The organism is Roseomonas sp. TF40 (genome assembly GCF_057219975.1).
The window spans coordinates 441,616-496,399 of the sequence record NZ_JBXVVR010000003.1 but is presented as its reverse complement, the minus strand read 5'-3'; the positions used below and the strand labels follow the sequence as shown (position 1 = coordinate 496,399).

The window sequence follows — 54,784 nt, the reverse complement described above, 5'->3', positions numbered from 1 at the left end:
GATCCGCACCTTCATCAGTGGCTCGACATGGCGAAGCAGCGCATCGCCTTCCAGGGGCTGCCGGCGCGCATCTGCTGGGTCGGGCTCGGCCAGCGGCACCGGCTCGGCCTCGCCTTCAACGAGATGGTGGCGCGCGGTGAGATCGGGCCCGTGGTGATCGGGCGCGACCATCTGGATTCCGGCTCGGTTGCCTCACCCAATCGGGAGACGGAGGCGATGCGCGATGGCTCGGATGCCGTCTCCGACTGGCCCCTGCTCAACGCGCTGCTGAACACGGCGAGCGGGGCGACCTGGGTCTCCCTGCATCATGGCGGCGGCGTGGGCATGGGCTTCAGCCAGCACAGCGGCATGGTGATCGTGGCCGATGGCACGCCGGATGCGGCGCGGCGTCTCGCCCGCGTGCTGTGGAACGACCCGGCGACGGGTGTGATGCGCCACGCCGATGCGGGCTACGACATCGCGCTGGAATGCGCGCGCGACCAGGGGCTCGACCTGCCGGGGATCCTGAAATGATCACGCCCGGCCAGGCCACGCTGCACCAGCTGCGCGCCATCATGGCGGGCGCGCCGGTCGCGCTCGAACCCGGCTGGCGCGCGGTCGCCTCGGCGAGCGTGGCGGCGCTGGAGGCGCGCATCGCCACGGGCGCGGCGCTCTACGGCGTGAACACGGGCTTCGGCAAGCTCGCCTCCACGCGCATCGATGCCGCGCGGCTCGGGCAATTGCAGGTGAACCTGATCCGCAGCCACGCGGCCGGCACGGGGCCCTTCCTGCCGCCGCCGGTGGTGCGCCTCATCCTGGCGCTGAAGGCGATGTCGCTGGCGCGCGGGGCTTCGGCCGTGCGGCCCGAGGTGATCGAGGCGCTGCTCGCGCTGCTCAACCATGACGTGCTGCCGGCGATCCCGGCCAAGGGCTCGGTCGGCGCCTCGGGCGATCTCGCGCCGCTGGCGCACATGTCCCTCGTGCTGATCGGCGAGGGCGAGGCCTTCCACGGGGACAGCGTGCTGGATGGCACGCAGGCGCTCGCCATGGCCGGCATCGCGCCGCAGGCGCTCGGGCCGAAAGAGGGGCTGGCCCTGCTCAACGGCACGCAGGTCAGCACCGCGCTCGCTTTGGCGGGGCTCTTCGCGGCGCAGGATCTGCTGCGCACCGCGCTGCTCACCGGCGCGATGAGCGTGGATGCGGCGCGGGGTTCCGACACGCCCTTCGATGCGCGCATCCATGCGCTGCGCGGCCAGCCCGGCCAGATCCGCGCCGCCGCCACGCTGCGCGCGCTGATGGCGGGCAGCGCCATCCGCGACAGCCACCGCGAGGGCGATACGCGCGTGCAGGATCCCTATTCGCTGCGCTGCCAGCCGCAGGTGGCCGGCGCCTGCCTCGACCTGCTCGAAAACGCCGCGGCGATGCTGCTGCGCGAAGCCAATGCGGTGACCGACAACCCCATCGTGACGGCGGAGGGCGAAGTGCTCTCGGGCGGCAATTTCCACGCCGAGCCGGTCGCCTTCGCCGCCGATACGGTGGCCCTCGCCTTGGCCGAGATCGGCGCGATCAGCGAGCGGCGCATCGCGCTGCTGACCGACCCTGCGCTGAATTCCGGCCTGCCGGCCTTCCTGGTGTCGGAATCGGGCATCAATTCCGGCTTCATGATCGCCCATGTCACGGCGGCCGCGCTGGTGGCGGAGAATCGCGCGCTCGCCACGCCGCGCAGCGTGGATTCCCTGCCGACGAGCGCGAACCAGGAAGACCATGTCAGCATGGCCACGGGGGCCGGGCTGCGCCTCGCTGAGATGGCGGACAACCTCGCCAGCATCCTCGCCATCGAGGCGCTGGCCGCCGCGCAGGGCATCGAATTCCATCGCCCGCTGACTTCCTCGCCCGCCATCGAGAGCGCCATCGCGCTGGTGCGCGGCGTGGCCGCCTTCTGGGACCGCGACCGCGCCATGGCGCCCGACATCGCCGCGGTGAAGCGGCTGGTGGAGCAGGGTCGCTTCGCGAACCTTGTCGAACTCGCCTCATGAGTTTTGATCGCGTCTGGACCGACGCCAACCTCTGCACCATGGCGGATGACGGACTCGGCATCATCGAGGATGGCGCCATCGGCGTGACCAATGGCGTCATCGCCTGGGTCGGCAAGCGCGCCGATCTGCCCGCCGGGGCGCGCGAGACCACGCGCTGCGACGGGGCCTGGATCCTGCCCGGGCTGATCGATTGCCACACGCATCTTGTCTATGGCGGGAACCGCGCGCGGGAATTCGAGATGCGCCTCGACGGCGCGAGCTACGAGGCCATCGCCAAAGCTGGTGGCGGCATTCTCTCCACCGTGCAGGCCACGCGCGCCGCCACCGAGGAGGAGCTGGTGGCGAGCGCGCTGCCGCGGCTCGACCTCTTGCTGGCCGAGGGCGTCACTACCGTCGAGGTGAAGTCCGGCTACGGGCTCGACCGCGAAACCGAATCCCGCATGTTGCGCGCGGCGCGCCGGCTCGGCGCACAGCGTTCGGTGCGCGTGGTGACGAGCTGCCTCGCCGCCCATGCCACCCCACCCGAATTCGCGGGTCGTCGCGCGGAGTTCGCGGCGCATGTCGCCCGGCACATCATCCCGGCCATCGCCGCCGAGGGCCTCGCCGATGCGGTGGATGCCTTCACCGACAGCGCCATCGCCTTCACGCCCGAGGAGACCGCGCAGGTCTTCGACGCCGCGCTTCGTGCGGGGCTCCCGGTCAAGCTCCACGCCGACCAGCTGCGCGACGATGCGGGGGCGGCGCTGGCCGCGCGCTACCGCGCCCTGTCCGCCGACCATATCGAATACGCGAACGCGCAGGGCATCGCCGCCATGGCGCAGGCCGGCACGGTCGGCGTGCTGCTGCCGGGCGCCTACTACTTCATCCGCGAAACCCACCTGCCCGACATCGCGGCGATGCGCGCTTCGGGGGTGAAGATCGCCCTCGCCACCGACCACAATCCGGGCTCGGCGCCGCTGCTCTCCCTGCTGCTCACGCTCAACATGGGCTGCACCCTGTTCCGCCTGACGGTGGCCGAGGCGCTGCGCGGCGTCACGGTGCACGCCGCCGCGGCGCTGGGCCTGCGCGATCGCGGCGTGCTCGCCCCCGGGATGCGCGCGGATCTCGCCCTCTACGCCGTGAGCCGCCCGGCCGAGCTGTGCTACTGGATCGGGCGCAACCCCTGCCTCGGGCGGCATGTCGCATGACGCTGGCGGAGATGCAGGCCCGGGTGCGGGAGGGCGTGCCCCTGGCCGCCGCCTGGGGGGTGGAGGTGCTGGAAGCACAGGGCGGTCGCGCGCTGCTGCGCCTGCCCGCCGATGCGGGCCTGCTGCGCCCGGGCGGCACCGTCTCCGGCCCCGCGCTGATGGGCCTTGCGGATGTGGCGATGTGGGCGGCGCTGCTCAGCCTCACCGAGGGGCGCGATGAGAGCCTGACGGCGAGTCTCTCCATCACCTTCCTCCGGCCGCCCCCGCCGGGCGCGGTGCTGGCCGAGGCGCGGGTGATCAAGCGTGGTCGGACTCTGTCCTATGGCGAAATATTTTTGCGCGCCGAGGGTGCCGAGCAGCCTTGTGCGCATGTCACAACGAGTTGGGCCCGCAGCGCCATCCCGGGCCCTTGAAAAGCAGGCCAATTCTTCACATCCTCCTTATATAAGCAAAATAAGGAGGAAGCGATGCGTGCCGAAGACCTGATGACCCGCAACCCGGTCCATCTGCCGCCCGACACGCCGATCGAGGTGGTCGCGCGGGCGCTGGCGGAGCGTGGGATCAGCGGCGCCCCCGTGGTGGATGCCGCCGGCACCTTGCTCGGCGTGGTCACCGAGAGCGACCTGCTGCGTCGCCTCGCCGCGCCGGCGGATGCGCCGCGCTCCTGGATCGCGGGGCTGTTCGAGACCGCCGCCCAGCAGGCGGCGCGCTTCGCCCGCACGCATGGCCAGACCGCGGGCGATGTGATGACGCGCACCCTGTTCACCGCCCGGCCCGACACGCCCATCGCCGAGCTCGCCCATGCGATGGAGGACCGCAACATCCGCCGCGTGCCGGTGGTGGATGAGGCCGGCAGGCTGGTGGGCATCGTCAGCCGCGCGGACCTGATCCGCGCCCTGATGCAGCCCACCGAGGAGCAGATGGCGGATGCGCCGGATGAGCGGATCCGCCGCGCCGTGCTGCTCGCCATGCGCGACCAGCCCTGGATCGACGCCTTCTTCATCTTCCCCGACGTGAAGGATGGCGTGGTTCTGTTCCACGGCTATTGCCGGAACGAGGAGGTGAAGCGCGCCCTGGCCGTGCTCGCCCGCGCCATCCCCGGCGTGAAGGATGTGCAGGTGATGGTCGAGCGCGCGCCCCTGCCCGTCCTCACCGGGTGATGGCAAGGGGCGGGGCGGACGTGGCAGGCTGGGGTGCATGAGCCTCTCCCGCCGCGCCCTGCTCGCCCTGCCGGGCCTGACCCTGCTGCCGCGCCGGGTTCGGGCCGATACCGCCTTCCCCGGCGCGGCCTTCCTGCTGATCGCGCTGTCGGACCTGCACTCGGCGCAGGAGCGCGCGCCCGCGCTGCTGGCGGCGCTGGACGCGGCACTGGCCGCCAATCGCGGCGTGCCGGCGCTGATCGCGGTGAATGGCGACGTCTTCGAACGCGGCAATGTGCTGGCGCTGCGCAGCGCGGGCGCGGCCGATTGGGCGCTGCTGCGCGCCTTGCGGGCGCGCGCGCCGGTGGTGCTGAACCTCGGCAACCACGAGACCGCGCTGGCCGATGACCCGGCCGAGGTGGTCGCCCGCGCCCGGGCGCTCGACCTGCTGGTGGTGAGCAACATCGGCGATCCGCGGCGCGGCGCGCCCTATGCGCCGGCGCAGGTCACGCTCAGCCTGGGCGGGCGGCGCGTGGTGGTGGTGGGGATCGCGACGGACGCCGCGGCCACCTACCGCGCCCCGGTGCGCCCGCTGCTTACCCTGCCCGAGCCTGCCGGCTGGGCGGCGGCGAACCTGCCCGGCCTGCTGGCGGGGGCCGATGCGGCGATCCTGCTCAGCCATGCCGGCGTCGCCGCCGACCGCGCCATCCTGCCGCTGCTTCCCGAAGGCAGCCTGCTGCTGGGCGGGCATGAGCATCTGTCCTTCACCCATGCAGCCGGGGCCACGCGCTACCTGCATGTCGGCTCCTGGATGCGCTTCCTGGGCCTGGTGCCCTTCGGCCCGGCGCCGGCGCCGCATCTGGTCGCGGTGGAGCCCGGCGGTGCCGAGGACGCCGCGCAGGCCCGGCTGGTGGCCGAGATCACCGCCGCCCATGCCCGGCCCGAGGACCGGGAGGTGCTGTTCCACCTGCCCGCCCCCCTGCCCCTGCCCGCGGCCGCCCGCGCCGCCTGCGCGGCCATCGCGGCGGCGACGGGCAGCGCGGCCGGGCTGCTCGGCCATACCGGCTTCGGCACCGGCCTGCCGGCGGGCCCCGTGACGCGCTTCGCCTATGACGCCTTCCTCCGCTTCGACGGCGCGCTGGTGCAGGGCGAGGCCGGTGCGGCGGCGCTGGCGGCCATGGCGCCGCGGCTCAACCAGGATGAAGCCGTGCCGCTCGCATCACGGATCGGTGACTTCGCCTATGCGGCACCCTGGCCGCTGGGTGGGCCGGCGCGCCTCGCCGCGAATGGCTGGGTGCGGCTGAATGCGGCGCATTTCCTGGGGGCGGAGGCCCCGGCTTTCGCCCCCGTGCCGGGGCCGATGCTGAAATCCGTGGTGGCTGAGGCGCTTGCGCGGCGCTGAGGAGATAACGTGGCAGGCACGAATATGCCTTGAAATCGTCACGACTCGGGTCCAGCCTTCGTTCTCGTAAGCTCCGCGTCATGTCCGGGGCGACCAAGCCGGCCAGTACGAGCCGCGCGTCACTGGGCGGAAGCGGCAAGGAAATCAGGAGGATTTGGGCGTCATGGACGGGAGTCTCGCGTCCGGCGACTATCTGATGGACCGATTGACCGAGAGGCAGGCCGACCTCGAGCGGCAGATCGCCGTGGAACGCGCCCGGGCCACCCCGGATGAGGCGCTGATCCGCCGCATGTCGCGCGAAAGGCTGCTCGCCAAGGATCGCCTTGCCGCGCTCGCCGGCTGCGCCATGCCGCGCTGGGCCCGGCCGGAAGCCGGGTAACGCCAAATCCCATTGATCGGAACCTGCGGCCGGCGCAGCCGGCCGAGGCGCCGAATGGCGCCCGCCGCCACTCCGGCGCAGCCAAGGGCGCGGAGGCGGCCGCCGGCGACTGAGGGCGGATCGGCCACGATCCGCGGGATATGGCGCAACGCTCAGAACACCGCGCTGAAGGGCAGCACGCGCAGCGTGTCGCCCGGGGCCACCTGCGTCACCTCCTCGGGCAGTTCCGCGAAGGCGTCGCTCTCCACCAGCGAGGAGAGCAGCCCCGCCCCCTCGCGCGGGTATTTGCGCGCCAGCGGCAGGTCCGCGCCCGGCGTGAGTGCCACGCGCACATATTCCCGCCGCCCCGCCTTCTTGCGGTAGCTGAAATCGGCCCGGGCATGGAAGCGCGGCAGCGTCTCGGCCCGCGCGCCGGCGCGCGCCAGCAGCAGCGGGCGCGCCAGGTGCAGGAAGGTCACCACCGCCGCCACGGGGTTGCCGGGCAGGCCGATCACCGGCGTGCCGCCGATCAACCCCATCGCCGCCGGCCGCCCCGGCTTGATGGCGAGGCGCCAGAAGACCAGCGCGCCGCTCTCCCCGATCGCCGCCTTCACATGGTCGGCCTCGCCGGTGGAGACCCCGCCCGAGGTCAGCAGCAGGTCATGCGAGGCCGCCGCGGCGCGCAGGGCGGCAACGGTCGCTTCGGGCTCATCGGGCAGGATGCCGAGGTCGCGGCCCTCGACCGGCAGGGGTGCCAGCAGCGCCAGCAGGGTGAAGCGGTTGGAATCATAGGTCTGCGCCGGGCCCAGCGGCCTGCCCGGCTCGGCCAGCTCGTCGCCGGTCGAGAACACGCCCACCCGCAGCCGCGGCCGCACGCCGAGCCGTGCGAGGCCCAGCGCGGCGGCCAGGCCGAGATCCGGCGCGCTCAGGCGCTTGCCCGCCGGCAAGGCGAGAGCGCCCTGCGCCACATCCTCCCCGGCCGGGCGGCAATTCGCCCCGCGTTTCAGGCCGGGCGGGATGACCACGCCACCTTCCCGCTCGGTCGCATCCTCCTGCATCAGCACCGTATCGGCGCCCTCGGGCATGGGGGCGCCGGTGAAGATGCGCGCGGCCGTGCCGGGCGGCAGCGCCGTGGCGGCCTGCCCGGCCTGGAGACGCAGCGCGAGGGGCAGGGCCGTCTCGCCCGCGGGGGCGAGGTCGGCATGGCGGAAGGCATAGCCATCCACGGCCGCGTTGAAGAAGGGCGGCAGCGGCCCGGGCGCGTGCAGGGCCTCGGCGAGCACACGGCCCAGCGCGGCGCGCAGCGGCACCGTCTCGATACCGTCGATGGCAGGGATTCGCGCCGCGATCAGCGCCTGCGCGTCATCGACCGAGAGCAGCTTGCCGCCGAAGGCGAAGCAATCATCCGATAGCTGCGCCATCCGCCCGCCCCCTTCTCACCCCGCGCGGAACGCCGCGATCGGCGCCGCATGGCGTTCCACCAGATCGGCGATCGCGGCGATCTCGTCCAGATGCGCATGCGGCAGGGGCGTGGGCGGCGCGACATCGGCGGCGATGGCGACGATGGCCGGGTCGTCGGGGTGCAGCCAGGGCTTGGCGTTGGCCGCGCGATGCACCTCGATCTTGGGGTGGCCGTCGCGCTTGAAGCCTTCGACGATCACGAGATCGACCGGGGCGAGCAGCGCCAGGAGCTCCGCAAGGCTCGGCTCGGGCGCGCCGCGATGCTCGGTCATCAGCGCCCAGCGCTGGGCGGAGGAGACCAGCACCTGCCGCGCGCCGGCGCTGCGATGCTCGAAACTGTCCTTGCCGGGGCGGTCCACATCGAAGGCGTGGTGCGCGTGCTTCAGCGTGGAGACGGCGAGGCCGCGGGCATTCAGCACGGGGATGAGGCGTGTGAGCAGCGTGGTCTTGCCCGCGCCGCTCCAGCCCGCCAATCCGATCAGGCGCATCAGGGTTCCTCAAACGAAAAGGGCCGGCCCAACAGCTTGGGCCGGCCCATCACGCGCTCACGCGGCGATCAGTCGGCGCCGGCCGCCTTGGCTCCGGCCGGACCGGCGATGGTGGTCCGCGCCTTGGACATCTCTTCCTCGACCCAGAGGCTGTGATGCTCCTTGGCCCAGTTGAGATCGACGTCGCCCGAGCCCATGGCATCGAAGGCGCCTTCCATGCCGACCGAGCCGATGTAGATGTGGCCGATCATGGCGGCGATCATCAGCACCGAGATCACGCCGTGCACGATGTGCGCCAGCTGCATGCCCGCGATGTCGGTGACCCAGAAGGGGAAGATCAGGATGTAGCCGGAGACGGCCACGGCCGTGCCACCGATCACCGTGATCCAGAACACCATCTTCTGCCCGCCATTGAAGCGGCCCGCCGGGGGATGACCGCCGGCCAGCAGCCCGCCACCGGCCTTGAACCAGGCGACGTCCTTGCCGTTCGGGATGTTGTCCTTCACCCAGATCAGGAACAGCAGCACCACGCCGAGCGTGAAGGGGAAGGAGAGGAAGTTGTGCGCGTACTTCCCCCACTCGCTGATGAGCGTGAAGTTCTCCGGCCCGATCAGCGGCAGCAGCAGATGCCGGCCGAAGGTCAGGTTCAGGCCCGAGATCGCCAGCACGATGAAGCTGCTGGCGGTCATCCAGTGGGCCACGCGCTCGAACAGGCCGAAGCGGCGGATGGTGCGCCCCGACCGGCCGGCATCGATGTGGATGCGCCCCTTGCTCATGTAGAAGAGCACGATGATCGCCATCATGCCGAGCACGGCGACGCCGCCGATCCAGGTCAGCGTGATGTTGTGGAAGTCACGCCAGGACTTGCCTGCGGGCTGGATGAGGCTGCCCGCCTGCTCGTCCGGGATGGAGATGCGCCCGGCGATGCGCCCGCCGGTGAGCGCCTTCATCAGTTCCAGCTCATCCGCCGTGGCGGTGGGTGGCACCGGGTTGGTCGGCGTGCCCGAGACCTGCGCCTGGGCCAGCGCGGGCGCAGCGACGGGGGCCAGCGCCAGGCCGAAGCCCAGCACCAGCATCGCGAGCAGCGACTTCATCTTGGTCATGGTCATTTCCCCCCCGGCGCCGGATCAGGCGCCGACCGTCTCGCGATAGGCGGTGCGCCAGCCCCAGGCACCGGCGCCATAGCCGCGGCGCTGCACGCGCTCGCGATAGATGGTCGCGATCATCGCGCCATCGCCGGCCAGCAGCGCCTTGGTCGAGCACATCTCGGCGCAGAGCGGCAGCTTGCCCTCCGCCAGGCGGTTCGAGCCGTACTGGGTGTATTCCACCACCGTGTTGTCCTGCTGCGGCCCACCGGCGCAGTAGGTGCACTTGTCCATCTTCCCGCGGCTGCCGAAATTGCCGACGCGCGGATATTGCGGCGCGCCGAAGGGGCAGGCGTAGAAGCAGTAGCCGCAGCCGATGCACAGGTCCTTGTCGTGCAGCACCACGGCATCCGCCGTGGTGTAGAAACAGGAGACCGGGCAGACCGCCGCGCAGGGCGCATCCGTGCAGTGCATGCAGGCCATGGAGATCGAGCGCTCGCCGGGCTTGCCGTCATTGATGGTGACGACGCGGCGGCGGTTGATGCCCCAGGGCACCTCATGCTCGTTCTTGCAGGCCGTGACGCAGGCGTTGCACTCGATGCAACGGTCCGAGTCGCAGAGGAACTTCATGCGAGCCATTGGATGATTCCTCCCCTTCTCAGGCTGCGGCGATCTGGCAGAGCGTGACCTTGGTTTCCTGCATGAAGGTCACCGGGTCATAGCCATAGGTGGTCACGGCGTTCACGCTTTCGCCGAGCACGATCGGGTCCGTGCCCTGCGGATAGCGGGGGCGGTGGTCCTGCCCCATGAACTGGCCGGCGAAGTGGAAGGGCATCCAGGCGACGCCGCGGCCCACCCGCTCGGTCACCAGCGCCTTCACCCGGGCGCGGCTGTTGTTCTCGGGACCGGTCACCCAGACCCACTGCCCGTCGCGGATGTTGCGCGAGGCGGCATCGGCCGGGTTGATCTCGACGAACATGTCCTGCTGCAGTTCCGCCAGCCACTTGTTGCTGCGCGTCTCCTCGCCGCCGCCCTCATACTCCACCAGCCGGCCGGAGGAGAGGATGATCGGGAAGTTCGGCGCGACCTGGTGGCTGCGGTTCTGCACGGACACGCCCAGATGCGGCACGCGGAAACCGCGGCGATCGGGCAGCGTCGGATACTGCGCGATCAGGTCGGTGCGCGGCGTGTAGATGGGCTCGCGGTGCACCGGCACCGGGTCGGGCAGGTTCCAGGCCACGGCACGGGCCTTGCCGTTGCCGTAGGGCACGCAGCCATGCTCCATGGCCACGCGGATGATGCCCATCGAGAGGTCGGTGGCCCAGCTGAAGGTGCCGCCATTGCTCTCGATCCAGCCCTTCTCCTCGGCCGTCAGCTCGTCATACCAGCCCAGGCGCTTGAGCACGGCCACCGTGAATTCGGGGTAGCCGTCCGTCAGCTCCGAGCCCTTGGAATAGGAGCCCTCGGCCAGCAGCGTCACGCCGTTGCGCTCCACGCCGAAGCGCGGGCGGAAGGTGCCGCCGCCCTCCTTCACGTGCAGGTTGGTGTTGTAGAGGATGTGGCTGCCCGGATGCTTCCACTCGCCCTTGCCCCAGCAGGGCCAGGGCATGCCGTAGAAGTCACCCGCCACCGGCGTGCCCTCGCGGCCGCGCAGCGTCACCAGGTCGAACTTGTCCTGGTTCGCCATGTGCAGCTTCAGCCGCTCCGGCGACTGGCCCGTGTAGCCCGTGCTGATCGCGCCGCGGTTGATCTCGCGCAGGATGCTCTCCGCGGTCGGCGCGTTGTCCTTGATCTCGAAGGTCTTGAACATCTCGTCGCGGAAGCGGACCGGCATGTTGCGGCGCGCGGCCGCGGCGTCGAGCGCCCCGGCGAGGCGGTAGAGCGCCTCGTAGTCGTTCTTCGATTCGAAGATCGGGTTGACGACCTTGTCGCCCCACTGGACGGAGCGGTTGGAGGCCGTGCGGCTGCCGTCGCATTCGAACTGCGTGCAGATCGGCAGCAGGTAGGTGTTCTCGCGCCGCTGGCCGAGCACCGCGAAGGTGGTCGGATGCGGGTCGGCGACCACCAGCAGGTCCAGCGCCTCCAGGCCCTTCACCGCCTCGGGCATGCGCGTGACGGTGTTGCCGCCATGGCCGAAGACAACCATCGCCTTGAGGTTGTCGCGCTGCTGCACCTGATCCTTGGGCAGCAGCACCGCGTCGAAGTAGCGCGTGCTGGGGATGCCCGGCGTGTTCATCATCGCGGGCGTGTCGAAGCGCTCCCGCAGGCTTTCGAAGGACACGCCCCAGACGCGGCCCCAGTGGCGCCACGCCCCCTCATCCAGCCCGTAATAGGCCGGCAGCGTGCCGACATCGAGGCCGAAATCGGTCGCACCCTGCACGTTGCAGTGGCCGCGGAAGATGTTGGCGCCGGTCCCGGCCGCGCCGACATTGCCGGTGGCGAGCAGCAGGATCGAGAAGGCGCGCACATTCGCCGTGCCCACGGTCTTCTGCGTCGCACCCATGCACCAGATCAGCGTCGAGGGCTTCTGGGTCGCGAACATCTCGGCGACCTTGCGAAGCTGCGCGCCGGGCACGCCGGTCACGCGCTCGACCTCGGCGGGCGTCCACTTCGCGCATTCGGCGCGGATCTCATCCATGCCGTAGACGCGCTGGCGGATGAACTCCTTGTCCTCCCAGCCATTGGCGAAGATGTGGTGCAGCATGCCCCAGATGATCGGGATGTCGGTGCCCGGGCGGATGCGCACATATTCGGTCGCGTGCGCCGCCGTGCGCGTGTAGCGCGGGTCGATCACGATCAGGTTGGCGCGGTTCGCCTCCTTGCCCGACAGCACATGCTGCAGCGAGACCGGGTGCGCCTCCGCCGGGTTGCCGCCCATGATGATCATGGTCTTGGAGTTGCGGATGTCGTTGTAGCTGTTGGTCTGGGCGCCGTAGCCCCAGGTGTTCGCAACACCCGCAACGGTGGTGGAGTGGCAGATGCGCGCCTGGTGGTCGACGCTGTTCGTGCCCCAGAAGGCGGCGAACTTGCGGAACAGGTAGGCGCCCTCATTCGAGAACTTGGCGCTGCCCAGCAGATACACGCTGTCCGGGCCCGAGGCGGCGCGGATCGCCATCATCTTGTCCGCGATCTCGGTCATCGCGACATCCCAGGTGACGCGCGTCCACTGGCCGTTCACGAGCTTCATCGGATACTTCAGGCGGCGGTCACCGTGCACCAGCTCGCGCACCGCAGCGCCCTTGGCGCAATGCGTGCCGCGGTTGATCGGCGATTCCCAGGCCGGCTCCTGGCCGACCCAGACGCCGTTCTGCACTTCGGCGATGACGGTGCAGCCCACCGAGCAATGCGTGCAGATGTTGCGCACGCGCGTCACGGGCTGGGCGTGATTGATCACGCCGGTGGCGGCACCCGCGGCCTGCACGCGCGTCGCCCCGAGCGTGCCGAGCGCGGCGAGGCCCGCCGCGCCGAGGCCGGCCTGCTTGAGGAAGGAACGGCGGTCGAGCCCGCCGGCGGAGAGACCCTGATAGGCGGCGGCCAGGCGCTGGCGCGCGGCCTTGCCTTCGGAGCGCTTGATGAGCATCGCGTTCGGCTCCCTTTGTTCTTATTCGCCGCGGTTGGTGCGGTAGAAGGCCTGCACATGGGCGCTGTCGGCCTTGTAGCGGGCGGCGAGGCGCTGCGCCTCGTTCTCCTTGCGCGCGTCGCGCGCAGGCACGCTGTCGGAGCGCTGCGCGAGGGCGGGCGCCGCCGCGGCGGCGACGGCCGTGCCCAGGCCGAGGGCCTTCAGAAAGCCCCGTCGTACGGCCTTTTCGGCCCCTTGTTCGCTCATCTTCGTGCTCTCCCTGGCAGGAATGGTCAGGCCGGCAGATCCGCTGCGGCGGCCTCGATCTCGACGGCGAGGCGGCCGAGCCGCCCCACCGCCCGGTAGAACACCGCCTGTTCCGCGGCCTCCAGGTCGGCGAAGAAGCGGCCGGCCCAGGGGCGGATGTGGCGGGTGAACAGCGGCAGCGCCGATTCGGGCCCGGGGCCGAAGGCCCCGGCCAGCAGGCCGGCGAAGGTCTCGCAAAGGAAGGCGATGTGGTCTTCCGGCTCGGGCACGCCCTCCGCCCGGCCGACGCCGAGGCGGGCAAGGTCGCCGCGCAGGTCGGCCAGCGGGCGCTCATGCAGGAAGCCGGTGAGGTAGTAGCTGGCATAGGGCAGCAACTCGCCCCGACCGACGCCGATGAAGAGGTTGAAGAACTCGCGCTCCACCGATTCCGGCGTGGCGGCCCGCGCGGCGGCGGAGAGCGCGCCATAGGCCTCGCCCAATTCGCCGGGCCCGAAATTCAGCAGGCGCAGCGAGGCCAGCAGGGAACGGTCCGGCGAGGCGCCAAGCAGACGCCCGAGCAGGGCGAATAGCCGCGCCCGCTCCGCATCCACCGTGTCGATGACGACGCTTTCCTCAACCAATGCCGATGGCCTTTTCCGCCTTCGCGGGAAGCTCCCCAGCCTCCGACGCGTGGCGTTGGTCGCTAAACAATCGCAAATCCGACCAACGCGCAAGTGTTTGGGAAATTTTGCGAATCACTCGCAACTAGCCGCCAGCCCGGCGCTAAGCCGGCAGGGCGGAACCATGCCGGCGGCGCGGCGCGGCGGGCTCGGGCGGGGCGTTCTGCGGCGCCGGCGGGGGGGCTTCGGCCAGGGTCAGGCGGGGCGGGCCGGGCAGTTCGGGCGCAGGGTCGGGGATCGCCTCGGGCGGGGTCTCGGGCGTCGTCGCGCCGGCGGGATCCTCGGGCTTGGCGTCGGGGTCATGACCGACCGCCTGCGCCAGCATCTTGCCGACATCGCCCAGAAGTTCGTTCGAGAAGCCGTTCGGCAGGCCCCCGGGCGCGTTGAAATCCCACTGGTATTCGACGCTGTTGATGAAGTCCCGGATCTCGGGGTCGAGGCTCCACATCCGCCGCAGCGCCGCGTTGCGCAGCCCCGTCGGCACCCCCGCGCGCAGGAAGGGGGTGAGGTCCGAGGCGACTGTCAGGTCCTCGAGCTTCGGCAGACTGGCGAGGTCGATCTCCGGTCCGCCGGGAATGGGGCAGGCGGCGGGTGGCTTGGCCGGCTCGGCCGGCATGTCCGCCGAGGTCTCGGCCTCCGGTGGCGGTTCCGCCGGCGCCGCCTCGGGCTCGGGGGCGAGCTTGCGGCGCGACCAGCGGGCGAGAAAGCCAGCCTTCTCCGCCTCGCTCATGATTCCTCCTCCGCACCGCGCGCCTGCCGGGCCAGGGCCTCGGGGTCCGCCTGGTCGCGCTTGCGCTTCCAGAAGCCGCGCTCCTTGTGGTGCCGGGCGACGAAAGCCTCGACCGTGGCGCGCAGCCGCGGTGGCATGGGCAGGGATTCGAGCAGGTCGTTGCCGGCATCGGCGTGCAGATGCGCCTCGCCCGGGTCGGCGGTGACACTCTGGAGGAGGAAGCCCGATTCGGTCTCCGCCGGGCGCAGCACCACCCAGACCAGCGGCTGGGCGGCTTCCAGATTGTGCTTGTAGTTGGCCGTATCGGTCGGGTGCAGCGCGACCTCGGCATGGCCGGCGAAGAAAAGGGCGCGGCCGTCCGCCTCCTGACGCAGCAGGGTCCAGGGCGGGACCTCGGGGGCGTCTTCCAGCACCTCCACCGCGCGCCAGACATGTTCGGCCCATTGTGTGACACCGCGGCGGCGCTCGGCGATGACGGCGACGCGCAGCAGGAGGCTGTCCGGGTTCACGCGGCCTCCCCCTTGGCCTTCAGCGGCAGGCCGGCGACGAGGTTCTGGGGCTTCATCCGCAGCTTCTGGGCCGGGTCCATCGCCAAGGCGAGGTAGACCGGCCGCCCCGCCACGCGCGGCAGCACGCGCGAGGCCTCGGCGAATTCCAGCACGCCCAGCCAGAGGATCCGCGCAAGCCGCGCCTGCTTCACCTTCTTGCCCTGCCAGAGGTCATTGGCGATGGCGGTGGCCTCGGCATCCAGACCGACATGCCAGGTCCAGTTGTGGTCCTCGATCACCGGCACGGGGCGGATCTTCACCTGCTCGCCGATGACATGGCCGATGAAGGCCTCCAGCGCACGGGCCAGGCCGTGCTGGCCGGGCCGGCCCTCGGCGATGTCGAGGGCAAAGTCATGCGCATCCGACCGCCCGGCGTAGAGATGGCCGTTGTCGTCGGAGAGCACGTCGAGTTCCACCTCGCGCGGCGTCGCCCCGGCCTCGACCAGCAACTGGCCGATGGCGCCGAAGCCGGAATCGGCGGTGCGGTCGGTGAGGTATTCCTCATCGGCCACCAGCAGCGCGCCCTGGTGGATGGCGGCGCGCTGGGTGCGGAAGAACAGCTCGGCGGCGCGGAGCGTGAAGGGATCGCCCACCCCCTCGAGCGCGGCGCGGGTCACCAGATGGGTGAGCATCTGCAGGAAGATCGGCGGGATGCCCGAGACCCCGCCGCGATACAGCGCGAGCCAGGCCGCCTCGAGCGAGGGCTCGGCCATGACGCGGTCGCGGAAGCCCAGGAAGACCTGGAAATTCTCCCGCGCATCGGCATCGGCCAGCGCGGCGATCTCGCCGGGAGGGACGGTGCGGAGCGGGTCCGCCAGCAGGGATGCGTGCAGCGCGCGCTCGGCGTCGCAGGCCTCGGGCGGGGGCACCAGCTCGGGCCGGGCGCAGAAGGCGCGCCAGAGATCGGGCGTGGCGTGGATGCGGCCATGCTCGTCGCGGTCGCAGAGGTGATGGCCGCTCGCGACCCAGAAATCGCCCGGTGCGAGGCCGGCGGGCAGGTTCGTGCTCATGGGGTCAGTCTTGTCAGGTCGGGGCGCTCCACGGGCGCGTCCTCCTCCACCGCCACCAGGCCGAAGACGGGCAGCGTGTTGAACTGGGTGTGCGGCGTGTCGCGCAGATGCAGCGTGCGGAAGGCCTCGCGCACCTCGCCCTCCTTCTCGGAGCGCGTGACGGCAAGCACGGTGCCGACCGGGTGGTCGCACAGGCTCTCGGCGAAGGCGAGTTCCTCGGCCGCGGCGGCGCGGGCGGCGGCGTCATCGGGCGCGCCGTGATGGGCGCGGATGCGCGCGGCCAGCGCGGCCAGCGCGGCCTCGCGCTGCTCGGGCGTGGCCTCCGCCACCTCCACCAGGGTGGACCAGCCGAAGCTGGACAGGCCGAGGAAGCCGCCGCGGAAGGCCTGGCGGCGCTTGCCGGACATGCGCTCGGGCGCTTCCTCCCAGAATTCGAAGCCGCCGGGCACGGCCCATTCGCCCGGCGCGGCGGCGTGCTCGAAGATCACGCTGTCCGAGGCATCGAGGCGAAGCGTGCGCGGGAGCTTCATGCGGGCAGCGCCAGCGATTCGGTGAGGGAGAGCACGTGGCGCGCGCCATCGCGCTCCACCACCAGATCGCCCGAGCCGGGGTCGAGCCCGCGCCGCCCCTCCCCCATGCCGGGCACGGGCTCCAGCCGGGCGAGGTATTTCTCCGCCACGCGCTGGAAGCCGCCGGTGAAGCCGGGACGCTGCCATTCCGCGAGGCCCGCCATCAAATGCCGCGCCCAGGTGGCGGTCAGGTCGGCGGCGCTGAGTTCCTCTTCCGTCCAGCCCTCATCGCGCAGCGCGGTCTGGTCCTTGCCGTGGCCGGGCTCCCAGCCGCGGGGGAATTCGAGCCGCGCCTCGATGCCCGCCACGATCCAGTCCGGTACGGCGTTCTCCGCCAAGCCCGGCGGGGTGGCGAGGCGCGCGCGGCCGACCTCCCCGCCATTGACCACGATGGTCGCGGGCCAGCGCAGCGTCACCGGCACGTCGGGCGGGCCATAGGCGCCGAGCGCGTCGCAGAAGGCGTTCATGGCGGCAAACAGCGCCGGGCGCGCGGCGGCCAGCGGCTGCTCGGGCTCCAGCACCACCGCGGCCTCGACCCGCGCGGCGGAACGCACCCAGACCAGCGTGCCCGCGCCATGCTTGGGGCCGAGCACCTGGGCGCGGGCGAGCGCATCGCCGCCCTCCCGCAGCGCGAAGACGGGGGTGAAGACGCTGGGCAGGTCGGGCAGGCCGGTGGTGACGGCGTTCGGCACGGCGGCGGTTTTCCCTCGCTCACTCGCATTGGGACGGGCCTCGGCATATATGCGCCGGGCACGCCGGGGCCTAGACCCCTGCGGAAATTGGGGAAACCGGCCCGACCATGAGCGTTACAACGAGTCCCACGGCCAGCCCGAAGGGCCGCATCACCTTCGTCTGCAGCTGCGAGGACACGATGCCGATCGACGGCCGTGCCGTCGCCCGCGGCTGCGCGCCCCAATCCGCCGGGGGGGCTGGGGGCGAGATGCGCCAGGCCGAGCAGCTCTGCATCGCCCAGCTCGACCGCTTCATGGCCGCGATGGGCGAGGACCGGCCCGTCACCGTCGCCTGCACCGCCCAGGCGCCGCTCTTCGCCGAGGTGGCCGAGGATGCCGGCTTCACGCGTGACCTGAGCTTCGTGAACATCCGCGAGACCGCCGGCTGGTCGGCCGAGGCGAAGGGCGCAGGGCCGAAGATGGCCGCGCTGATCGCCGCCGCCACGGTGCCGATGCCCGCCACCGCGCTGGTGCCGCTCAAGAGCCAGGGCGTGACCCTGGTGCTGGGCCGCAACGAGGTGGCGCTGGCGGCGGCGGAGAAGCTGGCGGGCACGCTCGACATCACCGTGCTGCTGACCGGCGCCGAGCCCGTCGCGCCCCGCCGCGCCGCCGATTTCCCGGTGGCGCGCGGCCGGGCGCGGGGGGCCACCGGCTGGCTTGGGGCCTTCGAGGTGGTGGTGGATGGCTATGCCATGCCGCGCCCCTCCTCGCGCGGCGCCTATGCCTGGGGTCCGGCGAAGGATGGCGCGAAGAGCGCCTGCGACATCCTGCTCGACCTCACCGGCGGCCCCGCCCTGTTCCCGGCGAGCGAGGTGCGGGAGGGCTATCTGCGCGCCGACCCGGCCGATCCGGCGGCGGTGGCCCGCGCCGTGGCCCGCGCCGCCGAACTGGTGGGCGAGTTCGACAAGCCGCGCTTCGTGAGCTTCGAGGCCTCGCTCTGCGCGCATAGCCGCAACAAGCGCACCGCCTGCACGCGCTGCCTCGACCTCTGCCCGACCGGGGCGATCACGCCGGGGAAGGACAGCGTGCAGATCTCCGCCGAGATCTGCGCCGGCTGCGGCGCCTGCGCCGCGGTCTGCCCGACCGGCGCGGCAAGCTACGCCCTGCCCTCCGCCGAGAACCTCGCGAAGCGCCTGCGCACCCTGCTGCTGACCTACCGCGAGGCGGGTGGCGAGGCGCCGCTGGTGCTGGTGCATGACGCCGACCACGGCGAGCCCCTGATCGACGCCCTGGCCCGCCACGGCGAGGGCCTGCCGGCGCGGGTGCTGCCGCTGCGGGTGAATGAGGTCTCGCAACTCGACCTCGGCTTCTTCCTGGCCGGCTTCGCCTGGGGCGCGGCGCAGATCCGCGTGCTGACCAAGGCGAAGCGCGGCCATGGGCTGGAAGGCGTGCTGCGCAACATCGACTTCACCACCGAGGTGCTGCGTGGCCTCGGCGTGCCGGAGCATGGCGCGCCGCGCGCGGGGATGATCGAGACGGATGATCCCTTCGCGCTGGGTGAGGCGCTGGCCGCCATCCCGCGGCGCGGCCTGCCCTTCCCGCCCGCCACCTTCGCCGCGCTCGGCACATCGCGGGAGATGCTGCGCCTTGCGGGCCGCGCGCTCGCCACGGGGGCAGGCAAGCCCGGCGCGGTGCTGCCCATGCCGGCCCTCGCCCCCTTCGGCGAGGCGCGGGTGGAGATCGCGGGCTGCACGCTCTGCGTCGCCTGCACCTCCGTCTGCCCCACCGGGGCGCTGAGTGCCAATCCCGAGAGCCCGGAGCTGCGCTTCCTGGAGGATGCCTGCGTGCAGTGCGGGCTCTGCGCCACGACCTGCCCGGAGAAGGTCATCACCCTGGTGCCGCGCCTGAACCTCGCGCCCGAGGCCTCGCAGATCCGCGTGGTGAAGGCCGAGGAGCCCTTCTGCTGCGAGCGCTGCCAGAAGCCCTTCGGCGTGAAGTCGCAGATCGAGCGCGTGACGCGCAAGCTGACCGAGAGCGGGCATTGGATGTTCCGCGACGGCAAGCAGCTTTCGGTGCTACGGCTCTGCGAGGAGTGCCGTGTCTTCGCCGCCACCGATGGCGGCATGGACCCCTATGCGGGCGCCCCGCGTCCGGCCACCCGCACCTCCGAGGATTGGCAGCGCGAAGGCGAGGACGATTGATGGCGATGAACCCCCAGATCCTGCTGGCCCGCCGCCCCCAGGGCGTGCCGGTGGCCGAGGATTTCCGGCTGGTCGAGACGCCCCTGCCCGAACCCGGCCCCGGCGAGGTGCTGGTGCGGCACCGCTTCCTCTCGCTCGACCCCTATCAGCGCGGGCGGATGGATGACGCGAAATCCTACGCCAAGCCGGTCGCGCTCGGCGGCGTCATGGAATGCCAGGCCGTGGGGCAGGTCGCGGCGTCCCGCGATCCGGCGTTCCGGGAGGGCGATTGGGTGCTGGGCGGCTTCGGCTGGCAGGGGTTCTCGGCCCGTCCGGCCAAGGCGCTGATCGCGCTCGACCCCCAAGAGGCGCCCCCCTCCACCGCGCTGGGCGTACTGGGCATGCCGGGGCTGACGGCCTGGGTTGGGCTCGAGGATATCGGTCAGCCGAAGGAAGGGGAGACGCTGGTCGTCTCGGCTGCTTCCGGCGCGGTCGGGCAGGTGGTGGGCCAGCTCGGGAAAATCCGCGGCGCGCGGGTGGTGGGCATCGCCGGCGGCGCGGCGAAATGCGCCTTCTTGACGGACACGCTCGGCTTCGACGCGGCGGTGGATCATCGCGGCGACCTCGATGCGCAGCTCGACGCTGCCTGCCCGGAGGGCGTGGATGTCTATTGGGAGAATGTCGGCGGCGCGGTGCAGGCGGCGGTCTTCCCGCGCTTTCGGGATTTCGGCCGCATGGTGATGTGCGGCATGGTCGCGCAGTACAACACCGCGTCCGGCGCGGCGGCGACCGGCGCGCCGCCGGGGCCCAATCTCGGCCCCGTGGTGCGCAAGCGCCTGCGCATCCAGGGCTTCATCGTCAACGACACGGGCTGGCCACGCTACCGGCAGTTCCGCGCCGAGATGCTCGGCCATATCGCCGCCGGGCGCATGACCTGGCGCGAGGATGTGGCGCAGGGGCTGGAAGCCGCGCCGGCGGCCTTCATCGGCATGCTGGCGGGGCGGAATTTCGGCAAGCAGCTCGTGGCCCTGGCGTGAACGACGCGGCCCTCGCCCAGCGCTTCGCCCGGCACCGCTTCCTGCTGTGCTACGGGCTGCTGGGTGAGGTCATGGCCGGGCTCAGGCCGGTCGGCGTGGACTACATGGAAAGCCAGCGCGCCTGGCTTGCGGGGCTCGGCCTCGATGTGGCGGTGGTGGAATTGCCCACCGCCGCGCCGATCACCGCGAATGCGCGGCGCTTGGCGGCGGCGGTGCGGGCCGCACCCGCGCAGGTGGTGCTGGTCGCCCACAGCAAGGGCGGGCTGGAGGCGCTGGCCGCGCTGCTGCGCGCCGATGTCGCTTCGCGCTGCGATGGCTTCATCGCCCTGCAATCGCCCTTCTACGGCTCGCCCGTGGCGGATGCGCTGCTCGGCGGCAAGCCGCTCCGCCTGGCGCTGGACCAGGTGGCGAAGCTGACCGGGCTGGGCAATGGCCGCGGGCTGATGGACCTGACCACCGAAGTGCGCCACGCCTGGATGATGCGCCACCGCGAGGCGATCGAGGCGCTGGTCCTGCGCGTGCCGGTGACGACCATCGCCACCGAACTCGGCGAGGGTGCCGATTGGCGGGAGGGCCTCTACGCTGCCCTCGCCCGCTGGATGGAGGAAGAGGGCGACGGGCCGAATGACGGGCTGGTGCCCGTGGCCTCGGCTCTGCTGCCCGGGGCCCGGCATGTGGTGCTGCCGGGCGGGCACCGCGCCCTGGTCACGGCCGCACCGGGGCGCGACCCGGTGGGCGTGCTCAGGGCGCAGCTTCTGGCCTTGCCTACTCCTTAGCCACCTCCACCAGCACCAGCTCCGAATCCTCGGCCGCGGTGATGGCGAATTCAGCCTCGTCCACGATGCCCGCCCCGTCGCGCGCGCCCAGGGCCACGCCGTTGACGCTCACCGCGCCCTTGGCCGGCACCAGATAGGCGGCACGGTCCGCGCCGAGCTTCTGGACCAGGGTCTGGCCCTTGGCGAGGCTCGCCGCCATCACCGCGCCATCGACGTTGAGCGGCAGCGCGCCCGCGCCGGCATCCTGCGGGCGGCCCGAGGCCAGGACCTCGAAACTCGCCTCGCGCGCCGCCTTGGGGAAGGTCTTCGCCCCCCAGTTCGGCTTGGCGCCGCGCCGGTCCGGCATGATCCAGATCTGGAAGATCTTCGTCGTCTCGGGCTCGAGGTTGTATTCGGAATGCACCACGCCCGTGCCCGCGCTCATGATCTGCACGTCGCCGGCCTCGGTGCGGCCCTCATTGCCCATGTTGTCGCGGTGCGTGATCGCACCCTCGCGGACATAGGTGATGATTTCCATGTCGCGGTGCGGATGCGCGCCGAAGCCGGTGCCGGGCGCGATCTCGTCATCGTTCCAGACGCGCAGGCGGCCCCAGCTCATCCGCGCCGGGTCGTGGTAATTGGCGAAGGAGAAGTGGTGCTTCGCCTTGAGCCAGCCATGGTCGGCGCCGCCGAGGCTCTTGAAGGGACGGATATCGATCATCGGAGGAACTCCTGCCTGTGTTGCCGCGCGAGATAGGGCGCCCCCGGGCCGGATACAGCGGGGGAGAGCCGATCGTCGCCATTCACCGCCTGAATGACGATGTGAGGGCAACGGGCGGATGGCGCCGCGGCGCCCCGATGGCGAGCATGCCGCCACCCCCAAGGAGCCCGCCATGACCCCTTTCCGCTGCGTTCCCATCCCGTCCGAGACCGCCGCGCGCTGGCGCGCCACGGGGCGCGACGACCGGGGCAACCCTGTACAGCGGCGCGTGGTCGATGGCCCGGGCTTCCCCTGCCGCCATTGTCTGCGGCTGGGCGCGCCGGGCGAGACGATGCTGCTCGGCAGCTACGACCTGCCCCGCCCGCAAGGCGTCTACTGGACGCCGAGCCCGATCTTCCTGCACGAACGCGATTGTGAGCGTTTCGACGCCGAGGACGAGATCGCGCCCATCGTGCTGGCGAACGGCATCGTCTCCGTCCGCGCCTATGACGCCGACGATCTGTGCCTCTACGATCTCGGCGCGATCAGTGAAGGGCCGAACGCCGCGCCGATCCTGGCGCGCGCGCTGGCCGATCCGCGCACGCGCCACGTCAACATCCACACCGCCCGGCCGGGCTGCCTGCTGACGGCGGTGGAGAAACTGCCGTCTCAGCCCGCCGTCACCGGCACATGAGGACCGGGATCTCCGCATTCTCCAGCACATGCCGCGTCACACCGCCCAGGATGAGCTGGCGCAGGCGGGAGTGGCTGTAGGCACCCTGGCACATCAGGTCGGCGCCGAAATCGCGCGCCGCGCCGAGCAGCCCGGCGCCAACCTCGCGCGTCGTGGGCTTGAAGGCGACGGCCTCGGCCTCGATGCCGTGCCAGCGCAGATAGGCGCGGATGCCCTCCGCCGCCGGGCCACGGCGCTGGTAGTCATCCGAATAGAGGATCCGCACCGCGCTCGCCCGGTGCAGCCAGGGCAGGGCGGCGGCGACGGCGGCCGCGCTCTCGGCGCTGCCATTCCAGGCCACGGCGACGCGCGTGCCGATGGCCGCGGGTGCCACGCGCGGCGCGATCAGGACCGGCCGGCCGGAATCGAACAGCACGGCGTGCAGCGCATCCGAGGAGGAGACATCCTCATCCGCCTCGGGATGCGGCACCACGGCCATGTCGTAGAGGCGCGATTGCTGCGCCACCACATCCTCCTCCCGCCCCGGGATCGCCTCGAAAGACAGCGTGACGCCGGGCACCTTCAGCGCCGTGTTGGGATCGGGCGCGAGGGTCAGGTCGCCATGCGTTGCGGTGAACTTCTCGAAGAGGCTGCGCACGCGGTTGGCGCGCTCGCCGCTTTCGCGTTCGGTCGCGGCCATCATCTCCTCGATCATCGCGCCCGACAGGCCTTCGCCCGCCAGCGGCGCGACGTCGCGCGCATCGACGCGCACATGCAGGCAATGCAGATGCGCGCTCCAGATCCGCGCGACGGAGAGCGCGGTGGCCAGCGCCGCCTCCCCCGCGGCGGTCCCGGTCAATGGCAGCAGCAGGCGCCGATAAGCCATGGCACCGTCCCCCTGTTCCTGAGTGAGCCTTCCCGCGAAAGTTTATGCCTCACTTTCCGGGTTCAAGGCCAGCAGGGCGCGCGCGGCGGCGCGGGGATCGCCCGCCGCATCGATCCGCTTCCAATCCAACGGACCGGGATCGACCTGTGCGGCCTTCGCCAATACGGCCAGATCGGCATCCGAGGCGTCGCGCCCTTCCGCCTGGCGCGCCGCGACCCGCGCCGCCAGAATCGCGGCGGGGGCTTCGAGCCAGATCCCCTGGAAAGGATGCGCGCCCGCCGCCGCCTGCGCCGCCGCGCGCATCGCGGGGTCGAGGAAGACGGCGTCGAGCACCACGCTATGCCCTGCCGCCAGCGCCGTCGCGGCATCGGCGAAGAGGGTTTCGTGCACGGCCGCACTCACCGCCGGCGCGTAGGCTTCCTGGGGCAATCGCGCCGTGGGCGCCACGCCGAAATGCCGCTTGCGGATCTCGTCGCTGCGCAAATGCACCGCGCCGGGCGCGACGCCGATGCGCGGCGCGAGGTCGCGCGCCAGCCAGGTCTTGCCGGTGCCCTGAAGCCCGCCGATGGCCACCAGTCGGGGTGCAACCGGCGTGGCGTAGCCCTCGGCCGCGGCGAGGTAGCGCAAGCCCTCGCGCCCGGCGCGCGCCTCGACATGGGCGCGCACCATGGCGCGCAGCGCCAGCCAGAAGGGCAGCGGGCCGAGCAGGCCGATATCCCCGCTGCGCGCCAGATAGCGGTTCAGCACGCGGTTCGCGGCCCCACGGCCGCAACGCAACTCAAGGTCCATGACCAGGAAGGCGATGTCGTAGCCGGTATCGGTGATGGCCAACGCCTCATCGAATTCCAGCGCGTCGAAGGGCGTGGGATGGCCATCGAGCAGCACGAGGTTGCCCAGGTGCAGGTCGCCATGGCAGCGCCGCACGCGCCCCTCGGCGGCGCGGGCGCGCAGATCCGGCGCGATGCGCGCGAGCAGCGCCGCCAGGGTGGCGGCCAGCGCCTCGGCCCGCGCGGGGTCGAGGCCGGCGGCGCGGCAGGAGCGGAGATTGCCCGCCAGCACGATCGCCATCCGCGCGCGGCTGTCGAAATCGCGCGGTGCCTCGGGCGCGGCCGCATGCAGCGCGGCCACGGCATCGGCCATCTCATCGAGCATCGCGGGGTCGAGCGCCCCGCGCGCCGCCACGGCAGGCAGGAAATCGGCCGCCGGGAGGGGCGCCATGCGCAGCACCCATTCCACCACCTCCCCCGCGCCGCCCAGCGCCAGCGTGCCGTCCGGCGCGCGGGTGACGGGCAGGATCTCCCGGTAGAGCGCGGGGGCGGCGGGCTGGTTCAGCGCCAGTTCGCGCCGCAGGAAATGCTCCCGCGCGGCGAGGGTCGAGAAATCGAGGAAGTCGTAGCGCACCGCCTTCTTCAGCTTGAAGGCATCGCTGGGCCCGACGAAGACCAGCGAGATATGCGTCTCGACCGGCCGCGCATCGCCCGTCAGCCGCGCGAGCAGCGCGGCGACGGGCTGCTGCGCGGCGGGCAGGCTCACGGGTACAGCATCTCCAGCGCCCAGCCCTCGGCCGTGCGGTGGAAGACGCGGCGCTCATGCAGGCGGAAGGGCATGTCGCGCCACAGCTCGATGCGGCTCGGCACAAGACGGAAGCCGGACCAGTAGTCGGGGCGCGGGATCTCGCCCATGCCGAAGCGCAGGGTCTGCTCGGCCACCGCCTTCTCCAGCGCGAAGCGGCTTTCCAGCGGGCGGGACTGCTTCGAGGCCCAGGCGCCGATCCGGCTGCCCCGGGCGCGGGAGGCGTAATAGGCATCGGCCTCGGCCGCGCTCACCGGCTGGATGCAGCCCTCGACGCGCACCGAGCGCTGCAGCGTCTTCCAGTGGAAGCACATCGCCGCCTGCGGGTTGGCGGCAAGTTCGCCGCCCTTGCGGCTTTCGAGGTTGGTGTAGAACACGAAGCCGCCGCCGGGCCGCGCCTGGTCCACGCCCTTGAGCAGCACCATGCGCGCGGAGGGCCGGCCATCCGGCGTGGCGGTGGCGAGGCAGACGGCGTTGGGGTCGTTCGGCTCGGTCTTCGCGGCCTCTGCCATCCAGGCCTCGAAGAGCGCGATCGGGTCCTCGGTGGTGGGTTGGCGGGTGGGGGGCGGCGTGTCCACGCGGTGTCTCCGACTCTGCGCCGGGTGGGGCGGGTGGGCCGGGAGGACCTGCCGCCCCTTGCCCGGGGAGGGGGCATGTGCCACCACGCCCTGCCCTCCGCAACCAGCCGCCGGACTTCCATCAATGACGGACGCCCCCTCCCCCGAGACTCCCCTGCCGCAGGGCAACCTGATGGCGGGCAAGCGCGGCGTGGTGATGGGCGTGGCCAATGACCGCTCCATCGCCTGGGGCATCGCCCAGGCCTGCGCCGCGCAGGGCGCGGAGATGGCCTTCACCTACCAGGGCGAGGCGCTGGAGAAGCGCGTGCGCCCGCTGGCGGAGAGCATCGGCAGCAAATTCGTCCTGCCCTGCGATGTGACGGACGATGCGAGCGTGGATGCGGTGTTCGCCACGCTGGCCAAGGAATGGGGCGGCATCGACTTCCTGGTCCATGCCATCGGCTTCGCCGACAAGCAGTTCCTGCGCGGGCGCTACATGGACACGCCGCGCGAGGCCTTCCTGCAGGCGATGGACATCTCGGTCTATTCCTTCGTCTCCGTCGCCCAGCGCGCCGTGCCGCTGATGAAGCCGGGCGGCTCCCTGCTGACGATGAGCTATCTGGGGGCGGAGCGCGTGACGCCGCACTACAACGTGATGGGCGTGGCCAAGGCGGCGCTCGAGGCCAGTGTGCGCTACATGGCGGCGGATCTCGGCAAGTCGGGCATCCGCGTGAACGCGATCTCGGCCGGGCCGATCAAGACCCTGGCGGCGAGCGGCATCGGCGATTTCCGCTACATCCTGAAGTGGAACCAGTACAACGCGCCGCTCGAGCGCAACGTGACGATCGAGGATGTCGGGGGTGCGGGGCTGTATCTGCTGAGCAGCCTCTCCTCGGGCGTGACCGGCGAGGTGCACCATGTGGATTGCGGCTACCACATCGTCGGCATGAAGAACCCGGACGCGCCGGATATCGCGACAGTCTGAACGGAGGCTCCGATGCGCCCTGCCCTGCTTGCTGTGATGGCCCTTCTCATCCCCACCGCGGCGCTGGCGCAGGACCCTCCACGCTGCGCTGCCTCCGGCTGGGACCCTCTGCGCACGGCCGATCAGATCATCGCCGACATCGCACGCCACCGCTGCGCGCCGGGCAGCAGGATCGACGTCGCGGTGACTGATCCGGGCCAGGCCGTCCAGCTGACGCATCGCGGCATCTGTGCCCCCGATACCGTGCGCACGCGCGGCGTGAACCCCACGCCCGAGCGCCGGGTCCTGGCGTTGCGCTGCGAGCTGGCGGCGCGTTGAGAGCCCCATGAGCCACAACAGCTTCGGCCATCTCTTCCGCATCACCACCTGGGGCGAATCGCATGGGCTCGCCATCGGTTGCGTGGTCGATGGCTGCCCGCCGCGCCTTGCCCTGAGCGAAGCGGATATCCAGCCCTTCCTCGACAAGCGCCGGCCGGGGCAGAGCAAGTTCGTGACGCAACGCCAGGAAGCCGACCAGGTGAAGATCCTGTCCGGCACCTTCGAAGGCATCACCACCGGCACGCCCATCGCGCTGCACATCGACAACACCGACCAGCGCAGCAAGGACTATGGCGAGATCAAGGACCGGTTCCGCCCGGGCCATGCCGACCTGACCTACGAACTCAAATACGGCGTGCGCGACTATCGCGGCGGCGGGCGTTCCTCGGCGCGCGAGACGGCGATGCGCGTGGCCGCCGGGGCGGTGGCGCGCAAGGTGCTGGAAGGGGTGACCATCCGCGGCGCGCTGGTGGCGATGGGCGGGGACTGGATCGACCCGGCGAACCATGACTGGGCGCAGGTGGATGAAAACCCCTTCTTCTGCCCCGATGCCGCCGCCGCCGCGCGCTGGGAAGCCCGGCTGAACGCGGCCCGGAAAAGCGGCTCCTCGCTCGGCGCGGTGGTGGAGGTGGTGGCGGAGGGCGTGCCACCCGGCCTCGGCGCGCCGATCTACGGCAAGCTCGATTCCGACATCGCGGCCGCGCTGATGTCGATCAACGCGGTGAAGGGCGTCGAGATCGGCGCCGGCTTCTCGGCCGCCAATTTCTCCGGCGAGGAGAACGCGGACGAGATGCGCATGGGCGCGGATGGCGAGGTGCTGTTCGACAGCAACCATGCCGGGGGCATCCTGGGCGGCATCTCCACCGGCCAGCCCATCGTGGCCCGTTTCGCGGTGAAGCCGACCAGTTCCATCCTCACACCGCGCCGCTCGGTGGATCGCTTCGGCGAGGAGGTGGAGGTGCTGACCAAGGGCCGCCACGACCCCTGTGTGGGCATCCGCGCCGTGCCGGTGGGCGAGGCGATGCTCGCCTTGGTGCTGGCCGACCACCTGCTGCGCCACCGCGCCCAGAACCCGGATGCGCCAAGCCGCGCCCGCCTGCCACGGAACTGATTTCTCCCGGCCGGGCACGGCGCGGAAAACCGCTCTCCCGGCGGGACTTCCCGTGGGACGCGCGACGCCGCACAATCGGGCCGACGGGAGATTCCGATGCCGGACACGAATACGCCTGACCTGCCCCGCCGCATGACCGGCAATGGCGAGGTCGTGGCCACCCAGACGCCGATCGGCGACACGGTGAAGACCACCACCTGCTACATGTGCGCCTGCCGCTGTGGCATCAAAGTGCACCTCAAGGATGGCCGGGTCCGCTACATCGAGGGCAATCCGGACCATCCGGTGAATCGCGGCGTGCTCTGCGGCAAGGGCAGCGCGGGCATCATGACGCAGTATTCGCCCGCCCGCCTGCAGGCGCCGCTGAAGCGCGTGGGCCCGCGCGGATCGGGCGAATTCGCCGAGATTTCCTGGGCGGAGGCGATGGAGATCGCCACGGGCTGGCTCAGCCATGTGCGCGCGACGGACCCGAAGCGCCTCGCCTTCTTCACCGGCCGCGACCAGTCGCAATCGCTGACGGGCTTCTGGGCGGCGCAGTTCGGCACGCCCAATTTCGCGGCGCATGGCGGCTTCTGCTCGGTCAACATGGCCGCGGGCGGGCTCTACACCATCGGCGGCTCCTTCTGGGAGTTCGGCGAACCCGACTACGAGCACGCGAAATACTTCATGATGTTCGGCGTCGCCGAGGACCATGACAGCAACCCGATCAAGATCGGGCTCGGCAAGATGAAGGGGCGCGGGGCGAAGTTCGTCTCGGTGAACCCGGTGCGCACGGGCTATTCGGCCATCGCCGATGAGTGGGTGGGCATCCGCCCCGGCACGGATGGCCTCTTCATCATGGCGCTGATCCACGAATTGCTGCGGCTGGATCGCGTCGATCTCGATTTCCTCGTGCGCTACACCAACGCGACCTGGCTGGTGCTGCGCAATCCGGGCGGGGCGGATGACGGGCTTTTCGCACGCGACGCCGAAGGCAGGCCGCTCGCCTGGGATCGCGTGGCGCAGCAGGCCGTGCCGGCGGCGACCGATGGCATGCAGCCCGCGATCGTGGGCGAGGTGACGCTGGAAGATGGCCGCCGCGCCGTGCCGGTCTTCGAACTGATGGCCTCACGCTATCTCGGCGCCGAGTACGCGCCCGAGGCCGTGGCCGAGCGCTGCGGGGTCAGTGCCGCGCGCATCCGCCGCCTCGCCGCCGAGATCGCCGACGTGGCCTTCAACCAGACCATCACCCTCGACGTGCCCTGGACCGACGCGCTCGGCCGGCGGCATGAGAAGATGGTTGGCCGGCCCATCGCCTTCCACGCGATGCGCGGCATCTCGGCGCACAGCAACGGCTTCCACACCTGCCGCGCGCTGCACCTGTTGCAGATGCTGCTGGGTGCGATCGATACGCCGGGCTCCTGGCGCTACAAATCGCCCTTCCCACGCCCCATCCCGCCCGGGCCCGGGCCGGCCGGCAAGGTGAGCGCGCCGAACACGCCCATCGCGGGCAATCTGCTCGGCTTCCCGCAGGGGCCGGACGATCTGATGGTGGACGAGCACGGCCAACCGCTGCGCATCGACAAATCCTTCAGCTGGGAAGCGCCCCTCGGCCTGCACGGCATGATGCACACCGTCATCGGCAATGCCGGGGCGGAGGATCCCTACCCCATCGACACGCTGTTCATGTTCATGGCGAACATGGCCTGGAACAGCGCGATGAATCCGCTGGAGACGATCCGCATCCTCACGGAAAAGCGCGATGACGGCGAATACCGCATCCCGCATGTGATCTATGCCGACGCCTTCTTCAGCGAGACGGTGCCCTATGCCGATCTCATCCTGCCCGACACGACCTATCTGGAGCGCTGGGACGCGATCAGCCTGCTGGATCGGCCCATCGGTTCCTCGCACGGGCCGGGGGACGCGATCCGCCAGCCCGTGGTCAAGCCGGACCGCGACGTGCGGCCCTTCCAGGAGGTGCTGATCGAACTCGGCGCGCGGCTCGGCCTGCCCGCCTTCGTGAAGGAGGACGGCTCGCCCAGGTTCAAGGACTACCCGGACTACATCGTGAACCACCAGCGCATGCCCGGCGTGGGACCGCTCGCCGGCTGGCGTGGCGTGGATGGCGAGAAATCGGGCGTGGGCGAGCCCAACGCCAACCAGCTCGAGAAATACATCGCCAATGGCTGCTTCTGGCGCCACGAACTGCCGCCCGAGCAGAGCTACTTCAAGCACGCCAACCGCGCCTATCTGGATGGCGCCAAGGCCATGGGGCTGATCGGCGTGGCGAACCAGATCGTCATGCAGATCTATTCGGAGCCCTTGCAGAAATTCCGCCTCGCCGCGCAGGGCCATGGCGCGAAGCAGCCGCCCGACCATCTGCGCCAGCGCGTGGCCACCTATTGCGACCCGATGCCGATCTGGTACGCGCCGCTCGAACAGGCGGCGCATGACACCACGCCCTACGCCTTCTCCGCCGTCACGCAGCGGCCGATGGCGATGTACCATTCCTGGGGCTCGATGAATGCCTGGCTGCGCCAGATCCACGGCGCCAACCGGCTCTACATGAGCCGCGCGCGCGCCACCGAACTCGGCATCGGCGAGGATGACTGGGTCTGGGTCGAAAGCCGCGCCGGGCGCGTGAAGGGCCAGGTCGCGCTGATGGAGGGCGTGAACCCCGACACGGTCTGGACCTGGAACGCCATCGGCAAGCGCGCGGGGGCCTGGCAGCTCAGCGAGGACAGCCCCGAGAGCACGCGCGGCTTCCTGCTCAACCACGTCATCACCGAATGGCTGCCGGCGCAGGAAGGTTTCCGGGCCGCCAATGCCGACCCGGTCACGGGCCAGGCAGCCTGGTACGATCTGCGCGTCAGCGTGACGAAGTGCACCGCCGAGGAGGCCGCCGAAACCTGGCCCCGCCCGCCCGCGCAGCAGAAGCCGCCGAACATGCCGCAAATTCCCACCCTGCTGCGGGAGGGCGCACGATGACCGAATTGCCCCCCGCCACCGCGAAGAAGCTGGGCCTGGTCATCGACCTCGACACCTGCGTCGGCTGCCAGGCCTGTGCCACCAACTGCAAGGAGTGGAACAGCGGCGGGCATTCCGGCCCGCTGCCCGACCTCAAGCCCTATTCCGCCGGGGCCGAGGGCGTGTGGTTCAACCGCGTGCACAGCTATGAGGCCGGCGAGGGCGAGGCCGGGCGCACCGTGCATTTCCCGCGATCCTGCCTGCATTGCGAGACGCCCGCCTGCGTCACCGTCTGCCCCACCGGGGCGAGCTACAAGCGCGCCGAGGACGGCATCGTGCTGGTCAATGCCGATAGCTGCATCGGCTGCGGGCTCTGCGCCTGGGCCTGCCCCTATGGCGCGCGCGAGATGGATGAGGATGAGGGGGTGATGAAGAAATGCACCCTCTGCGTCGATCGCATCTACAACGAGACCATCCCCGAGCCGCAGCGCCAGCCGGCCTGCGTCATCACCTGCCCGGTGGGCGCGCGGCATTTCGGCGATCTTGGTGATCCGGCCAGCAAGGTCTCGCAGCTTGTCGCCGCGCGCGGCGGCTACGACCTGATGCCGGAGATGGGCTACCAGCCCACCAACAAATACCTCCCCCCGCGCGAGCGGCCGAAGGTGAACCCGGACACGCTGGCGGAATCGGTGCCCACCGCGCTCGACATCAAGAACCCGCTGCTGCGCTGGCTGGACAGGGCGCTGAGCCGATGAACCCCGCTCCTTCCATCGTCTTCTTCACCACGGCGTCGGGCGCCGGCTATGGGCTGCTCTTCTGGCTGGGGCTGCTGCGCCCGCTCGGCCAGACGCCGGGCGGCACGGTCTTCGGGCTGGTGGCGCTGGCCCTGGCGCTGCTGCTGATCACCGCGGGCCTGCTGTCCTCCACCTTCCATCTTGGCCATCCGGAGCGCGCCTGGCGGGCGCTGAGCCAGTGGCGTTCCTCCTGGCTGTCGCGGGAGGGCGTGGCCGCCATCGCCACCTATCCGCCGGCGCTGCTCTTCGGCCTCGCGATCCTCGCGGAGCGGCCGGGCCTTGCGCTGGTCACGGGGCTTCTGGCCGCAGCGGGCGCGGCGACGACGGTGTGGTGCACCGGCATGATCTACGCCTCCCTCAAGCCGATCCGGCAATGGCACCACCCGATGGTGGCACCCGGCTACCTGGTCTTCGCCGGCTTCTCCGGCGCGGCGCTGCTGGCGGCGCTCGCCGGGCTTTGGGGGAATGCGGCGCTGCCCGCGCTGCTCGCCGCCCTGTTCGGCGCCGGTTCGCTGGCCTGGAAGCGCGTCTATTGGCGCCAGATCGACACGCCCGACCCCACCGCGCCGACCATCGAGACCGCCACCGGGCTGGGGCGCATCGGCCGCACGCGGCCGCTCGACCCGCCGCATACCGAGCAGAACTGGCTGCTGCGCGAGATGGGCTTCCGCGTCGCGCGCAAGCATCGGGAGAAGCTGCGCGCCCTCACGCTGGCGGGCTTCGCGGCCTCGGTCGCGCTCTGCCTGATGGCGGTGCTGGCTGGCGGCGGGGCGCTGCTGCTGCTGCCCGCGGCCCTCGCGGCCCTGGCCGGGCTGGTGGTGGAGCGCTGGCTGATGTTCGCGGAGGCCACCCACAGCGTCACGCTGTTCTACACCGGAGCGTGACGCGGAATCAGCACGCTTACCGAAACGGGAAGCTTGACGACGCCCCCCTGGGCGCGGTTTAGAGTTTCAGGAATTTTTGAACAGGCTGAACCGATGCCCTTCGCCGAGCACCTGCCTGATCCGACCGACCTCTCCCGCTTCCGCGCCCTGGTCGGGGAGAAGCTCTGGCGCGGGCGCCTTGCCCAGATCCGCGCCCAGGCGCAGACCGCCTCGCTCTCCGGCCGCGCCAGCCAGCAGCGCCATGCGCTGGAACTCACCCTCGCGCGCCTTGCCGATCCCAAGGCCCTGGCCGGCGCCAGCGCCGCCGAGCGGCGCGTCGCCGGCTTCGCGCGTGAAGCGGCGCAGCTGGCCGAAACCCTGCCCGCCCCCGCCCGCCAGCGCCTGCGCGACCGGATCGAAGCCGGGCTGAGCGGCGAAGCGACGCTGGTTCCCCTGTTCCACCTGCTGCGCACCGCCGCCCTGCACCGTGCCCGCGGTTTCGAGGTCTCCTTCACCGGCCTCGCCGAGGACACGCCCTTCGACCTGCTGATCACGCGGGAGGGCATGCAGGCCGAAGTCGCCTGCGAGACCATCTCCGCCGAGGAAGGCCGGGAGGTGCATCGCGGCGAATGGTGCGCGCTGGTCGATCGCGTGAACCCGGAATTGCAGACCTGGCTCGCCGCCCATCCCGGCCGCTATCTGCTCAAGATGACGCTGCCCGAGGGCATGGCCACCGACGCCCAGGTGGCCGAGCTGCACCGGCGCATCGCCACCCTGCTGCAGGACCAGAAGCGGCAGGATTCCTCGGCCGACGCCGTGCTGAAGCTCGACCCGCTGGTGCTGGCCGGCGCCCAGGCGGCCGGGCAGCGCCTGCCGCAGCAGCTGCGCGCCCAGTTCGGGGAGGAGGCGCATCTGGCCGTCACCACCTCCGCCGCCTCGGGCTCGGTCTTCGTCATGGCAGCGCGGGCGGGGCGGGAGAATTCCATCGCCGGCGCCATCACCCGCCGCCTCGGCCTGGCTGCCGCGGCACGGCTGAGCCACCAGCGCCCGGGCATCATCGCCACCTTCGTCGAGGATGTGGACAAGGCCGAGTGGCGCGGGCTGCGGGAACGGCTGGAGCTTGAAGGGGCCACCCGCCGCTGGCTGACCGAGCCGGTGGCGCGGCCCGTCATCGCCGTTTCCTGCGCCAGCCGGATGGAGCTGTTCGGCCTCGCCCCCCCGGACGCCGCGCCGGAGGGCGAGCTGCGCTTCCGCAACCCGAGCCACCCGCAGGCCAAGCACCTGGCACTCGCCCCGGCCGTGCTCTCCTCCCAGTGAAGGCAGCCATAGGGCGAGACCGTCACATTTGTCTCGCATTTTGGTACGATATCGGTTACGCAGGATTACTGCCCCCGAGGATCCGATGACCGAACGCGAGCAGAGCGCCAAGCAGGCCGAGTTGGATCGCCTCCTGAACGACCCCGAGACGCGCATGGATGCGCACCGGGTCTGGCTTCTGACGGCTGAGTTGGCGGCGGCCCAAGCCAAGGCGCAGGCGCCCGCTTCGCGTTAGGGTCCAAACCCGAACAGGGATGTGGTGGATGGCCGAGGGCTGGTCGTTGCCGGGCAGGAAGCGACCGACGCCGATGCTGGTTGCATCGGCGAGCGTCGCTGACGCCCCCGGCGGCGGCCAGAACCGGCCAGCCGCCCATCTCCTGATTGGGTTTGGACCCTAGGACTTCCGGGCCGCGATCAGGAATTCGCGGTTGCCCTCGGGGCCGAGCAGCGGGCTCGGCTCCACCCCCAGCACCTTCCAGCCGGGCAGGTCCGACCACCAGTGGCGGATGCCGGCGCAGACCGAATCGTGCACCCGCGCGTCGCGCACCACGCCGCCCTTGGCGACATTGGGGCCGACCTCGAATTGCGGCTTGATCAGCGCCACTGCCCAGGCGCCCGGCGCGGCGAGGCCAAGGGCGGCCGGCAGCACGGTGCGCAGGCCGATGAAGCTGGCATCGCAGACCACCGCGCCGGGGGCCTCCGGCACATGGCTCGCCTCCAGGTAGCGCGCATTGGTGCGTTCCAGCACGACGACGCGGGGATCGTTGCGCAGCTTCCAGGCAAGCTGCCCATGCCCGACATCCACCGCATAGACCTTGGCCGCGCCGTGATGCAGCAGCACATCGGTGAAGCCGCCGGTCGAGGCACCGACATCCAGCGCCACCACGCCCCGCGCCTTCAGCCCGAAATGCGCGATGGCATGGTCGAGCTTCACACCCCCGCGCGACACCCAGGGATGGTCCTGGCCGCGCACCTCGAGCGGCTGGTCCTCACGCACCGTATCCCCGGCCTTGGCGATGCGGACCTCGCCCGAATAGACCGTGCCGGCCATGATCAGCGCCTGGGCGCGGCTGCGGCTTTCGGCGAGGCCACGCTCGACAAGGGCAATGTCGGCGCGCTGCTTGGGGATGGCTGCCATCAGGGGGCGAAGCGCCGCAGGGCCGCGCGATCGATGGCGATGCCGAGCCCCGGCCCCTCCGGCACCCGCATCACGCCCTGCACCGCCTGAAGGGGTGTCTCCAGCAGCGCCTCGCGCACCGGATGGGGGGAGCGGTCGAGTTCGAGCAACGGCGGGCGGGGGAACAGGCCGGGCGGGTTGTCCGGCAGCACCGCCAGCAGATGCAGCGAGGCGGCGAGCGCCACCCCCGTGCCCCAGACATGCGGGTTGACGCGCATGCCGAAGGCGCTGGCCATGTCGGCGATCTTCTTGAGTTCCGAAATGCCCCCGCAGGCCGCGACATCGGGCTGGAGGATGTCGGTGGCGCGGCGCTGGATCAGGTCGCGGAAGCCCCAGCGGGCGAAGCTCGCCTCGCCGCCGGCGACGGGGATGGGCTGGCCGCGCCGGACCTCGACATAGCCCTCGATATCCTCGGGCGGCACCGGCTCCTCGAACCAGCCGATGCCGCAATCGGCCACGGCCCGGCCATAGGCGATGGCGGCGGGCACGTCATAGGCGTGGTTGCAATCGACCAGCAGGCCGATATCGGGGCCGATGGCGGCGCGGAAGCCGCGGGTCAGCGCGATATCCTCGGCCAACCCCCAGCCGGTCTTGAGCTTGAGCGTGCGGAAGCCCTCGCCGATCCGCTGCCCGGCCTCCTCGACCAGATAGGCCAGGTGGTCGTCCCGCTCGCGCCGGTAGAAGCCCGTGGCATAGGCCTCGACCTCCAGGCGCAGCGGGCCGCCCATCAGGCGGTGCACCGGCAGGTCCAGCACCTTGCCGGCGATGTCCCACAGCGCGATGTCCAGGGCGCTGATCGCCTCCACCACCAGGCCGCGCTGGCCGTGGTCGCGCAGGCGGTTGTAGAGCGCCTGCCACAGCGCCTCCCGCGCCAGGGCGTCCTGGCCGACCAGCAGCGGCGCGAGCCAGGCACAGATGGGCGCGGTGAGTTCGGGCGGGCCGAAGGCCTCACCCCAGCCGGTCACCCCATCCTCGGTCGTGACCTCGACCAGCATGGCACCCCGCCGGCGATACCAGGCCTGGGAATAGGCGAAGGGCTCCGCGAGGTCGGCCATCAGCACATGCGGCGTGACGGACCGGATGCGCGTGCCGCGCGCCATATCAGGCGCGCGCCGGCTGGGCCTGCACCTCGGCCACGCCGAGCGCGGCCATGGCGGTGGCGACGATGTGGCGCGCGTTCAGCCCGGCGATGTCGTACTGCACCTTGGGCGCCGCATGGTCGATGTAGATGTCGGGCAGCGTCATCGGGCGGAACTTGGTCTGCCCGTCCAGCAGCCCCTTCCAGGCCAGATGCTGCGCCACCAGGCTGCCGAAGCCCCCCACCGAGCCTTCCTCGATGGTGATCAGCACCGGGTGCTCGCGCGCCAGGCGCTCGACCAGCTGGGTGTCGAGCGGCTTGGCGAAGCGGGCATCGGCGACGGTGCAGGACAGCCCCTGCGCCGCCAGCTCCTCCGCCGCCTTCAGGCATTCCGCGAGGCGCGTGCCATAGCTGAGCAGGGCCACCGAATTGCCCTCCCGCAGCACGCGCCCGCGCCCGATCTCGAGCGGCGTGCCGCGCGCGGGCAGGGCCACGCCCGTGCCCTCGCCGCGCGGATAGCGGAAGGCGCTGGGGCGGTCGTCGATGGCGGCCGCCGTGGCGACCATGTGCATCAGCTCGGCCTCATCGGCGCAGGCCATCAGCACCATGTTGGGCAGGCAGCCGAGATAGGCGATGTCGAAGCTGCCCGCATGCGTCGCGCCATCCGCACCCACCAGCCCCGCGCGATCCATGGCGAAGCGCACCGGCAGGGATTGCAGCGCCACGTCATGCACCACCTGGTCATAGGCGCGCTGGAGGAAGGTGGAATAGATCGCGACGAAGGGCTTCAGCCCCTCGGTCGCCATGCCGGCCGCGCAGGTCACGGCGTGCTGCTCGGCGATGCCGACATCGAAGCAGCGCTTGGGGAATTTCTTGGCGAAGGCATCGAGCCCCGTGCCCGCGGGCATCGCAGCGTTGATGGAGACGATGCGCTCATCGGCCTCGGCCTCGGCGATCAGCGCATTGGCAAAGACCTTGGTGTAGCTCGGCGGGCCGGGCGGGGCCTTGGCCTGCTCGCCGGTGATGACGTTGAACTTCGCCACGCCGTGGTACTTGTCGGCACTCGCCTCGGCCGGCGCATAGCCCTTGCCCTTCTGCGTCACGACATGCAGCAGGATCGGCTGGCCTTCCTCCGCATCGCGCAGATTGCGCAACACGGGCAGCAGGTGGTCGAGGTCATGCCCGTCGATCGGGCCGACATAGTAGAAGCCCAGCTCCTCGAAGAGCGTGCCGCCGGTCAGCAGCCCGCGCGCGAATTCCTCCGCCCGGCGCGCCGTGCGCTCGATCGGGCGCGGGAAGCGCTTGGCCAGGCGCCCCATCAGCTCGCGCACCGAAAGGAACGGGCGGGAAGAGATCAGGCGCGAGAGATAGGCGCTCATCGCCCCCACGGGGGGCGCGATCGACATGTCGTTGTCGTTGAGGATGACGATGAGGCGCGCCTTGGAGGCACCCGCATTGTTCATCGCCTCATAGGCCATGCCGGCGGACATGGAGCCATCGCCGATGATGGCGATCACATGCCGGTCATCGCCCTTGAGGTCGCGCGCCAGCGCCATGCCGAGGCCGGCGGAGATGGAGGTGGAGGAATGCGCCGCGCCGAAGGGGTCGAACTCGCTCTCGCTGCGCCGGGTGAAGCCGGACAGCCCGCCCTCCTGCCGCAGGGTGCGGATGCGGTCGCGCCGGCCGGTCAGGATCTTGTGCGGATAGGCCTGGTGGCCGACATCCCAGATCAGCCGGTCGCGCGGCGTCTCGAACACCGCATGGACCGCGACGGTCAGTTCCACCACGCCGAGCGACGCCCCCAGATGCCCGCCGGTCTGCGACACGGCATGGATCGTCTCGGCCCGGACCTCGCCCGCCAATTGCTTGAGCTGGTCGGAGGAGAAGTTCTTCATGTCCGCTGGCGTGCGGACCCGGTCGAGCAGGGGCGTGGCCGGTGTCTGCATGGCGGTCAGCTCTTTCGTTGGATCGTGTAGCTCGCGAGGTCGCGCAACAGATCGGCACTCTCCCCGAAACTGTCGAGATGCACGCGCGCCTGGTCCACCAGCCTTTCGGCGTGCAGCTTCGCGCGTTCGAGGCCGAGCAGGCCGACCAGCGTGGCCTTGCCGGCCTCGGCATCCTTGCCGGTGCGCTTGCCGGTTTCCTCCGCCGTCGCGGTGGCGTCGAGCAGGTCGTCGGCGATCTGGAAGGCGGCGCCGAGGTCCCGCCCATAGGCGGCCAGCGCGTGGCGCTGGTAGGAAGAGGCCTTGCCCAGGATGGCGCCCGCCTCGGCCGAGAATTCGATCAGCCGCCCGGTCTTGAGGAGCTGCAGCCGCCCCACCGCGGGTTCATCCAGCGGCTCGCCCGCGCGCTCGGCCAGCATGTCCAGCATCTGCCCGCCGCACATGCCCCGCGCGCCGGCGGCCCGCGCCAGGCAGCGCACGAGCTCGATCCGCACGGCGGTGTCGGAATGCGTCTCGTCATCGGCCAGCACGCCGAAAGCCAGCGCCTGCAGCGCATCGCCGGCGATGATGGCGGTGGCTTCGTCGAAGGCCTTGTGCACGGTGGGCTTGCCGCGGCGCAGATCGTCATCGTCCATCGCGGGCAGATCGTCATGCACCAGGGAATAGGCGTGCAGCATCTCGATGCTCGCCGCCACGCGCAGTGCCGATTGGCGGGAGACGCCGAACTGCCGCGCGCCTTCCAGCACCAGGAAGCCACGCATGCGCTTGCCGCCGCCGATCGTGGCGTAGCGCATGGCGGCCAGCAGCGGTGCCTCCGGCCCCTCGGCCTGGGGCAGCAGCATGTCGAGCGCCGAATCGATCTCGGCGGCGGCCTCGCGCAGCGCGGCGGCCAGGGGCGCGGAGGAGGCGGACATCAGGTGGCGTCCCGCAGGGACTGCCCGCCGGGACCATCGACGATCGCCTGCACCTTGGCCTCGGCCTCGGCCAGCTTCTGCTCGCAATGGGCGCGCAGCGCGGCGCCGCGCTCATAGGCGCTGACCGCCTCTTCCAGCCTGCCCTTGCCGCCTTCCAGGTTCTTCACGATCCCCTCAAGCTCCGCCAACGCCTCCTCGAATGTCATGGTGCCGACCGGCTTCGGAGTGTCAAGTTCAGTTGACGGCATGGGGCGTTCCAGGACCAGAGAAATCGGAAAGGAGGGGCTGAGGGGCGCGCCGTTCAGGCGTGCATCAGCGCCCGGACATGGGTGGCGGCGGAGCTCGCCAGCGCCTCCAGATCGTAGCCGCCTTCGAGCAGGGAGACCAGTTTGCCCCCCGCATGGCGGTCGGCGATGCCGCAAAGCTCGGTGGTGAGCCAGGCGAAATCGCCCTCCCGCACCCGCAGCTGGGCCAGGGGGTCGCGCGCATGGGCGTCGAAGCCGGCGGAGATGATCAGCAGGTCGGGCGCGAAGGCCTCAAGCGCCGGCAGCAGATGGTCCCGCCAGGCGGCGCGGAAGGCCGCGCCATCGGCGCCGGGCGGCAGGGGCGCGTTCAGGATGTTGCCCACGCCCGTCTCATGCGCCTCCCCGGTGCCGGGGTAGCAGGGGGATTGGTGGCTGCTGGCGTAGAACAGGCTGGCATCGGCCTCGAAACAGGCCTGGGTGCCATTGCCGTGATGCACGTCGAAATCCACCACCGCGACGCGGGCGATGCCATGCACCGCCTGGGCGTGGCGGGCGGCCACGGCGGCATTGGCAAACAGACAAAAACCCATGGGCCGGTTCGGCTCGGCATGGTGGCCGGGCGGGCGGACGGCGCAGAAGACGCGGCGCACCTCGCCCCGGCAGACCGCATCCACCCCGGCAACGGCGGCGCCGGCGGCACGAAGCGCGGCCTCGGCGCTGCCCCAGCTCATGATGGTGTCGCCATCCAGCGCCACCTGGTCATCGGGCTCGGGCCGGATGCCGAGGATGGCCTGGACGTAGTTGGCCGGATGCACGCGCTCAAGCTGTTCCACCGTGGCCTGGGGGGCCTCGTCGCGCAGCAGGTCGGAGAATTCCTCGCTATCCAGGGCGCGCAGCACGGCGCGCAGCCGGTCGGGGCATTCGGGGTGGTGCGGGCCGGGGTCGTGGTTGAGGCAGGCGCGATGGCTGAACAGCAGGACGCTCATGTCTTGGCCCTCAATCGCCGGGTGGCCGCATCCGCGGCCTTGGCTTCGCCGCACTGGCGGCGGCGGCCATTCGGTCGCTCGGCCAGCCTGAAGCCCGCGGCCCGCCTCATGCCGCAGGCTCCTGCTCGCGCTTCTTCAGCGTGTAGCGATAGACGCCCTTGTCCTCGCTGAAGGCCACCAGCGCGTGGCCGGTTTCCGCCGCATAGGCGCGGAAATCCTTCACGCTGGCCGGATCGGTCGCCAGCACCACCAGCCGCCCGCCGGGCGGGAGGGCCCGCAGCGCCTTGTTGGCCTTGAGCACGGGCAGCGGGCAGGTCAGGCCCTGGACGTCGAGAATGGTGTCGCTCATGCCCCCGACTCCACCACCGCCCCGCCTCAGCCGCAAGGTCCTGGGCGGCTCCGCCTCGGGCCGCTTGCCGGGGCGCGCCCGCGCGGCCACCCTGGCGCCATGAAATGGCGGCTCGGCATCGATTTCGGCGGCACCAAGATCGAGGTGGCGGCCCTCGCCCCCGACGGCACGCTGCGCCTGCGCCGGCGAATCGCCACCCCGCGCGACTATGGCGCGGCGCTGGAGGCGATCGGCGCGCTGGTCGCGGGGGCGGAGGCCGAGCTTGGTGGTGCGGCCACGGTGGGTCTGGGCATCCCGGGCAGCGAGAGCCCCGCCACCGGGCTGATCCGCGGCGCCAACTCCACCTTCCTCAACGGCAAGCCCTTCGGGGCCGACCTTGCCCTGAAACTCGGCCGGCCCGTGCGGCTCTCCAACGACGCGAATTGCCTGGCGATGAGCGAATTCGCCGAAGGCGCGCGCTCGGGCTTCGCCGTCATCCTCGGCACGGGCGTGGGCGGCGGGCTGGTGATGAATGGCCGGCTGATCGAGGGGTTGAACCGGGTGGGCGGCGAGTGGGGCCACAACCCGCTGCCCTGGATGACCCCGGCCGAGCATCCCGGCCCGCGCTGCTGGTGCGGCCAGCACGGCTGCATCGAGACCTTCCTCTGCGGCCCCGCTCTGGCGCGCGACGCCGATGGGCCGGGGGCGGAGGATGCAAGCACACTCCCCGCCCGCGCCGCCGCCGGCGAGGCCGCCGCGCAGGCCGCGCTCGACCGCCATGTGGAGCGCCTCGCCCGCGCCCTCGCCGCCGTGATCAATCTGGTTGATCCGGAGGAGATCGTGCTCGGCGGCGGGCTGTCGAACATGGACCACCTCTATGTCGCGCTGCCGAAGCTGATCCCGCGCCACGTCTTCTCCGATGTCTGCACCACGCCGGTCCGCCGCGCGCGGCATGGCGACTCGTCCGGCGTGCTCGGCGCGGCGCGGCTGTGGGATGGCGGGTGAGGCCGTGCTCGCGGCGGGCGTCCTGTGGTTCGCCGTGATGTTCGGCCTCGGCTTCCTGCTCGGCCCGATCCGCATCTTCGCCCTGGAACCCTGGCTGGGCGCGACAGGCGCGGTGCTGGTCGAGGCCGTGCCGATGCTGGGCGCGATGTGGTGGCTCGCCCCCTGGGTGGCGCGGATCTGCGCGGTGCCGGCCACGCCGCGCGCGCGCCTCGGCATGGGGGCGGTGGGCCTTCTCCTGCTGCTGCTGGCCGAGACCGCGATGGGCGCGCTGCTGCGCGGGCGCGGGCCGGGGCTTTGGCTGGAACGCGCGGCCACGCCCGACGGGCAGGTCTATTTCGCGCTGCTCGCCGCCTTCGCGCTGATGCCGCTGCTGCGGGCGCGCGCGTGACATGCCGAGCCTTTGCCGCGATTGCGACCACCAGGGCGAAGACCCCTTCCCCCGCTGCCCCTCCTGCGGCTCGCGCCGCATCGCCACGCATCCGGAACTCCTCACCCTCGCCGTCGCGCATGTCGATTGCGACGCCTTCTACGCCAGCGTCGAGAAGCGCGACCGGCCGGAGCTGCTGACACGGCCCGTCATCGTCGGCGGCGGGCGGCGCGGCGTGGTCTCGGCGGCCTGCTATGTGGCGCGCACGCGCGGCGTGCGCAGCGCGATGCCGATGTTCAAGGCGCTCGCCGCCTGCCCGGACGCGGTGGTGATCAAGCCGGACATGGCGAAATACGTCGCCGCCGCACGCAAGGTGCGCGAGCTGATGGAATCCCTCACGCCGCTGGTGCAGCCGCTCTCGATCGATGAGGCGGTGCTGGATCTTTCCGGCACCGAGGCGTTGCATCGCGCGCCCCCGGCGCTGACGCTGACGCGCTTCGCCCGCGCGGTGGAGCGGGAGGTGGGCATCACCGTCTCCATCGGCCTCGCGCGCAACCGCCTGCTGGCGAAGCTCGCCGCCGAGCGCGACAAGCCGCGCGGCTTCGCCGTGCTGGGCACGGAGGCCATCGACTGGCTGGCCGAGCAGCCGGTGGGGCTGCTGCCCGGCGTCGGGCCGGCGCTGGCGAAGAAGCTGCACGGCGCGGGCTTCACGCGGCTCGGCCAGTTGGCCACGCTCGACGCGCGCGAAGCCGCACGGCGCTTCGGCGAGGACGGGCCCTCGCTGGTCGCCCGCGCCCGCGGCGAGGATGCGCGGCGCGTCGATCCGGAACGCACGACGAAGAGCATCTCGGCCGAGACGACCTTCGAGGCCGATCTGCGCGCGCTCGCCGATCTCGAGGCGCCGCTCTGGCGACTCTGCGAGAAGCTCGGCCATCGGCTGCGTGAGAAGAACCTGGCCGCCGCCGGCGTGGTGCTGAAGCTCAAGACCGCAGGCTTCGAAAGCCGCACGCGCACCACGCGCCTCGCCGGGCCCACGCGCCTGCCGGAGACGCTGTTCAAGGCCGCGCAGCCGATGCTGGCGCGCGAGGCCACGGGCGAGGCCTTCCGCCTGATCGGCATCGGCGCGCAGCCCCTCGCCCCGGGCGCGCAGGCCGACCTGCCGGATCTCGCGGATCCCGATTCGGCGCGGCGCAGCGCGAAATGGCAGGCGGTGGAGAAGCTGCGCGCGCGCTTCGGCGCGGCCGCCGTGGTCAGCGGGCGTGCCTTGCCGAAGAAGCCTTGATGCGCGACACGATTCGGCAAAACCAACACCGGAGATGTCGATGACCGCAGCCGCCCCCGCCCCCTCGCTCTCGCAGATCCTCGCCGCCTGGACGCGCGGCGTGACGCTGGCCGATGTGCCGGCCAATGTGCGCGCGCAGGTGGTCGCGACCGTGGTCGATACGGTGGGGCTTTGCCTCTCCGCGCGGCATGAGGTCTACACGGTGGCGGCGCGCGATTCCTGGGACACGGATGGCCCCTGCACCGCCTTCGGCCACGCGCGGCGCATGGATGCGGGCGGCGCCGCCTTCGTCAACGGAATCGCCGCGCATGGCGAGGATTTCGACAACACCTTCGAAGGCTGCCCGGTGCATTCCGGCGCCGTCATCGTGCCCGCCGTGCTCGCACTCGCCGAGCGCGATGGGCTTTCGGGCGCGCAGGCCATGGCCTCGATGGCGGTGGGGATCGAGGTGATGTGCCGCCTCGGCCTCGTGGCGCAGAAGGGCGTGCATGCTGGCGGTTTCCACCCGACCTCCATCCTCGGCACCATGGCCGCCGCGCTCGCCTGCGGCCATGCGATGGGGCTGGATGAGGGCAAGCTGACCCACGCGCTCGGCATCGCGGGCAGTGCGGCGTCGGGCATCATCGAATATCTGGCAGATGGTTCCTCCACCAAGCGCATGCATGCCGGCTGGGCGGCGCAGGCGGGGCTGCGCGCGGCGATGATGGCGCGCGCGGGCTTCGATGGCCCGCGCACGGTGTTCGAGGGCACGCACGGGCTCTACCGCGCCTTCGCGCCCTCGCTGAAGCCGGATTTCACGCCGCTGACGGCCGATCTCGGCAAGGCCTGGGTGGCCGCCGATGTCGCCTTCAAGCCCTATGCCTGCGGCACCATGACGCAGCCCTTCATCGACGCCGCGCTGATGCTGCGCGCGCAGGGTGTGACGCCCGAACAGATCGCGAGCATCGTCTGCGAGGTGGGCGAGGGCACGGTGCACCGGCTCTGGGCGCCGCTGGCGCTGAAGCAGAATCCGCCGACCGGCTATGGGGCCAAGTTCAGCACGCCCTATTGCATCGCGGTCGCGCTGATCGATGGCGATGCGGGCCTCGCGCAGTTCACCGAGGAACGGGTGCATGAGCCCAAGGTGCGCGCCCTGGCCGGGAAGATCAGCTACGTCATCGATCCCGACAACGAGTATCCGCGCAACTACACGGGCCATGTGCGCGCCACGCTCACCGATGGCAGGGTCGTGGAGACGCGCCAGCCCTGCCTGCGCGGCGGCAAGAACCAGGCGATGCCGCTCGCGGAGCTGGTGGCCAAGTACCGCGCCAACACCCGCTTCGCCGCGGTGCCCGACGCCGCGTCCGAGGCGCTGCTCGACATGCTGCTGAAGCTGGAGACGCAGGCGGATTTCCGCCCGCTGGCCGACAAGGGCCTTACCGCAGGCTGAACATCATCTGCAGCCGGAACCGGCCGGCGGCCTCGATATGCGCGCGCATCGCCGCCCCGGCGGCGGCGGGCGTGCGCTGGGCGATGCCCTCGACGATCGCCTCGTGCTCGGCCAGCACATCGGCCATGCGGCCCGGCGTCTGGTAGGTCGTGCCCGGCAGCAGCGCCATGAAATCGTTCAGCGGCGCCATGGCGTGGGTGAGGAAGGTGTTGCGCGCCGCCTGGCAGATGCCCTGGTGCAGCTGGCGATTGAGCTGCGCCGCGCGCGGTGCCTCGGCCGCCGCCGCGCGCATCTGCGCCAGGATCTCGCGCAGCGCCGCCACGTCGAAGGCCGAGGCCTGCAGCGCCGCCATCTCCGCCGCCGTGCCCTCCAGCGCCGCGCGGAACTGATAGAGCTCGCGCACCTGCGCCTCATCCAGCGCGGCGATGGCGAGGCCCCTGCCCGGCACATCCTCGATCAGGCGATCCGTCTCCAGCCGGCGGATCGCCTCGCGCACCGGGGTGCGGCTGGTGTTCAGCGCCTCGGCCAGCTGCGCCTCGCGGATGCGCTGGCCCGGGCGGTAGAGGCCGCTGCGGATGCCCTGCCGCAATTGCCGATAGACGAATTCGGCACGCGAGATGTCACCCTCCGGCAGCGGCCCCTTGTCCATCACGGCAGGAACAACCCGCCATTCACATGGATGGATTGCCCGGTGATGTAGCTGCTCGCGGGGCGGCAGAGCAGGCGGATGACCTCGGCCACATCCTCCGGCACGCCCTCGCGCCCGACGATGGGCGCGCCCGCGATGCCATGGCCCGAACCGGCCGAGCGCTTGCCGCCGATCTTGCCCGGGATCACGCAGTTCACGGTCACGCCATGCGCCGCGAATTCCACCGCCAAGGCACGCGTGAGGCCGACCAGCCCGGCCTTCGCCGCGATCACATGCGCGCGGTCCGGCGCGCCGAGATGCGCGGAGAGCCCGCCCATGTTGATGATCCGCCCCTGGCCGCGCGGCACCATGCGGCGCAGCGCGGCGCGCGAACACAGGAAGGCGCCATCCAGGATCGTGCCGGTGATCTCGCGCCAGCGCGCGAAGCTCATCTGCAGGAAGGGATCCTCGCCGCGCAGCGCGGCATTGTTCACCAGGATGTCGAGCCGGCCGAACTGGGCATCGATTTCGGCCATCATCGCCTCGACGCCGGCCTCATCGGTCACGTCCGCGAGCACGACCAGGGCGCGGCGGCCCAGCGCCATGACCTCCTGCGCCACGCCCTCGGCCTCGGCGCGGGAGGAGCGGGCATGCAGCACCACATCCGCGCCCTCGGCAGCCAAGGCGAGGGCCGTCGCGCGACCGATGCGCCGCACGCCGCCCGTGATCAGCGCCACCTGGCCCTGCATCGGCTTGTCATCCATGGTCATGTTCCTTCGGCGATTCAATCAGGTGCAACAGCGGCCGCAGGCTGCGCACGCGCAGCCCCGCATCCATCTCCCGCAGGGCTTCGAGCAGCGCGCGGGCATGATCCTCGCCCAGCAGGGGTGCGACGAGTTCGAAGGCCTTGGCCTCGACCTCCGGCACCGTCATCGGGTTCTCCGGCGTGCCGCGCACGGCGCGGGCATGGTGCCGGCGCGTGCGACCATCGGCGAATTCGATCTCCACGATCGCCTGGCGCGCGGGGGTCGCGACGGTGAGCTCGGCGCTCGGCACCAGGCGCATCTTCGCGCGCAGCGCCAGCACCGCCGGGTCGCGCATGCGCGCCACATCATGCCCGGCCGCGAAGCCCACCGTGCCGTCGAGCAGCGCGAGTGCCGCCAGATGCTGCACGCAGACATCGGGCATGGCGCGGTCATCGACGATGTGGATGCGGTCATCGGGCATGGTGATGGTGATCGCCGCGATGTCGCCCGGCGCGTGGCGCGCGCCCCCGGTGATGGCGACCACCGCATCCAGCACCGCCTGGATCGGCGAGCCCACGCACCATTTCTTGATCGAGGCGCGCTCGATCTCGAAGACTTCGCCCAGGCCCTCGAGCAGCGCGGCGGGGTTGGCGCGTTCCGCGAAGGCGGCAAACAGGTTGTGCGCCCCGCTCAGGCAATCCTCCACGCCGGTGAATCCCGAAGCCACCATCAGCGCGGCGAGGGTGCCGTTGCGCGCCGGCATGGCCGCGAAATCGAAAGCCTTCTCGATGTGGTGCGGGTCGCGGTTCCAGAAGGGAATGCCGCTCGCCTGCTGCGCGCTGTAGGCCAGCATGTGGCGCACCTGCCGTTCGTCGAAGCGCAGCAGCACCGCGCAGGCAGCCGCCGCGCCGAAAGCCGGGCCGATGCTGTGCGTGCTGTGCTTCGCCTTGGCGGGGGAGGAGAAGCCCATCGCGATGTTGACGCGCGCGGCGACCTCATAGCCCGTGGCGACGGCGCGCAGCAGGCTCTCGCCATCCGCATCCACCTGCTCGGCGATGGCGAGCGCGGCGGGCACGATGGCGCAGCCGGGATGGCAACGGCCGGCGAGGTGGCTGTCATCCGTCTCATCGGCATGGGCCGCCATGGCGTTGGCGAAGGCGGCCTGCGCGGCGGGCAGCAGCATCCGCGCGCCGATCGCGAGTGCCTCCGCAGCCCCCCCGGTGGGGGCGACGAAGCGCGCGCCCTGCACGCCGGCTGCCAGTTGCGTGCCCGAGACGATGGCGGCGAGCGAATCCAGCAGATGCAGCTTCGTCTTCGCCACCACGCGATCGGGCAGCGGGCGCGTCGCCGCGCCGGCGACATGCGCCGCGAGGCCGATGATCTCGGGCGAAAGCGGCGCTGCCGGCTTGCCTGCCATTCACGAAACTCCTTGCGTCACAACACACCCATGCCGCGCAGCGCGAGGAAGCCCCCGCCGGTGAGGATGGCCGCATCCAGCAGCGCCGTGTGCAGCTTGAGGCTCATGCGCGCGCCCAGCCAGCGCGCCGTCATCACGCCGGGGATGCTGATCAGCCCCACCACCAGCGCCAGCGCCCAGGCCCAGCCCGGCAATTCGCCCAGCGCCTGGAAGGTCAGCACCTTCACCAGCCCCACCACCAGCGAGATCGCCGCATCCGTCGCCACCACCGCCTGCGGCGGCAGGCCGAGCGCGACCAGGGCCGCGATCAGCACCACGCCCCCGCCCGGCGTGCCGCCCGTGACCAGCCCATAGGCCGCCCCCAGCATCAGCACGCCAACCGGCCCCACCTTCAGCGTGCGACCCGCGAGCCAGCGCCGCAGCGGCACCATCACCACCAGTGTGAGCCCCAGCAGCAGCGCCACCTGCCGCCCGCTCAGCAGCGTGAACAGCGCGGCGCCGACGAAGCAGGCCGGGATCGCGGCCAGCGTCAGCGGCACCACGCGCGCCCATTCCACCCGGTCGCGGAACACCGCGAGGCGCGTGGCGTTGTTGAACAGGCCCGAGACGGCCAGCACCGGCACCGTGGCACTCGCGCCGATGATCGGCACCAGCGCGATCGGCATCAGCAGCCCCGTGCCATAGCCGGCCAGCCCGCCGATGATCGCGGTGAGATAGGCGGCAAGGCCCACCATCACCGCGGGCAGGAGATCGACCGGCATGGCGGGCCGGGCTCAGCGCACCACGCGCACGCCCGCTTCCTGCAGGATGCCGCGCAGCGTGCCCTTGTATTCCTCGAAGAACTTCCCGGTATCGGCCGCCGAGAGCCAGGCGCCCTGGAACTGGTTGTCGTCGAGATACTTCTTCCAGGTCGCGCTTTCGCTCATGCGCTGGAACATGCCCTGGTAGAAGGCCACCGCCTCGGCCGGGATGCCCGGCGGCGCGAGCAGGCCGCGCGCCTGCACCACATCGGTGATGGCGAAGCCGGCCTCGCTGAGCGTCGGCACGTCGGGGAAGCCGGGCAGGCGCGAGTTGCCGACCTGCGCCAGCACGCGCATGCGGCCCGCGCGCACCTGCTCACCCGCCTCGCTCGGCTCCGCGATCATGATGTCCACATGCCCGCCCAGCACGGCCGAGACACGCTCGCCCCCGCCGGGGAAGGAGATGAAGGCCCAGCGCGCGCCGGTATGCGCCATCAGCAATTGCCGCACGAGGTTGTCGCGCGCCGTGGGCGAACCGCCGGACTGGCGCAGCGCACCCGGGCGCGCCTTCGCCGCGTTGATGAAATCCGCCATGGTGCGATGCGGGCTCTCCGCGCGCGTGACAACCAGCGCGGGCTCGATCGCGATGCGGGTGATGGGCGTCATGTCGGAGGTCTGGGCACGCGCCTCGGCCTGCACCAGCGGCAGGGAGAGCCACAGGCTGGTCCAGACGCCCAGCACATGCGGGTCGCCGCGCTTGTCGACGATATAGTTCATCGCCGTCGCACCACCGCCGCCGACGCGGTTGACGATCTGCAGGCGCACGGGCGCGAGGCGCTCGGTCTCGAGCGCGGTGGCGACGGCGCGGGCGAAGACATCGGGGCCGCTGCCCGGGCCGTTATGGGCCACGATCTCGATCGGGCGCGTGGGCACCCAGCCGGACTGGGCGCGGGCGGGCAGGCTGGCGCCGAGGCCGAAGGCGGCACCGGTGGCGAGCAGGTGGCGGCGTTGCATGTCTCTCTCCCTTTGGTTTCGCAGCAATCGAAGTCAGGCAGTCGCGGCACGGCGCCGGCGGCGCGCCGCCAGCAGCGGCGGCGCCAGCAGGATCAGCGCCGCAAGGCCCAGCATCACGGCCGAGATCGGCCGCTCCACCAGGATGGTCGGGTCGCCCATGGACATGGTGAGCGATTGGCGCACCGCGCGCTCCATCGCATCGCCGAGCACGAAGCCCAGGATGAGCGGCGCGGTGGGGAAATCGAACTTCGCCATGACGTAGCCGAGCAGGCCGAAGCCCGCGAGCAGGGCGAGGTTCATCACATTGTCGGAGACGGAATAGGCCCCCACCAGGGCGAGCCCGAAGATGATCGGGAACAGCACATGCAGCGGAATGCGCAGGATCTGCGCGAAGACCGGCACCAGCGGCAGGTTCAGCACCAGCAGCACGATGTTGCCGATATAGAGGCTGGCGACGAGGCCCCAGAAGACGGCGGGCGATTCCATCATCATCAGCGGCCCGGGCTTCACCCCCCACAGGATCAGCGCCGAGAGCAGGATGGCGGTGGTGCCGCCGCCCGGAATGCCGAGCGTGAGCAGCGGCACCAGCGCGCCGCCGGAATCCGCGTTGTTCGCCCCCTCCGGCGCGGCCACGCCCTCGGGCACGCCGGTGCCGAATTTCTCGGGATGCTTCGAGACCGATTTCTCGATGCCATAGGCGATGAAGGAGGCGATGGAGGATCCCGCGCCGGGCAGCACGCCCACCAGGAAGCCCACCACCGAGCCATTGGCGAAGGCGAAGCGGCAGGCCTTCAGCTCGGCCCAGGAGGGCAGCAGCTCGCGCACCGAGTTCGGCACCGGCAGGGGCGTGTTCTCCTCGCCCTGCTGGATGCTCTCCATCACGCCGGCGATGGCGAAGACGCCGATCGCGATGATCATGAAGTCGATGCCGCTGATCAGGAAGCTCGATCCGAAGGTGAAGCGGCTCTGCGAGGTGAAGAGATCCGTGCCGATCGAGGTCAGCCACAGCCCCACCAGCAGCGCGAGCAGCGCCTTGATGAGCGAGGATCCGCCCAGCACCACCACCAGCGACAGGCCCAGCACCATCAGCGCGAAATACTCGGGCGAGCTGAAGTGCAGCGCGAAGGCGGCGATCGGGGGGGCCATCAGCGTGAGTGCCACGATGCCGAAGGTGCCCGCGATGAAGGAGGCGATGGCCGAGATCCCCAAGGCCGCCCCCGCGCGCCCGTTGCGCGCCATCTGGTAGCCATCGAGGCAGGTGACGACGGAAGACGCCTCGCCCGGGATGTTGAGCAGGATCGAGGTTGTGGAGCCGCCGTATTTCGCGCCGAAATAGATGCCACAAAGCATGATGATGCCGCCCGTGGGATCCATCCCGTAGGTCAGCGGCAGCAGCAGCGCGATGGTCGCGGCGGGGCCGAGGCCCGGCAGGATGCCCACGATGGTGCCGAGGAAGCAGCCCACCAGGCACCACACCAGGTTCATTGGCTGCAGCGCGACGGCGAAGCCCTGGCCAAGGCCGCTGAGGACGTCCATCAGAACCCCCAGGGTCCGGCGGGCAGCGCCACGCCGAGCAGTTGCGTGAACACGAGCCAGAAGCCGGCCGAGCAGGCCACGCCCACGGCCAGCGCGTTGCGCCAGCCGCGGCGGAACACATAGGCGACGATGAAACTGCTCAGCACCGCGAAGCCGAGCACGAAGCCCGTGACCTGCATCGCCACCGCCGAGCCCGCGAAGACCGCCCAGGTGGCCAGCGCGCGCACATGGCCGGAGAGGTCGCTGCTGGCGAGCGAATCCGGCGAGGGCCGGAACAGCGCGCGCAGCACCAGCACCAGGGAAAGTGCCAACATCAGCACGCCATAGCCGAGCGGGAAGAAGCCCGGCCCCGGCCCGTCCTCGCCCATCAGATCCCAGCTCGTCGCACGCAGCGCGATGAAGCTGCCCAGGCCCGCGAGCGCGAGGCCCGCCAGCACATCCTTGTCGAAGCGCCGCGCCGCCATGCCCGCGCGCCTAGACGCAGAGCGCGATGAGGTCGCGGACATCGGCGACCTCATCCAGCGCCCAGATCACCCCCGCCAGGCGCTGCGCGCGCTCCGCCCCCAGCGTCTCGGCCGCATTGCCGAGGAATTTCCGCTCCAGCGCCGCGTCGGACATCGGATTGGCGACGGTGCCGGAGGCATGCGCGACCGGGGCCTCGAAGCGGCGGCCATCGGTGGCGACCAGCGTGGCATGGGCCTGGTCCTTGCCGAAGCTCTCCACCGTGGTGACTTGCACCTTCGGCCGGAAGGCCAGCACATCGGCGGACCGCGCCCGCGCATCGCTGTACTGCGCAATGCCCGCCGTGCCGTCGAGATAGGCGACGGAGGCCGAGTGGTTGATGCTGAACTTCGACATCAGCCCCGACTTCGGATCATCGACGCCCGTGATCTTCACCGCATGCGGGTGCACCTGCAGCTCCACGCGCTCGACCGCCTCGGCCGGGAGGCGCGCCGTGCCGTGCAGCGCGATCATCGCATCGATCAGGGGGTGCAGCACGATGCCGCAGGCATAGGGCTTGTAGCCGTTGCGCGTCAGTTCGAAGCGCTCGCCCAGGCCCTCCGTGATGCGCTCGGGCGCGGCCACGGTGCTGTAGATTCGCGTGAAGCCGCGCTTGCCCTCGAGGATCTCCTCGGAGCTGTTGAAGCCGCGCGCCGCGAGCAGCCCCGCCAGCGCCCCGCTCGCCGCCGCCTTCCCGGCGTGGAAGGATTTGCACATCGTGCCGCGGTTCTGCTGCATCCCCGCCGCCTGGGTGGTGGCGATGCCGATGGCGTGGTTGGTCTGCTGCGCATCGAGCCCGAGCAGCCGCGCCGCGCCCGCCCCGGCGGCGATGGCGCCCAGCGTGCCGGTCAGGTGCCAGCCGCCATCATGATGCGCCGGCGCGCCCTGGCCCGCGCGCACGCCGGCCTCGAAGCCGCCGACATAGGCGACGATCAGATCGCGCCCCGAGACCGGCCTGTGCTCGGCCAGCGCGAGCAGCGCCGAGAGCAGGGGCGAGGAGGTGTGCAGCACCACCCCGCCCATATGCGTGTCGTCGAAATCCAGCAGATGGCCCATCTGCCCATTCGCCACCGGCGCGTCGAGCAAACCGAGCCGCTTCCCGCCCTGCCCCAGCACCCGCGCGATGGGGGCCGAGCCGGTGGCGGCGAAGGTCTCGAGCAGGATGCCGATGGTGGGGTGGCGGCTCGCGGCCAGCGCGCAGCCGATCATGTCCATCACGCCGCGCCGGGCTTCATGCACCACGGGGGCTGGCAGGTCGGCGAAGCGCAGCCCAGCGATGAAGCCCGCCAGCGCCTTGGTGACACCGAGATCCAGCGACGCCACGCCATATTCGGTCTTGGCCGATGCCATGATGGTCCGTTTCCCTCACCGTGCCGCGCTCCGGCGGATTTGGCGGGAGGCTAGGTCATCTGTGTGCCGTTGTATACCTCCGTGCGCATCACCCCTCCCCGCGCAGCATCCGGATGATGCCGGAGAAGTCGGTTCCGCCCCCGCCGGCCTCGACGAAGGCGCGGTAGAGTTCCAGCGCCCGCGCGCCGATCGGCGTCGCCACGCCGCCCGCCTCGGCCGCGCCCACTGCCAGACCGAGGTCCTTCAGCATCAGGCTCGCGGCGAAGCCCGGCACGTAGTCGCGGTTCGCCGGGCTGCCGGGCACGGGACCGGGGACCGGGCAGTAGGTGGTCAGGCTCCAGGACTGGCCGGAGGATTTGGACGCCACCTCGAACAGCGCCTGGTGCGACAGGCCGAGGCTCTCGGCCAGCACGAAGGCCTCGGCGGTCACGATCATGGTGGCGGCGAGCATCATGTTGTTGCAGGCCTTCGCCGCCTGCCCCGCCCCGGCCGCGCCGCAATGGATCACCGCGCGGCCCATCTGCTTCAGGATCGGCTCGGCACGCGCGAAGGCCTCGGCCGCGCCGCCAACCATGAAGGTGAGGCTCGCCGCCTCCGCCCCCATCACCCCACCCGAGACCGGCGCATCGAGGAAGGCGCGCCCGCATTGCTCGGCGACGGTGCGCGCCGAGGCGACATCGATGGTCGAGCAATCGATCAGCACCGCATCGGGCGCGCTCGCCGCCGCCATGCCGCCCGCGCCGAGCCAGGCGTCGCGCACATGCGCCCCGGCGGGCAGCATGGTGAGGACGACATCGGCGCCCCGCGCCGCATCAGCCGCGCTGGCGGCGGTGGTGGCGCCCCCCACGCGGGCCATGGCGGCAGCGTCCAGGTCGAACACCGCCACCGCGTGCCCGGCCTTGACCAGGTTGCGCGCCATCGGCCCGCCCATGTTGCCCAGGCCCACAAAACCGATCCGCGCCATCGCGCTGCCCTCCCGCTGTTGCGCGGAAGCGTCGCGCGGGCGGGCGGCGTCGGCAAGCTACCCGCGCTGCAAGGCCCCGCCGCCGGCCTCGACCACGAAGCGACCCTTCTCGACCAGGGGCGCGCCCGGACGCGTCACGAAATCCATCCCCTTGAAGCGCGCCTCCATCCGCTGCGCCGTCGCCTCCTGCAGCGTGTAGCCGCGGCGGTTGTTGAAGAAGGCGACATGCGGGTTGCGCTCCAGCACCCGCGGCGTCTGGGCCTGCACCTCCGACCCGTCGCCGCCCGAGGTGATCGAGGTGGCGACGAATTCGGTGCCGACGACCGGGCTGCGCTCATCTGCGAAGTCCAGCTTGAGCGTCCCCGCCCAGGCCTGATGCACATCGCCGGTCAGTACCGTGACGTTCTTCACCCCCGCCGCATGGATGTGGCGGAACAGCCGGTCGCGCGCCGCCGGGTAGGCGTCCCACTTGTCCATGGAGATCGAGGGGCCGGTGGTGCCGAAATCGCGGCGCATGATCGGCACCTGCTGCGCCAGCACCTTCCAGGTGGCGGGGGTGGTGGCCAGGCGTTCCATCAGCCAGCGCTCCTGCGCCGGGCCGAGCACCTGCGCCTGCGGGTTCGCCACCGCCGCGCAGGGCGCGCCGTTCACGTCGCCGCAGGGCTGGTCATCGCGGTAGCTGCGCGTATCCAGCACCGCGACATCGGCCAGCCGGCCCCAGCGCAGCGCGCGATACGCCGTGATCTCGGGCCCGCGCGGCAGCTGCGCGCGGCGCAGCGGCATGGCCTCGTACCAGGCCTGGAAGGCGATCTGCTTGCGCAGGGCGAAGATCTCGGGCGGCACGGCGACGGGGAAGCGGGCCGAGCCATCCTCCTCGCTCACCGGCCCGGCCCAGTTGTTGTCCACCTCATGGTCGTCGAAGGACATCAGGAAGGGGTGCGCGGCGTGGGCGGCCTGGAGGTCGGCGTCGCCGCGGTAGAGCGCGTAGCGGTTGCGGTAGTCGTCGATCGTGTAGATCTCGTCCGAATTGTGCTGGCGCACCGCCGGCACGGCGCCCGGCGCGCTGCCGCGGGCGCGATATTCGTAGATGTAGTCGCCATAATGGGCGACGAAATCGAGATCCGGCTCCTCCGCGATGTGCCGCCAGGCGGTGAAGTGGCCGACCTCATAGTGCTGGCAGCCGGCGGAGACGAAGCGCAGCCGGGCGGGCATGGCCTCGGGCGCGGGCGCGGTGCGGCTGCGCCCCACCGGGCTCGCCTCCCGCCCCGCGCGGAAACGGTAGTGGTAGG

Annotated in this window: 56 protein-coding genes (2 of these 56 running past the window's edge); 23 read left to right on the top strand and 33 right to left on the bottom strand. The window is 71.3% G+C overall.

All coding sequences use genetic code 11. From position 1 onward, the window contains the following. From hutU to AC2D9U_RS12265, 7 genes are all read left to right on the top strand, one after another. A protein-coding gene (gene hutU / locus AC2D9U_RS12295) for a urocanate hydratase (protein WP_484749326.1) crosses the window boundary here: on the top strand, window positions 1-513 show its 3' end. Its footprint begins 1,161 nt before the window's first position; 513 of the gene's 1,674 nt are visible here — the last part of the coding sequence; the start codon falls outside the window, past its left edge; its stop codon occupies window positions 511-513. Next, on the top strand, window positions 510-2,015 hold the full coding sequence (hutH, locus tag AC2D9U_RS12290) for a histidine ammonia-lyase (protein WP_484749324.1): 1,506 nt from the start codon (window positions 510-512) through the stop codon (window positions 2,013-2,015). Before hutU ends, hutH begins: the two co-directional genes overlap by 4 nt. Continuing rightward, window positions 2,012-3,202 carry an imidazolonepropionase gene (gene hutI, locus AC2D9U_RS12285; RefSeq protein WP_484749322.1) on the top strand — a complete coding sequence of 397 codons (1,191 nt, stop codon included), beginning with the start codon at window positions 2,012-2,014 and terminating at the stop codon, window positions 3,200-3,202. The genes hutH and hutI overlap by 4 nt, the downstream gene beginning before the upstream one ends. After that, on the top strand, window positions 3,199-3,615 hold the full coding sequence (locus AC2D9U_RS12280; RefSeq protein WP_484749321.1) for a PaaI family thioesterase: 417 nt from the start codon (window positions 3,199-3,201) through the stop codon (window positions 3,613-3,615). The genes hutI and AC2D9U_RS12280 overlap by 4 nt, the downstream gene beginning before the upstream one ends. A gap of 54 nt (window positions 3,616-3,669) precedes the next feature. Continuing rightward, entirely contained in the window at window positions 3,670-4,362 is a 693-nt protein-coding gene (locus tag AC2D9U_RS12275; RefSeq protein WP_484749319.1) for a CBS domain-containing protein, read from the top strand. A gap of 37 nt (window positions 4,363-4,399) precedes the next feature. Beyond that, window positions 4,400-5,743: a metallophosphoesterase gene (locus AC2D9U_RS12270; protein ID WP_484749317.1), complete on the top strand. Its 1,344-nt coding sequence runs from the start codon at window positions 4,400-4,402 to the stop codon at window positions 5,741-5,743. Between the two features lie 163 nt (window positions 5,744-5,906). Then, entirely contained in the window at window positions 5,907-6,122 is a 216-nt protein-coding gene (locus AC2D9U_RS12265; protein WP_484749315.1) for an HP1242/YdcH family protein, read from the top strand. Between the two features lie 152 nt (window positions 6,123-6,274). Here the strand turns inward: AC2D9U_RS12265 and AC2D9U_RS12260 are convergent, their stop codons facing one another. The 12 genes from AC2D9U_RS12260 to AC2D9U_RS12205 all read right to left on the bottom strand — a co-directional run bounded on the left by AC2D9U_RS12260 (window position 6,275) and on the right by AC2D9U_RS12205 (window position 17,169). After that, complete coding sequence (locus AC2D9U_RS12260; RefSeq protein WP_484749313.1) at window positions 6,275-7,522, bottom strand: molybdopterin molybdotransferase MoeA; 1,248 nt, start codon at window positions 7,520-7,522, stop codon at window positions 6,275-6,277. Window positions 7,523-7,537: 15 nt separating this feature from the next. Continuing rightward, window positions 7,538-8,050 carry a molybdopterin-guanine dinucleotide biosynthesis protein B gene (mobB, locus tag AC2D9U_RS12255; RefSeq protein ID WP_484749310.1) on the bottom strand — a complete coding sequence of 171 codons (513 nt, stop codon included), beginning with the start codon at window positions 8,048-8,050 and terminating at the stop codon, window positions 7,538-7,540. A 68-nt stretch (window positions 8,051-8,118) separates the two neighbouring features. Next, a complete protein-coding gene (locus AC2D9U_RS12250; protein WP_484749307.1) occupies window positions 8,119-9,153 on the bottom strand; it encodes a formate dehydrogenase subunit gamma in 1,035 nt (344 codons plus the stop codon). Between the two features lie 24 nt (window positions 9,154-9,177). Then, on the bottom strand, window positions 9,178-9,774 hold the full coding sequence (fdh3B, locus tag AC2D9U_RS12245) for a formate dehydrogenase FDH3 subunit beta (protein WP_484749305.1): 597 nt from the start codon (window positions 9,772-9,774) through the stop codon (window positions 9,178-9,180). Window positions 9,775-9,793: 19 nt separating this feature from the next. Then, a complete protein-coding gene (locus tag AC2D9U_RS12240; RefSeq protein ID WP_484749303.1) occupies window positions 9,794-12,715 on the bottom strand; it encodes a formate dehydrogenase subunit alpha in 2,922 nt (973 codons plus the stop codon). A 21-nt stretch (window positions 12,716-12,736) separates the two neighbouring features. Further along, the gene (locus tag AC2D9U_RS12235; protein WP_484749301.1) at window positions 12,737-12,961 is read right to left on the bottom strand and encodes a twin-arginine translocation signal domain-containing protein; all 225 of its coding nucleotides are present in this window, start codon (window positions 12,959-12,961) and stop codon (window positions 12,737-12,739) included. 26 nt (window positions 12,962-12,987) lie between these two features. Beyond that, window positions 12,988-13,581, bottom strand: a complete 594-nt coding sequence (locus AC2D9U_RS12230; protein ID WP_484749300.1) for a TorD/DmsD family molecular chaperone — start codon at window positions 13,579-13,581, stop codon at window positions 12,988-12,990. A 142-nt stretch (window positions 13,582-13,723) separates the two neighbouring features. Beyond that, the gene (locus AC2D9U_RS12225; RefSeq protein WP_484749297.1) at window positions 13,724-14,350 is read right to left on the bottom strand and encodes a DUF3306 domain-containing protein; all 627 of its coding nucleotides are present in this window, start codon (window positions 14,348-14,350) and stop codon (window positions 13,724-13,726) included. Then, the gene (locus tag AC2D9U_RS12220; protein ID WP_484749294.1) at window positions 14,347-14,859 is read right to left on the bottom strand and encodes a DUF3305 domain-containing protein; all 513 of its coding nucleotides are present in this window, start codon (window positions 14,857-14,859) and stop codon (window positions 14,347-14,349) included. Before AC2D9U_RS12220 ends, AC2D9U_RS12225 begins: the two co-directional genes overlap by 4 nt. Next, a complete protein-coding gene (locus AC2D9U_RS12215; RefSeq protein ID WP_484749291.1) occupies window positions 14,856-15,908 on the bottom strand; it encodes a DUF6352 family protein in 1,053 nt (350 codons plus the stop codon). Before AC2D9U_RS12215 ends, AC2D9U_RS12220 begins: the two co-directional genes overlap by 4 nt. After that, window positions 15,905-16,438 (bottom strand): DUF6505 family protein, encoded by a 534-nt coding sequence (locus AC2D9U_RS12210; protein WP_484749288.1) that lies wholly within the window; start codon window positions 16,436-16,438, stop codon window positions 15,905-15,907. Before AC2D9U_RS12210 ends, AC2D9U_RS12215 begins: the two co-directional genes overlap by 4 nt. Next, the gene (locus tag AC2D9U_RS12205; RefSeq protein ID WP_484749286.1) at window positions 16,435-17,169 is read right to left on the bottom strand and encodes a biotin/lipoate--protein ligase family protein; all 735 of its coding nucleotides are present in this window, start codon (window positions 17,167-17,169) and stop codon (window positions 16,435-16,437) included. Before AC2D9U_RS12205 ends, AC2D9U_RS12210 begins: the two co-directional genes overlap by 4 nt. A 107-nt stretch (window positions 17,170-17,276) precedes the next feature. Between AC2D9U_RS12205 and AC2D9U_RS12200 the strand changes: the two genes are divergently transcribed. The 3 genes from AC2D9U_RS12200 to AC2D9U_RS12190 are packed head-to-tail and all read left to right on the top strand — an operon-like array spanning window position 17,277 to window position 21,141. Then, window positions 17,277-19,349: a 4Fe-4S dicluster domain-containing protein gene (locus AC2D9U_RS12200; RefSeq protein WP_484749284.1), complete on the top strand. Its 2,073-nt coding sequence runs from the start codon at window positions 17,277-17,279 to the stop codon at window positions 19,347-19,349. Window positions 19,350-19,354: 5 nt separating this feature from the next. Further along, window positions 19,355-20,365, top strand: coding sequence for an NADP-dependent oxidoreductase (locus AC2D9U_RS12195; RefSeq protein WP_484749282.1), 1,011 nt, complete (start codon window positions 19,355-19,357; stop codon window positions 20,363-20,365). Further along, window positions 20,362-21,141, top strand: a complete 780-nt coding sequence (locus tag AC2D9U_RS12190; RefSeq protein ID WP_484749281.1) for a hypothetical protein — start codon at window positions 20,362-20,364, stop codon at window positions 21,139-21,141. Before AC2D9U_RS12195 ends, AC2D9U_RS12190 begins: the two co-directional genes overlap by 4 nt. Here AC2D9U_RS12190 and AC2D9U_RS12185 read toward each other — a convergent pair. Then, a complete protein-coding gene (locus AC2D9U_RS12185) occupies window positions 21,131-21,841 on the bottom strand; it encodes a pirin family protein (protein ID WP_484749278.1) in 711 nt (236 codons plus the stop codon). The genes AC2D9U_RS12190 and AC2D9U_RS12185 overlap by 11 nt on opposite strands. A 172-nt stretch (window positions 21,842-22,013) precedes the next feature. Here AC2D9U_RS12185 and AC2D9U_RS12180 point away from each other — a divergent pair, with 172 nt between their 5' ends. Next, window positions 22,014-22,514: a DUF1203 domain-containing protein gene (locus AC2D9U_RS12180; RefSeq protein WP_484749277.1), complete on the top strand. Its 501-nt coding sequence runs from the start codon at window positions 22,014-22,016 to the stop codon at window positions 22,512-22,514. Here the strand turns inward: AC2D9U_RS12180 and AC2D9U_RS12175 are convergent. From AC2D9U_RS12175 to pdxH, 3 genes are read right to left on the bottom strand one after another with little or no spacing between them, the layout of a single operon-like run. Further along, complete coding sequence (locus tag AC2D9U_RS12175) at window positions 22,501-23,379, bottom strand: universal stress protein (RefSeq protein WP_484749275.1); 879 nt, start codon at window positions 23,377-23,379, stop codon at window positions 22,501-22,503. The two genes, AC2D9U_RS12180 and AC2D9U_RS12175, sit on opposite strands and share 14 nt — an antisense overlap. Before the next feature lie 42 nt (window positions 23,380-23,421). Beyond that, window positions 23,422-24,912 (bottom strand): bifunctional aminoglycoside phosphotransferase/ATP-binding protein, encoded by a 1,491-nt coding sequence (locus AC2D9U_RS12170; protein ID WP_484749273.1) that lies wholly within the window; start codon window positions 24,910-24,912, stop codon window positions 23,422-23,424. Then, a complete protein-coding gene (gene pdxH, locus AC2D9U_RS12165; protein WP_484749690.1) occupies window positions 24,909-25,463 on the bottom strand; it encodes a pyridoxamine 5'-phosphate oxidase in 555 nt (184 codons plus the stop codon). Before pdxH ends, AC2D9U_RS12170 begins: the two co-directional genes overlap by 4 nt. A gap of 190 nt (window positions 25,464-25,653) precedes the next feature. Here pdxH and fabI point away from each other — a divergent pair, with 190 nt between their 5' ends. From fabI to AC2D9U_RS12125, 8 genes are all read left to right on the top strand, one after another. Then, window positions 25,654-26,493, top strand: coding sequence for an enoyl-ACP reductase FabI (fabI, locus tag AC2D9U_RS12160; RefSeq protein WP_484749272.1), 840 nt, complete (start codon window positions 25,654-25,656; stop codon window positions 26,491-26,493). A gap of 36 nt (window positions 26,494-26,529) precedes the next feature. Then, complete coding sequence (locus AC2D9U_RS12155; protein ID WP_484749269.1) at window positions 26,530-26,811, top strand: hypothetical protein; 282 nt, start codon at window positions 26,530-26,532, stop codon at window positions 26,809-26,811. A 7-nt stretch (window positions 26,812-26,818) separates the two neighbouring features. Then, the gene (gene aroC / locus AC2D9U_RS12150) at window positions 26,819-27,922 is read left to right on the top strand and encodes a chorismate synthase (RefSeq protein ID WP_484749266.1); all 1,104 of its coding nucleotides are present in this window, start codon (window positions 26,819-26,821) and stop codon (window positions 27,920-27,922) included. Between the two features lie 96 nt (window positions 27,923-28,018). Continuing rightward, window positions 28,019-30,892, top strand: coding sequence for a molybdopterin oxidoreductase family protein (locus AC2D9U_RS12145; RefSeq protein ID WP_484749263.1), 2,874 nt, complete (start codon window positions 28,019-28,021; stop codon window positions 30,890-30,892). After that, window positions 30,889-31,626: a 4Fe-4S dicluster domain-containing protein gene (locus AC2D9U_RS12140; protein ID WP_484749260.1), complete on the top strand. Its 738-nt coding sequence runs from the start codon at window positions 30,889-30,891 to the stop codon at window positions 31,624-31,626. The genes AC2D9U_RS12145 and AC2D9U_RS12140 overlap by 4 nt, the downstream gene beginning before the upstream one ends. Then, the gene (locus AC2D9U_RS12135) at window positions 31,623-32,549 is read left to right on the top strand and encodes a dimethyl sulfoxide reductase anchor subunit family protein (protein WP_484749258.1); all 927 of its coding nucleotides are present in this window, start codon (window positions 31,623-31,625) and stop codon (window positions 32,547-32,549) included. The genes AC2D9U_RS12140 and AC2D9U_RS12135 overlap by 4 nt, the downstream gene beginning before the upstream one ends. 93 nt (window positions 32,550-32,642) lie before the next feature. Beyond that, a complete protein-coding gene (locus AC2D9U_RS12130) occupies window positions 32,643-33,845 on the top strand; it encodes a hypothetical protein (RefSeq protein WP_484749256.1) in 1,203 nt (400 codons plus the stop codon). An 85-nt stretch (window positions 33,846-33,930) separates the two neighbouring features. Next, entirely contained in the window at window positions 33,931-34,080 is a 150-nt protein-coding gene (locus AC2D9U_RS12125) for a peptide chain release factor 1 (protein WP_484749254.1), read from the top strand. A gap of 159 nt (window positions 34,081-34,239) precedes the next feature. Here the strand turns inward: AC2D9U_RS12125 and AC2D9U_RS12120 are convergent, their stop codons facing one another. The 7 genes from AC2D9U_RS12120 to AC2D9U_RS12090 form a co-directional block, all read right to left on the bottom strand. Further along, complete coding sequence (locus tag AC2D9U_RS12120) at window positions 34,240-34,983, bottom strand: TlyA family RNA methyltransferase (protein WP_484749251.1); 744 nt, start codon at window positions 34,981-34,983, stop codon at window positions 34,240-34,242. Then, complete coding sequence (locus AC2D9U_RS12115) at window positions 34,983-36,122, bottom strand: mandelate racemase/muconate lactonizing enzyme family protein (protein WP_484749249.1); 1,140 nt, start codon at window positions 36,120-36,122, stop codon at window positions 34,983-34,985. The genes AC2D9U_RS12120 and AC2D9U_RS12115 overlap by 1 nt, the downstream gene beginning before the upstream one ends. A gap of 1 nt (window position 36,123) precedes the next feature. Further along, window positions 36,124-38,046 carry a 1-deoxy-D-xylulose-5-phosphate synthase gene (gene dxs / locus AC2D9U_RS12110; RefSeq protein WP_484749247.1) on the bottom strand — a complete coding sequence of 641 codons (1,923 nt, stop codon included), beginning with the start codon at window positions 38,044-38,046 and terminating at the stop codon, window positions 36,124-36,126. Between the two features lie 5 nt (window positions 38,047-38,051). Next, on the bottom strand, window positions 38,052-38,957 hold the full coding sequence (locus AC2D9U_RS12105; protein ID WP_484749245.1) for a polyprenyl synthetase family protein: 906 nt from the start codon (window positions 38,955-38,957) through the stop codon (window positions 38,052-38,054). Continuing rightward, a complete protein-coding gene (gene xseB / locus AC2D9U_RS12100; RefSeq protein ID WP_484749244.1) occupies window positions 38,957-39,163 on the bottom strand; it encodes an exodeoxyribonuclease VII small subunit in 207 nt (68 codons plus the stop codon). The genes AC2D9U_RS12105 and xseB overlap by 1 nt, the downstream gene beginning before the upstream one ends. A gap of 95 nt (window positions 39,164-39,258) precedes the next feature. Then, window positions 39,259-40,188 carry a histone deacetylase family protein gene (locus tag AC2D9U_RS12095; protein ID WP_484749242.1) on the bottom strand — a complete coding sequence of 310 codons (930 nt, stop codon included), beginning with the start codon at window positions 40,186-40,188 and terminating at the stop codon, window positions 39,259-39,261. Between the two features lie 106 nt (window positions 40,189-40,294). Then, window positions 40,295-40,537: a sulfurtransferase TusA family protein gene (locus tag AC2D9U_RS12090; protein ID WP_481997901.1), complete on the bottom strand. Its 243-nt coding sequence runs from the start codon at window positions 40,535-40,537 to the stop codon at window positions 40,295-40,297. A gap of 99 nt (window positions 40,538-40,636) precedes the next feature. Between AC2D9U_RS12090 and AC2D9U_RS12085 the strand changes: the two genes are divergently transcribed. The 4 genes from AC2D9U_RS12085 to AC2D9U_RS12070 are packed head-to-tail and all read left to right on the top strand — an operon-like array spanning window position 40,637 to window position 44,599. Beyond that, a complete protein-coding gene (locus tag AC2D9U_RS12085) occupies window positions 40,637-41,521 on the top strand; it encodes an ROK family protein (protein WP_484749239.1) in 885 nt (294 codons plus the stop codon). Continuing rightward, entirely contained in the window at window positions 41,511-41,909 is a 399-nt protein-coding gene (locus AC2D9U_RS12080) for a hypothetical protein (protein ID WP_484749237.1), read from the top strand. The genes AC2D9U_RS12085 and AC2D9U_RS12080 overlap by 11 nt, the downstream gene beginning before the upstream one ends. Before the next feature lies 1 nt (window position 41,910). Continuing rightward, complete coding sequence (locus AC2D9U_RS12075) at window positions 41,911-43,170, top strand: DNA polymerase IV (RefSeq protein WP_484749235.1); 1,260 nt, start codon at window positions 41,911-41,913, stop codon at window positions 43,168-43,170. Between the two features lie 40 nt (window positions 43,171-43,210). Then, complete coding sequence (locus AC2D9U_RS12070; protein WP_484749233.1) at window positions 43,211-44,599, top strand: MmgE/PrpD family protein; 1,389 nt, start codon at window positions 43,211-43,213, stop codon at window positions 44,597-44,599. Here AC2D9U_RS12070 and AC2D9U_RS12065 read toward each other — a convergent pair. From AC2D9U_RS12065 to AC2D9U_RS12020, 10 genes are all read right to left on the bottom strand, one after another. Next, window positions 44,586-45,248 (bottom strand): GntR family transcriptional regulator, encoded by a 663-nt coding sequence (locus AC2D9U_RS12065; protein WP_484749231.1) that lies wholly within the window; start codon window positions 45,246-45,248, stop codon window positions 44,586-44,588. The two genes, AC2D9U_RS12070 and AC2D9U_RS12065, sit on opposite strands and share 14 nt — an antisense overlap. Continuing rightward, window positions 45,248-45,997 (bottom strand): SDR family NAD(P)-dependent oxidoreductase, encoded by a 750-nt coding sequence (locus AC2D9U_RS12060; RefSeq protein WP_484749229.1) that lies wholly within the window; start codon window positions 45,995-45,997, stop codon window positions 45,248-45,250. Before AC2D9U_RS12060 ends, AC2D9U_RS12065 begins: the two co-directional genes overlap by 1 nt. Beyond that, window positions 45,984-47,390: an MmgE/PrpD family protein gene (locus AC2D9U_RS12055; RefSeq protein WP_484749227.1), complete on the bottom strand. Its 1,407-nt coding sequence runs from the start codon at window positions 47,388-47,390 to the stop codon at window positions 45,984-45,986. Before AC2D9U_RS12055 ends, AC2D9U_RS12060 begins: the two co-directional genes overlap by 14 nt. Before the next feature lie 17 nt (window positions 47,391-47,407). Continuing rightward, entirely contained in the window at window positions 47,408-48,151 is a 744-nt protein-coding gene (locus tag AC2D9U_RS12050; protein WP_484749225.1) for a sulfite exporter TauE/SafE family protein, read from the bottom strand. 12 nt (window positions 48,152-48,163) lie between these two features. Next, window positions 48,164-49,144 (bottom strand): Bug family tripartite tricarboxylate transporter substrate binding protein, encoded by a 981-nt coding sequence (locus tag AC2D9U_RS12045; RefSeq protein WP_484749223.1) that lies wholly within the window; start codon window positions 49,142-49,144, stop codon window positions 48,164-48,166. 33 nt (window positions 49,145-49,177) lie between these two features. Further along, window positions 49,178-50,680: a tripartite tricarboxylate transporter permease gene (locus AC2D9U_RS12040; RefSeq protein ID WP_484749222.1), complete on the bottom strand. Its 1,503-nt coding sequence runs from the start codon at window positions 50,678-50,680 to the stop codon at window positions 49,178-49,180. Beyond that, entirely contained in the window at window positions 50,680-51,144 is a 465-nt protein-coding gene (locus tag AC2D9U_RS12035; protein ID WP_484749220.1) for a tripartite tricarboxylate transporter TctB family protein, read from the bottom strand. Before AC2D9U_RS12035 ends, AC2D9U_RS12040 begins: the two co-directional genes overlap by 1 nt. Before the next feature lie 10 nt (window positions 51,145-51,154). Next, window positions 51,155-52,531: an MmgE/PrpD family protein gene (locus AC2D9U_RS12030; protein ID WP_484749218.1), complete on the bottom strand. Its 1,377-nt coding sequence runs from the start codon at window positions 52,529-52,531 to the stop codon at window positions 51,155-51,157. 88 nt (window positions 52,532-52,619) lie between these two features. Then, window positions 52,620-53,495, bottom strand: a complete 876-nt coding sequence (gene mmsB / locus AC2D9U_RS12025; RefSeq protein WP_484749216.1) for a 3-hydroxyisobutyrate dehydrogenase — start codon at window positions 53,493-53,495, stop codon at window positions 52,620-52,622. 57 nt (window positions 53,496-53,552) lie between these two features. Beyond that, on the bottom strand, window positions 53,553-54,784 hold the 3' portion of the coding sequence (locus tag AC2D9U_RS12020) for an alkaline phosphatase D family protein (RefSeq protein WP_484749214.1). 376 nt of this gene lie beyond the right edge of the window; 1,232 of the gene's 1,608 nt are visible here — the last part of the coding sequence; its start codon lies off the right edge, out of view — the gene reads right to left on this strand; the stop codon is at window positions 53,553-53,555.

Coding starts and splice junctions, on each gene's coding strand:
- AC2D9U_RS12080 (WP_484749237.1), top strand. CDS start 41,511: ATGGCGGGTGAGGCCGTGCTCGCGGCGGGCGTCCTGTGGTTCGCCGTG.
- AC2D9U_RS12130 (WP_484749256.1), top strand. CDS start 32,643: ATGCCCTTCGCCGAGCACCTGCCTGATCCGACCGACCTCTCCCGCTTC.
- AC2D9U_RS12085 (WP_484749239.1), top strand. CDS start 40,637: ATGAAATGGCGGCTCGGCATCGATTTCGGCGGCACCAAGATCGAGGTG.
- hutI (WP_484749322.1), top strand. CDS start 2,012: ATGAGTTTTGATCGCGTCTGGACCGACGCCAACCTCTGCACCATGGCG.
- mobB (WP_484749310.1), bottom strand. CDS start 8,050: ATGCGCCTGATCGGATTGGCGGGCTGGAGCGGCGCGGGCAAGACCACG.
- aroC (WP_484749266.1), top strand. CDS start 26,819: ATGAGCCACAACAGCTTCGGCCATCTCTTCCGCATCACCACCTGGGGC.
- AC2D9U_RS12265 (WP_484749315.1), top strand. CDS start 5,907: ATGGACGGGAGTCTCGCGTCCGGCGACTATCTGATGGACCGATTGACC.
- dxs (WP_484749247.1), bottom strand. CDS start 38,046: ATGCAGACACCGGCCACGCCCCTGCTCGACCGGGTCCGCACGCCAGCG.
- AC2D9U_RS12200 (WP_484749284.1), top strand. CDS start 17,277: ATGAGCGTTACAACGAGTCCCACGGCCAGCCCGAAGGGCCGCATCACC.
- AC2D9U_RS12065 (WP_484749231.1), bottom strand. CDS start 45,248: ATGGACAAGGGGCCGCTGCCGGAGGGTGACATCTCGCGTGCCGAATTC.
- AC2D9U_RS12145 (WP_484749263.1), top strand. CDS start 28,019: ATGCCGGACACGAATACGCCTGACCTGCCCCGCCGCATGACCGGCAAT.
- pdxH (WP_484749690.1), bottom strand. CDS start 25,463: ATGGCAGAGGCCGCGAAGACCGAGCCGAACGACCCCAACGCCGTCTGC.
- AC2D9U_RS12235 (WP_484749301.1), bottom strand. CDS start 12,961: ATGAGCGAACAAGGGGCCGAAAAGGCCGTACGACGGGGCTTTCTGAAG.
- AC2D9U_RS12060 (WP_484749229.1), bottom strand. CDS start 45,997: ATGACCATGGATGACAAGCCGATGCAGGGCCAGGTGGCGCTGATCACG.
- AC2D9U_RS12030 (WP_484749218.1), bottom strand. CDS start 52,531: ATGGCATCGGCCAAGACCGAATATGGCGTGGCGTCGCTGGATCTCGGT.
- AC2D9U_RS12055 (WP_484749227.1), bottom strand. CDS start 47,390: ATGGCAGGCAAGCCGGCAGCGCCGCTTTCGCCCGAGATCATCGGCCTC.
- AC2D9U_RS12225 (WP_484749297.1), bottom strand. CDS start 14,350: ATGAGCGAGGCGGAGAAGGCTGGCTTTCTCGCCCGCTGGTCGCGCCGC.
- AC2D9U_RS12035 (WP_484749220.1), bottom strand. CDS start 51,144: ATGGCGGCGCGGCGCTTCGACAAGGATGTGCTGGCGGGCCTCGCGCTC.
- AC2D9U_RS12185 (WP_484749278.1), bottom strand. CDS start 21,841: ATGATCGATATCCGTCCCTTCAAGAGCCTCGGCGGCGCCGACCATGGC.
- AC2D9U_RS12095 (WP_484749242.1), bottom strand. CDS start 40,188: ATGAGCGTCCTGCTGTTCAGCCATCGCGCCTGCCTCAACCACGACCCC.
- AC2D9U_RS12280 (WP_484749321.1), top strand. CDS start 3,199: ATGACGCTGGCGGAGATGCAGGCCCGGGTGCGGGAGGGCGTGCCCCTG.
- AC2D9U_RS12125 (WP_484749254.1), top strand. CDS start 33,931: ATGACCGAACGCGAGCAGAGCGCCAAGCAGGCCGAGTTGGATCGCCTC.
- AC2D9U_RS12040 (WP_484749222.1), bottom strand. CDS start 50,680: ATGGACGTCCTCAGCGGCCTTGGCCAGGGCTTCGCCGTCGCGCTGCAG.
- xseB (WP_484749244.1), bottom strand. CDS start 39,163: ATGACATTCGAGGAGGCGTTGGCGGAGCTTGAGGGGATCGTGAAGAAC.
- AC2D9U_RS12140 (WP_484749260.1), top strand. CDS start 30,889: ATGACCGAATTGCCCCCCGCCACCGCGAAGAAGCTGGGCCTGGTCATC.
- AC2D9U_RS12045 (WP_484749223.1), bottom strand. CDS start 49,144: ATGCAACGCCGCCACCTGCTCGCCACCGGTGCCGCCTTCGGCCTCGGC.
- AC2D9U_RS12175 (WP_484749275.1), bottom strand. CDS start 23,379: ATGGCTTATCGGCGCCTGCTGCTGCCATTGACCGGGACCGCCGCGGGG.
- fabI (WP_484749272.1), top strand. CDS start 25,654: ATGACGGACGCCCCCTCCCCCGAGACTCCCCTGCCGCAGGGCAACCTG.
- AC2D9U_RS12240 (WP_484749303.1), bottom strand. CDS start 12,715: ATGCTCATCAAGCGCTCCGAAGGCAAGGCCGCGCGCCAGCGCCTGGCC.
- AC2D9U_RS12070 (WP_484749233.1), top strand. CDS start 43,211: ATGACCGCAGCCGCCCCCGCCCCCTCGCTCTCGCAGATCCTCGCCGCC.
- AC2D9U_RS12105 (WP_484749245.1), bottom strand. CDS start 38,957: ATGTCCGCCTCCTCCGCGCCCCTGGCCGCCGCGCTGCGCGAGGCCGCC.
- AC2D9U_RS12050 (WP_484749225.1), bottom strand. CDS start 48,151: ATGCCGGTCGATCTCCTGCCCGCGGTGATGGTGGGCCTTGCCGCCTAT.
- AC2D9U_RS12215 (WP_484749291.1), bottom strand. CDS start 15,908: ATGAGCACGAACCTGCCCGCCGGCCTCGCACCGGGCGATTTCTGGGTC.
- hutH (WP_484749324.1), top strand. CDS start 510: ATGATCACGCCCGGCCAGGCCACGCTGCACCAGCTGCGCGCCATCATG.
- AC2D9U_RS12210 (WP_484749288.1), bottom strand. CDS start 16,438: ATGAAGCTCCCGCGCACGCTTCGCCTCGATGCCTCGGACAGCGTGATC.
- fdh3B (WP_484749305.1), bottom strand. CDS start 9,774: ATGGCTCGCATGAAGTTCCTCTGCGACTCGGACCGTTGCATCGAGTGC.
- AC2D9U_RS12275 (WP_484749319.1), top strand. CDS start 3,670: ATGCGTGCCGAAGACCTGATGACCCGCAACCCGGTCCATCTGCCGCCC.
- AC2D9U_RS12075 (WP_484749235.1), top strand. CDS start 41,911: ATGCCGAGCCTTTGCCGCGATTGCGACCACCAGGGCGAAGACCCCTTC.
- AC2D9U_RS12180 (WP_484749277.1), top strand. CDS start 22,014: ATGACCCCTTTCCGCTGCGTTCCCATCCCGTCCGAGACCGCCGCGCGC.
- mmsB (WP_484749216.1), bottom strand. CDS start 53,495: ATGGCGCGGATCGGTTTTGTGGGCCTGGGCAACATGGGCGGGCCGATG.
- AC2D9U_RS12120 (WP_484749251.1), bottom strand. CDS start 34,983: ATGGCAGCCATCCCCAAGCAGCGCGCCGACATTGCCCTTGTCGAGCGT.
- AC2D9U_RS12195 (WP_484749282.1), top strand. CDS start 19,355: ATGAACCCCCAGATCCTGCTGGCCCGCCGCCCCCAGGGCGTGCCGGTG.
- AC2D9U_RS12115 (WP_484749249.1), bottom strand. CDS start 36,122: ATGGCGCGCGGCACGCGCATCCGGTCCGTCACGCCGCATGTGCTGATG.
- AC2D9U_RS12090 (WP_481997901.1), bottom strand. CDS start 40,537: ATGAGCGACACCATTCTCGACGTCCAGGGCCTGACCTGCCCGCTGCCC.
- AC2D9U_RS12260 (WP_484749313.1), bottom strand. CDS start 7,522: ATGGCGCAGCTATCGGATGATTGCTTCGCCTTCGGCGGCAAGCTGCTC.
- AC2D9U_RS12155 (WP_484749269.1), top strand. CDS start 26,530: ATGGCCCTTCTCATCCCCACCGCGGCGCTGGCGCAGGACCCTCCACGC.
- AC2D9U_RS12135 (WP_484749258.1), top strand. CDS start 31,623: ATGAACCCCGCTCCTTCCATCGTCTTCTTCACCACGGCGTCGGGCGCC.
- AC2D9U_RS12270 (WP_484749317.1), top strand. CDS start 4,400: ATGAGCCTCTCCCGCCGCGCCCTGCTCGCCCTGCCGGGCCTGACCCTG.
- AC2D9U_RS12250 (WP_484749307.1), bottom strand. CDS start 9,153: ATGACCAAGATGAAGTCGCTGCTCGCGATGCTGGTGCTGGGCTTCGGC.